Annotated in this window: 45 protein-coding genes, 1 tRNA gene, 1 pseudogene and 1 riboswitch; of the genes and pseudogenes, 14 read left to right on the top strand and 33 right to left on the bottom strand. The window is 71.4% G+C overall.

The genetic code is table 11. From position 1 onward, the window contains the following. Positions 1-108 precede the first annotated feature (108 nt). Positions 109-531 (top strand): hypothetical protein, encoded by a 423-nt coding sequence (locus JKV81_RS02615; protein ID WP_202074831.1) that lies wholly within the window; start codon positions 109-111, stop codon positions 529-531. Between the two features lie 358 nt (positions 532-889). Here JKV81_RS02615 and JKV81_RS02610 read toward each other — a convergent pair whose 3' ends face one another. Then, on the bottom strand, positions 890-2,293 hold the full coding sequence (locus JKV81_RS02610) for a cystathionine beta-synthase (protein WP_129263819.1): 1,404 nt from the start codon (positions 2,291-2,293) through the stop codon (positions 890-892). A 155-nt stretch (positions 2,294-2,448) separates the two neighbouring features. Here JKV81_RS02610 and JKV81_RS02605 point away from each other — a divergent pair, with 155 nt between their 5' ends. The 3 genes from JKV81_RS02605 to JKV81_RS02595 all read left to right on the top strand — a co-directional run bounded on the left by JKV81_RS02605 (position 2,449) and on the right by JKV81_RS02595 (position 6,062). After that, positions 2,449-3,516, top strand: coding sequence for an SGNH/GDSL hydrolase family protein (locus JKV81_RS02605; RefSeq protein ID WP_202074848.1), 1,068 nt, complete (start codon positions 2,449-2,451; stop codon positions 3,514-3,516). Positions 3,517-3,725: 209 nt separating this feature from the next. Further along, positions 3,726-4,946 carry an acetyl-CoA C-acetyltransferase gene (locus tag JKV81_RS02600; protein ID WP_099177269.1) on the top strand — a complete coding sequence of 407 codons (1,221 nt, stop codon included), beginning with the start codon at positions 3,726-3,728 and terminating at the stop codon, positions 4,944-4,946. 285 nt (positions 4,947-5,231) lie between these two features. Continuing rightward, positions 5,232-6,062, top strand: coding sequence for a hypothetical protein (locus tag JKV81_RS02595; protein WP_236055060.1), 831 nt, complete (start codon positions 5,232-5,234; stop codon positions 6,060-6,062). On the opposite strand, the gene JKV81_RS02590 is transcribed toward JKV81_RS02595, so the two are convergent. Next, a complete protein-coding gene (locus tag JKV81_RS02590; protein WP_129263821.1) occupies positions 6,059-6,397 on the bottom strand; it encodes a hypothetical protein in 339 nt (112 codons plus the stop codon). The genes JKV81_RS02595 and JKV81_RS02590 overlap by 4 nt on opposite strands. A 100-nt stretch (positions 6,398-6,497) precedes the next feature. On the opposite strand from JKV81_RS02590, the gene JKV81_RS02585 reads away from it, so the two are divergent. Continuing rightward, positions 6,498-6,728, top strand: a complete 231-nt coding sequence (locus JKV81_RS02585) for a DUF4287 domain-containing protein (RefSeq protein ID WP_124277313.1) — start codon at positions 6,498-6,500, stop codon at positions 6,726-6,728. A gap of 84 nt (positions 6,729-6,812) precedes the next feature. On the opposite strand, the gene JKV81_RS02580 is transcribed toward JKV81_RS02585, so the two are convergent. From JKV81_RS02580 to JKV81_RS02540, 9 genes are all read right to left on the bottom strand, one after another. After that, entirely contained in the window at positions 6,813-7,697 is an 885-nt protein-coding gene (locus tag JKV81_RS02580; protein ID WP_129263823.1) for a Bax inhibitor-1/YccA family protein, read from the bottom strand. A gap of 185 nt (positions 7,698-7,882) precedes the next feature. Further along, positions 7,883-8,371: a hypothetical protein gene (locus JKV81_RS02575; RefSeq protein ID WP_129263825.1), complete on the bottom strand. Its 489-nt coding sequence runs from the start codon at positions 8,369-8,371 to the stop codon at positions 7,883-7,885. Between the two features lie 184 nt (positions 8,372-8,555). Next, a tRNA-Leu gene (locus JKV81_RS02570) sits at positions 8,556-8,642 on the bottom strand. 250 nt (positions 8,643-8,892) lie between these two features. After that, positions 8,893-11,313, bottom strand: a complete 2,421-nt coding sequence (locus JKV81_RS02565; RefSeq protein ID WP_202074829.1) for a glycoside hydrolase family 2 protein — start codon at positions 11,311-11,313, stop codon at positions 8,893-8,895. Continuing rightward, positions 11,310-12,221, bottom strand: coding sequence for an ATP-binding cassette domain-containing protein (locus JKV81_RS02560; protein WP_236055057.1), 912 nt, complete (start codon positions 12,219-12,221; stop codon positions 11,310-11,312). The genes JKV81_RS02565 and JKV81_RS02560 overlap by 4 nt, the downstream gene beginning before the upstream one ends. Then, positions 12,203-13,147 (bottom strand): ABC transporter ATP-binding protein, encoded by a 945-nt coding sequence (locus JKV81_RS02555; RefSeq protein WP_202074828.1) that lies wholly within the window; start codon positions 13,145-13,147, stop codon positions 12,203-12,205. Before JKV81_RS02555 ends, JKV81_RS02560 begins: the two co-directional genes overlap by 19 nt. Positions 13,148-13,151: 4 nt before the next feature. Continuing rightward, positions 13,152-14,057: an ABC transporter permease gene (locus JKV81_RS02550; protein WP_202074827.1), complete on the bottom strand. Its 906-nt coding sequence runs from the start codon at positions 14,055-14,057 to the stop codon at positions 13,152-13,154. Then, entirely contained in the window at positions 14,054-15,049 is a 996-nt protein-coding gene (locus tag JKV81_RS02545) for an ABC transporter permease (RefSeq protein ID WP_099177277.1), read from the bottom strand. The genes JKV81_RS02550 and JKV81_RS02545 overlap by 4 nt, the downstream gene beginning before the upstream one ends. An 89-nt stretch (positions 15,050-15,138) precedes the next feature. After that, a complete protein-coding gene (locus JKV81_RS02540; protein ID WP_202074826.1) occupies positions 15,139-16,872 on the bottom strand; it encodes an ABC transporter substrate-binding protein in 1,734 nt (577 codons plus the stop codon). A gap of 222 nt (positions 16,873-17,094) precedes the next feature. Between JKV81_RS02540 and JKV81_RS02535 the strand changes: the two genes are divergently transcribed. From JKV81_RS02535 to JKV81_RS02525, 3 genes are all read left to right on the top strand, one after another. Beyond that, positions 17,095-18,114, top strand: coding sequence for a LacI family DNA-binding transcriptional regulator (locus tag JKV81_RS02535; protein WP_124277320.1), 1,020 nt, complete (start codon positions 17,095-17,097; stop codon positions 18,112-18,114). A gap of 171 nt (positions 18,115-18,285) precedes the next feature. Next, positions 18,286-19,053, top strand: coding sequence for an ABC transporter ATP-binding protein (locus JKV81_RS02530; RefSeq protein ID WP_099177280.1), 768 nt, complete (start codon positions 18,286-18,288; stop codon positions 19,051-19,053). 60 nt (positions 19,054-19,113) lie between these two features. Beyond that, positions 19,114-21,645, top strand: coding sequence for an ABC transporter permease (locus JKV81_RS02525; RefSeq protein WP_202074825.1), 2,532 nt, complete (start codon positions 19,114-19,116; stop codon positions 21,643-21,645). Between the two features lie 64 nt (positions 21,646-21,709). On the opposite strand, the gene JKV81_RS02520 is transcribed toward JKV81_RS02525, so the two are convergent. The 14 genes from JKV81_RS02520 to JKV81_RS02455 form a co-directional block, all read right to left on the bottom strand. Beyond that, the gene (locus JKV81_RS02520) at positions 21,710-23,014 is read right to left on the bottom strand and encodes a class I SAM-dependent methyltransferase (RefSeq protein WP_202074824.1); all 1,305 of its coding nucleotides are present in this window, start codon (positions 23,012-23,014) and stop codon (positions 21,710-21,712) included. Positions 23,015-23,266: 252 nt separating this feature from the next. Continuing rightward, on the bottom strand, positions 23,267-24,670 hold the full coding sequence (locus JKV81_RS02515; protein ID WP_124277324.1) for an NAD(P)/FAD-dependent oxidoreductase: 1,404 nt from the start codon (positions 24,668-24,670) through the stop codon (positions 23,267-23,269). A 448-nt stretch (positions 24,671-25,118) separates the two neighbouring features. Next, the gene (locus JKV81_RS02510; RefSeq protein ID WP_129263841.1) at positions 25,119-26,060 is read right to left on the bottom strand and encodes a Ppx/GppA phosphatase family protein; all 942 of its coding nucleotides are present in this window, start codon (positions 26,058-26,060) and stop codon (positions 25,119-25,121) included. 34 nt (positions 26,061-26,094) lie between these two features. Further along, positions 26,095-26,634, bottom strand: a complete 540-nt coding sequence (locus JKV81_RS02505) for a DUF501 domain-containing protein (RefSeq protein ID WP_124278119.1) — start codon at positions 26,632-26,634, stop codon at positions 26,095-26,097. Positions 26,635-26,722: 88 nt separating this feature from the next. Next, complete coding sequence (locus JKV81_RS02500) at positions 26,723-27,193, bottom strand: FtsB family cell division protein (protein WP_124277326.1); 471 nt, start codon at positions 27,191-27,193, stop codon at positions 26,723-26,725. A gap of 94 nt (positions 27,194-27,287) precedes the next feature. After that, positions 27,288-28,574, bottom strand: a complete 1,287-nt coding sequence (eno, locus tag JKV81_RS02495; protein ID WP_014155837.1) for a phosphopyruvate hydratase — start codon at positions 28,572-28,574, stop codon at positions 27,288-27,290. 399 nt (positions 28,575-28,973) lie between these two features. Continuing rightward, positions 28,974-29,666, bottom strand: a complete 693-nt coding sequence (locus tag JKV81_RS02490) for a LysM peptidoglycan-binding domain-containing protein (protein ID WP_124277327.1) — start codon at positions 29,664-29,666, stop codon at positions 28,974-28,976. Next, a riboswitch (cyclic di-AMP (ydaO/yuaA leader) is annotated at positions 29,667-29,835 on the bottom strand. It lies immediately after the preceding gene. 290 nt (positions 29,836-30,125) lie between these two features. Further along, complete coding sequence (locus JKV81_RS02485) at positions 30,126-31,085, bottom strand: LysM peptidoglycan-binding domain-containing protein (protein WP_129263843.1); 960 nt, start codon at positions 31,083-31,085, stop codon at positions 30,126-30,128. Between the two features lie 105 nt (positions 31,086-31,190). Continuing rightward, positions 31,191-32,498 carry a cytochrome P450 family protein gene (locus tag JKV81_RS02480; RefSeq protein ID WP_129263845.1) on the bottom strand — a complete coding sequence of 436 codons (1,308 nt, stop codon included), beginning with the start codon at positions 32,496-32,498 and terminating at the stop codon, positions 31,191-31,193. Further along, positions 32,495-33,490: a nucleoside triphosphate pyrophosphohydrolase gene (locus tag JKV81_RS02475; RefSeq protein WP_124277330.1), complete on the bottom strand. Its 996-nt coding sequence runs from the start codon at positions 33,488-33,490 to the stop codon at positions 32,495-32,497. The genes JKV81_RS02480 and JKV81_RS02475 overlap by 4 nt, the downstream gene beginning before the upstream one ends. Before the next feature lie 26 nt (positions 33,491-33,516). After that, positions 33,517-34,170: a SurA N-terminal domain-containing protein gene (locus tag JKV81_RS02470; protein ID WP_124277331.1), complete on the bottom strand. Its 654-nt coding sequence runs from the start codon at positions 34,168-34,170 to the stop codon at positions 33,517-33,519. Between the two features lie 170 nt (positions 34,171-34,340). Beyond that, entirely contained in the window at positions 34,341-35,903 is a 1,563-nt protein-coding gene (locus JKV81_RS02465; RefSeq protein WP_202074823.1) for a serine/threonine-protein kinase, read from the bottom strand. Continuing rightward, positions 35,900-36,550: a hypothetical protein gene (locus JKV81_RS02460; protein WP_129263851.1), complete on the bottom strand. Its 651-nt coding sequence runs from the start codon at positions 36,548-36,550 to the stop codon at positions 35,900-35,902. The genes JKV81_RS02465 and JKV81_RS02460 overlap by 4 nt, the downstream gene beginning before the upstream one ends. 98 nt (positions 36,551-36,648) lie before the next feature. Next, positions 36,649-38,775 carry an N-6 DNA methylase gene (locus JKV81_RS02455; protein WP_202074822.1) on the bottom strand — a complete coding sequence of 709 codons (2,127 nt, stop codon included), beginning with the start codon at positions 38,773-38,775 and terminating at the stop codon, positions 36,649-36,651. 196 nt (positions 38,776-38,971) lie between these two features. Here JKV81_RS02455 and JKV81_RS02450 point away from each other — a divergent pair, with 196 nt between their 5' ends. Continuing rightward, entirely contained in the window at positions 38,972-39,802 is an 831-nt protein-coding gene (locus JKV81_RS02450; protein ID WP_129263853.1) for a DUF4352 domain-containing protein, read from the top strand. A 49-nt stretch (positions 39,803-39,851) separates the two neighbouring features. Here the strand turns inward: JKV81_RS02450 and JKV81_RS02445 are convergent, their stop codons facing one another. The 3 genes from JKV81_RS02445 to mfd form a co-directional block, all read right to left on the bottom strand. After that, entirely contained in the window at positions 39,852-40,601 is a 750-nt protein-coding gene (locus tag JKV81_RS02445; RefSeq protein WP_202074821.1) for an N-acetyltransferase, read from the bottom strand. Positions 40,602-40,740: 139 nt separating this feature from the next. Next, positions 40,741-41,484 (bottom strand): HNH endonuclease family protein, encoded by a 744-nt coding sequence (locus JKV81_RS02440; RefSeq protein WP_372444055.1) that lies wholly within the window; start codon positions 41,482-41,484, stop codon positions 40,741-40,743. Between the two features lie 166 nt (positions 41,485-41,650). Continuing rightward, positions 41,651-45,181: a transcription-repair coupling factor gene (mfd, locus tag JKV81_RS02435; protein WP_129263857.1), complete on the bottom strand. Its 3,531-nt coding sequence runs from the start codon at positions 45,179-45,181 to the stop codon at positions 41,651-41,653. Between the two features lie 186 nt (positions 45,182-45,367). On the opposite strand from mfd, the gene JKV81_RS02430 reads away from it, so the two are divergent. Beyond that, complete coding sequence (locus JKV81_RS02430; RefSeq protein WP_053929133.1) at positions 45,368-45,613, top strand: type II toxin-antitoxin system Phd/YefM family antitoxin; 246 nt, start codon at positions 45,368-45,370, stop codon at positions 45,611-45,613. Beyond that, positions 45,610-45,983: pseudogene (locus JKV81_RS02425) on the top strand (type II toxin-antitoxin system VapC family toxin). The gene JKV81_RS02430 and the pseudogene JKV81_RS02425 overlap by 4 nt, the downstream one beginning before the upstream one ends. An 83-nt stretch (positions 45,984-46,066) precedes the next feature. Here JKV81_RS02425 and JKV81_RS02420 read toward each other — a convergent pair. Together JKV81_RS02420 and JKV81_RS02415 are read right to left on the bottom strand one after the other, a co-directional pair. After that, positions 46,067-48,646, bottom strand: a complete 2,580-nt coding sequence (locus tag JKV81_RS02420) for an ABC transporter permease (RefSeq protein WP_202074820.1) — start codon at positions 48,644-48,646, stop codon at positions 46,067-46,069. Continuing rightward, on the bottom strand, positions 48,643-49,431 hold the full coding sequence (locus JKV81_RS02415; RefSeq protein WP_124277340.1) for an ABC transporter ATP-binding protein: 789 nt from the start codon (positions 49,429-49,431) through the stop codon (positions 48,643-48,645). The genes JKV81_RS02420 and JKV81_RS02415 overlap by 4 nt, the downstream gene beginning before the upstream one ends. A 428-nt stretch (positions 49,432-49,859) precedes the next feature. Between JKV81_RS02415 and JKV81_RS02410 the strand changes: the two genes are divergently transcribed. The 3 genes from JKV81_RS02410 to JKV81_RS02400 all read left to right on the top strand — a co-directional run bounded on the left by JKV81_RS02410 (position 49,860) and on the right by JKV81_RS02400 (position 53,722). Next, on the top strand, positions 49,860-51,476 hold the full coding sequence (locus tag JKV81_RS02410; protein WP_202074819.1) for an MFS transporter: 1,617 nt from the start codon (positions 49,860-49,862) through the stop codon (positions 51,474-51,476). 144 nt (positions 51,477-51,620) lie between these two features. Beyond that, on the top strand, positions 51,621-52,118 hold the full coding sequence (locus JKV81_RS02405) for a DUF485 domain-containing protein (RefSeq protein ID WP_129263864.1): 498 nt from the start codon (positions 51,621-51,623) through the stop codon (positions 52,116-52,118). 26 nt (positions 52,119-52,144) lie between these two features. Beyond that, positions 52,145-53,722: a sodium/solute symporter gene (locus JKV81_RS02400; protein WP_129266999.1), complete on the top strand. Its 1,578-nt coding sequence runs from the start codon at positions 52,145-52,147 to the stop codon at positions 53,720-53,722. A gap of 68 nt (positions 53,723-53,790) precedes the next feature. Here JKV81_RS02400 and JKV81_RS02395 read toward each other — a convergent pair whose 3' ends face one another. The 3 genes from JKV81_RS02395 to JKV81_RS02385 form a co-directional block, all read right to left on the bottom strand. Continuing rightward, positions 53,791-55,248, bottom strand: a complete 1,458-nt coding sequence (locus tag JKV81_RS02395) for an MFS transporter (protein WP_129263866.1) — start codon at positions 55,246-55,248, stop codon at positions 53,791-53,793. Positions 55,249-55,421: 173 nt separating this feature from the next. Then, positions 55,422-56,321, bottom strand: coding sequence for a coiled-coil domain-containing protein (locus JKV81_RS02390; protein ID WP_202074818.1), 900 nt, complete (start codon positions 56,319-56,321; stop codon positions 55,422-55,424). 204 nt (positions 56,322-56,525) lie between these two features. Further along, a partial coding sequence (locus JKV81_RS02385) for an SUKH-4 family immunity protein (RefSeq protein ID WP_236055053.1) occupies positions 56,526-57,671 on the bottom strand: 1,146 nt, incomplete at its 5' end.

Raw genomic sequence — 57,671 nt, 5'->3', positions numbered from 1 at the left:
GGCATCAACGCTACGCCGACGGGGCCCGCCGTGCCCTGCGCGGCGGACCGCCGAAACAGGGGGGCTAACCCCACTGACCCGGGTGCCCGCGGTTCGTACCGTAAGCGTATGGAAGCCCGTGACCCTGAGCTCAGGCGAGAGCTCGACGCCACCCTGCAGGCCCGCGGCGAGCTGGGGCCCGAGTACGAGTCCGCGCTCATCGACTCGTTCCTGGAGAAGGTCGAACAGCGGCTGGCCGGCACGAACGACCAGCAGGCGAGGCGTCTCCTCGCCGAACAGCGGATGACGGCCGCCCCTCGAGCCGCGCAGCCCGCCGCGCCGGCCGTCGGCACCTTCGGGGAGCGGTTCGGCTTCGGGGTCGTCTCGCTGGTCCTGGCGATCCCCCTGTCCGCGATCGGCGTCGCGAACGCGGGGATCGAGGGGCTCGTCGTGGCCTGGCTGGGGATCTTCGGCGTGAACGCGGTGCACGCCGCACGCGCGTGGCCGTGGACCCGCGGCAAGGGGCGGACCGCGTCCGACTGGGACGGCTGAGGCACCCGAGGGAGCCGGGGGAGTTGGCTGAGGCGCCCGAGGGAGCCCCGGCCGCCTGCGTCCGCGCATGAGCATGAATGCGTCCGCACATGAATAATCGCGGGGACCGCCGCACCCCCGGTTTCCCGGAGGGCGGGACGACGGCGGTCCCCGCGAGGGACGCGGTCCCGGGTCAGGGCCGGGTGTCGCGTCCGGGCGACGGTGGAGGTCCGGGAGCCGCTCCGTAGTCCGTGTCGCCGTATGTGGTGCCGGCGGGTTTCCCTGCCGACACCCCATACTCTGCCGGAGCCGTGTTAAGCCGGTGCTGCGTCGACGTGTCGCGCTCGTACCGATTTCGCGAACCCCGGAAACCTGGCCGCTACGGCTTGGGCGCCGCGTCCTTCGCCAGGAAGGCCAGAAGATCCTGCCTGCTCACGACACCCTTCGGCTTGCCCTCGACGAGGACGATCGCCGCGTCGGCACCGTCAGCGCCGCTGAGCACGGCCATCAGGTCCTCGACGGGCTCCCCCGAGCCGACCTGCGGCAGCGGGGCCGACATGTGCTTCTCCAGCGGGTCGGTCAGCGTGGCCCGCTGCGTGAACAGCGCGTCCAGGAGCTGACGCTCCACGACCGAGCCGATGACCTCGGCGGCCATCACGTCCGGGTGCCCCGCGCCCGGCTTCACGATCGGCATCTGGGAGACGCCGTACTCCCGGAGTACGTCGATGGCCTCCCCGACCGTCTCCTCGGGGTGCATGTGGACGAGTGAGGGGAGCGGGCCCTCCTTGAAGTCGAGCACCGCGCCGACCCGGGCGGACGGGCCGGAGTCCTCCAGGAAGCCGTAGTCGGCCATCCACTCGTCGTTGAAGATCTTGCTCATGTAGCCGCGGCCGCTGTCGGGCAGCAGGACGACGACCACGTCCTCCGGGCCGAGCCGCTTGGCGACCTCCAGGGCCGCGACGACCGCCATGCCGCAGGAACCGCCGACGAGGAGGCCCTCCTCCTTGGCGAGGCGGCGGGTCATCTGGAAGGAGTCCTTGTCCGAGACCGCGACGATCTCGTCCGTGACCGTGCGGTCGTAGGCGCTCGGCCAGAAGTCCTCGCCGACACCCTCCACGAGGTACGGGCGCCCCGAACCGCCGGAGTAGACGGAGCCCTCCGGGTCAGCCCCGACGACCTGGACGCGGTTCTCGCTGATCTCCTTGAGGTAGCGGCCCGTACCGGTGATCGTGCCGCCGGTCCCGACGCCCGCGACGAAGTGGGTGATCCTCCCCTCCGTCTGCTCCCAGAGCTCGGGACCCGTGGTCTCGTAGTGCGAGCGCGGGTTGTTGGGGTTGGAGTACTGGTCGGGCTTCCAGGCCCCCGGCGTCTCACGGACCAGGCGGTCCGAGACGTTGTAGTACGAGTCCGGGTGCTCGGGGTCGACGGCAGTCGGGCAGACGACGACCTCCGCGCCGTAGGCACGCAGCACGTTGATCTTGTCCGTGGACACCTTGTCCGGGCAGACGAAGACGCACTTGTAGCCCTTCTGCTGGGCGACGATGGCCAGGCCGACACCCGTGTTGCCACTGGTCGGCTCGACGATCGTGCCGCCGGGCTGGAGCTCGCCGCTCTCCTCGGCCGCCTCGATCATGCGCAGCGCGATGCGGTCCTTCACCGACCCGCCGGGGTTGAAGTACTCGACCTTGGCCAGGACCGTCGCCTGAATGCCTGCCGACACATTGCGCAGCCTGACCAGCGGGGTGTTGCCGACAAGACTGATCATCGAATCGTGGAATTGCACCGTGTACTCCGGGATCTCCGTAATGGTCAGGCAAGAGTATGCGTACGGGCAGGAGATCGGGCGAAGCGATTGAGTTGCACCCTCCACGGGGCAGGTAGTGCTGTGTACGGCTGTACAGCACGGAGGAGGTGGACCGGACTGTGTCGAGAGCGAGGGTGGCACGGCGGATCGCAGCGGGTGCGGCCTATGGGGGCGGCAGCGTCGGTCTGATCGGGGCGGCGACGGTGGGGCTGGTGCTCGCCGAGGTGCAGCTGGCGAAACGGCAGGTGGGCGGGGGCAAGGCGCCGGTGCCGCCCAGTGCGGACGGTCGGTACGGGGTGGCGTTCGCCGGCCCCTCCGATCCCCTGCGCTTCGTCCTGCTCGGCGACTCGACGGCGGCCGGTCAGGGGGTGCGCAGGGCCGGGCAGACGCCGGGGGCGCTACTGGCGTCCGGGCTCGCGGCGGTGGCCGAACGGCCGGTGGATCTCCGGAACGTGGCCCTGCCGGGGGCCCGGTCGGACGATCTGGAGCGCCAGGTGTCCCTGGTACTGGCGGATCCGTCGGGGGTGCCGGACGTCTGCGCGATCATGATCGGCGCGAACGACGTCACCCACCGGATGCCCGCGACGCAGTCGGTGCGCTGTCTGAGCACGGCCGTACGGAGGCTGCGTACGGCCGGTGCGGAGGTCGTCGTGGGCACCTGCCCGGACCTGGGCACGATCGAGCCGGTCTACCAGCCGTTGCGCTGGCTGGCCCGGCGGGTGAGCCGCCAGCTGGCGGCGGCGCAGACGATCGGCGCGGTGGAGCAGGGCGGACGGACGGTCTCGCTGGGCGACCTGCTCGGGCCGGAGTTCGAGGCGAACCCCCGGGAGCTCTTCGGCCCGGACAACTACCACCCCTCGGCCGAGGGGTACGCGACCGCCTCGATGGCGATGCTGCCGACCCTGTGCGCGGCCCTGGGCCTGTGGCCGGAATCCGACCACCTCGACGGTTCGCGCCGCGAGGGCATGCTGCCGGTCGCCAAGGCGGCCTCCCGCGCCGCGCGGGAGGCGGGCACCGAGGTGACGGCGGCGCGTGCGCCCTGGGCCCTGCTCAAGCACCGCAGGCGGCGGCGCCTGCCCGCCCACACGGAACCGGTGCCCCACGACGACACGGGGACGGACACGGACGGGGACACGGGCGGGGACACGGGCGGCGGGCCGATGCCAGGACGCGGATCGGGCGCGACGTGGCGCAGGGCGTGAGGGGCGGCGGGCGTGACGGGCGGCGGGCGTGAGCAGCTCGGGGTCCCGGCCCCGGAGCCGTGCCGCCGCAGGAACAATCCGGACGACTGAGCGGTTGCTTAGAAAAGAGGTCCGCATCACATCACCCGTCGGGTGACCTCAGCTGTACGTCCGGGTAACTTCCAAGGCAGTCCAGCCTTCCTGCCTTCCAGCCCTCATGGAGCCGCGTGATGCCCGAAGCCGTGATCGTCTCTGCCGCCCGTTCGCCCATCGGCCGGGCCTTCAAGGGGTCCCTCAAGGATCTGCGCGCGGACGACCTGACCGCGACCATCATCCAGACGGCGCTGGCCAAGGTCCCTGAGCTGGACCCGAAGGACATCGACGACCTGATGCTCGGCTGCGGCCTCCCGGGCGGCGAGCAGGGCAACAACCTGGGCCGCATCATCGCCGTACAGATGGGGATGGACCACCTTCCCGGCTGTACGGTCACCCGCTACTGCTCGTCCTCGCTCCAGACCAGCCGCATGGCGCTGCACGCCATCAAGGCCGGCGAGGGCGACGTCTTCATCTCCGCCGGTGTCGAGACGGTGTCCCGCTTCGTGAAGGGCAACTCCGACAGCCTGCCGGACACGCACAACCCGCTCTTCGCCGACGCCGAGGCCCGCACCGCCGCCCGCGCCGAGCAGGAGGGCACGAGCTGGACCGACCCGCGCGAGGAGGGCCTCGTCCCGGACGCGTACATCGCGATGGGGCAGACCGCCGAGAACCTGGCCCGGATCAAGGGCGTCACCCGCCAGGACATGGACGAGTTCGGCGTGCGGTCGCAGAACCTCGCCGAGGAAGCCATCAAGAACGGCTTCTGGGAGCGCGAGATCACCCCCGTGACGACGCCGGACGGCACGGTCGTCTCGAAGGACGACGGCCCCCGCGCGGGCGTCACCCTGGAGGGCGTGCAGGGCCTGAAGCCGGTGTTCCGCCCCGACGGGCTCGTCACCGCCGCCAACTGCTGCCCGCTCAACGACGGCGCCGCCGCCCTGGTGATCATGTCCGACACCAAGGCGCGCGAGCTGGGCCTGACCCCGCTGGCCCGCATCGTCTCGACGGGCGTCTCCGGCCTGTCCCCCGAGATCATGGGGTACGGACCGGTCGAGGCCAGCAAGCAGGCGCTGAAGCGCGCCGGGCTGACCATCGACGACATCGACCTCGCCGAGATCAACGAGGCGTTCGCCGCCCAGGTCATCCCCTCCTACCGGGACCTCGGCCTGCCGCTGGACAAGGTCAACGTCAACGGTGGCGCGATCGCCGTCGGCCACCCCTTCGGCATGACCGGCGCCCGCATCACCGGCACGCTGATCAACAGCCTGCAGTTCCACGACAAGCAGTTCGGCCTGGAGACGATGTGCGTGGGCGGCGGCCAGGGCATGGCCATGGTCATCGAGCGGCTGAGCTGACGCCGAGCCGCCTCCGCCGGGCCTTCGGCGAGGTCAGGCACTCCCGCGTGGGGGTCCTGTTGAATCGAGCCGAGCCCCGATCGTGACCGAATCTCCCCCAGGATGTGATCTGCGTCCCGGGGGAGAGTCGTTTCTGCAGGTCACACCAGCCACAGAGCTAAACACCAGGCCCAAAGACCTGTCCAATTCGTGACGTAATGCACTGACAGCAGGCATCAGTACAGGACAAGCTGATGTAGGAAGTCGGGGGTGTCGATTGAAACCGGGAGTATGTCAGTGAGCGCCATGCCGTTTGCCCTGTTGCTGACCACCGCCGCTGCCACGGCCGTCGGCGCCGCCGCTCTGCACGCTGCTCACGGGCTGCGCAAGCAGGTCACCGCTCTGCGCACGGAGCTGGCGGAGGGACGGAGTCCGCACGCGTCCGTACCGGAGCAGCTGAACCGGAGTGCCGGCACACCCGCCGAGGAGATACGCGCGGCCGTCGCCGAGGCTCTCGCCGAGGAGCGGGAGCGCGAGCTCGCCGAGGCCCGTGCCTTCTGGGCCGCCCAGGAGGCGCGCGACGCCGCCGACGCCCCGTCCCTGCTGGGCGGACTCGGCGAGGACGTCCCGTTCTTCATGCCCCGCCAGAGCGACTTCGCGGGCCTGGAGGCGATGGACCTCGACGCCGGTGAGGCGCTGGACGAGCTGGCGGAGCTGGCCGAGCTCACCGACATGCCCGAGGTCACCGAGTACGCCGAGGACTCGCCCGAGCTGGCCGCGGCCCGTCGCCGCCACCCCTCGCACCCGGACTTCGTTCCCGTGCAGACACCGGTTGTCACCGACCATGAGCGTACCGTGAACCGGCTGGAGCGGCTCGCCGACACCGGTACGGAGCTCACCGACGTGCGGCCCGGCCCGCTCGGGACGCTCGATGTGTACGTCTTCGCCGACGGCACCACGCTCTGTATGACCCCGGGCCACCGGGAGACCGCCGAGCGGCTCGCCGACTCGCTGCGCTCCGGTGAACAGCCGGTGCTGCTGGGCGGTTCCGGAGTCTCCGGCGCCTACGCGCTGACCTTCTCGTGCGGCCAGGAGAACGTCTACATCCTCGCCGACCGCGTCATCGCCTCGTTCTAGGACCTCTCGCGCGGCCCGGGCCCGAACGCCCGCGCCGCCGCCTCCTCGACATCCCGCACGGCCTCGTCCAGCTCCTGGGACGAGGCCGTTTCCAATGCCACGGCCAGGTCCCGCCCGGCGACCGCGAGCTGGTCCCCCACGGCGAATATCCCGGCGTCCGGCATGATCCTCGGCTCCCGGTCCGGGGCCTCGGCACGCTGGGCGCGGGCGGACAGCTCCCTGGCCGTCGTCAGGGCCTCGGCGGCCACGCCGCTCTGGAGCCGGCTCTGCGGCGTACTGCGCAGGCGGTCGGCGAAACGGTCCACGGCGGCGATCAGGGGCGTCGTATCAAGCACGCCGTGACCCTACGCGCCCCTCCAGGATGGTTGCCAACGCGCCGACGCTCGGGCACGGTGTCGGGAAGGACCAGCAACGCGTACTGCGTCGGAGGCGCCGATGTCTCAAGTCTTCTCCGAAGAAACCCATCGCAACCTGCTCTCCCGGATCCCCCACTGCACCGGTCGTGACATCGCCGACTGGCTCCGCACCGTCGACGAAGGCCCCTCTCTCTTCCGCTTCGAGGAGAAGGTCAGCTGGCTGCGGAGCGAACACGACCTCACCTACGGCCACGCCAAGGCGATCATCCACGAGTACGACCTGAGACGAGCCGCGCGCAAGCTCCTCTGAGACAAGGGAAACGAGACACGGAAAACGGGACGGCCCGCAGGCGCGATGCCTGCGGGCCGTCCCGTCACCTGCCTCGGATACGGGTCAGTCGTCCCCGTTGAGGATGGAGAGCAGACGCAGCATCTCCAGGTAGATCCACACCAGGGTCAGGGTGAGGCCGAAGGCCGCCAGCCAGGACTCCTCGCGCGGTGCGCCGTAGGCGATGCCGTCCTCGACCTGCTTGAAGTCCAGGGCGAGGAAGCACGCGCCGAGGATGATGCCGACGACTCCGAAGAGGATGCCGAGACCACCGCTGCGGAAGCCGAGGCCGTCACCGCCGCCGAAGACGCTGAACAGCAGGTTGACCATCATCAGGAGCACGAAGCCCATGGCGGCCGCCATCACGAAGCCGTAGAAACGGCGGGTGACGCGGATCCAGCGCATCTTGTACGCGATGAGGACACCGGCGAAGACACACATGGTGCCCATCACCGCCTGCATCACCGTGCCGGGGCTGATGTAGGTGCTGACCGTGCTGGAGATCACTCCGAGGAAGACACCCTCGAAGGCCGCGTAGGCAAGGATCAGCGCGGGCGACGCCTTGCGCTTGAAGGACTGGATGATCGCGAAGACGAACGCGATCAGGGCGGCGCCGATGCCGATCCCGTAGGACTTGCCGAGGTTGGCCTCGTCGACCGGCAGCAGGGCCCAGGAGAGCGCGGCGGTGAGCACCACGGTGCCCAGCGTCATCGCCGTACGCGTGACGACGTCGTCGATCGTCATCGCGCCGGAGCGCGCGGGCGCCTGCGGGGCGCCGTACTGGGTGTCCTGCTGGGCGTACGGGTTCGTGGCGTACGGGTTGGCGGTGCCCTGCGCGTACGGGTTGGCGCCCGCTGCGGCGGCCCCGGCCTGCGGCGCCGCGCTGAAGCCCGCGTGGCCGTTGTCGCGGCTGAACCCCCGTCGCGAGAAGACCGGGTTGCTGCTCCTCATTTCACTCCTCCATGGCCACCTGGCGCGGCCTTGCGTCAAGAGTAATGGGTAGGCAAAACAATCACCCTAGTACCGGAGGAGGATCTTCGCGGGCGCCGACGGCTCCCGGCCCCTCCGGCGGGTACGGAAACCCTCGTACCCTGCGCTTCGATCCGCAAAAGGGGCGCGGGGGCCGTCCGGACGCGTCAGCGCTGTTCGTGGACGGCCTTCATGAGGTCCACGAGGGAGGTCCGGGCCTCGTCGTCACGCGCCTCGTCGATCGCCTCCAGAGCGGCGGCCGCAGCCTCCCGCACGGGGTGCGGCAGCCCCTCGGCCGCCGTGAGGCGGTAGGCGGCCTCGCGGCGCGCCGCGCGTTCGGCGGGGTCCACCGCGCCGGGGCCGGCCAGCGGGAAGACCGAGGCCTCGTAGGCGGAGATGCCCAGCACCACCATGTCGCCGATCCCGTCGGCGTACCCGCGTGCGGCGGCCATCCCCTGGCCCTCCCGGATGGTCTCGGCCATACGGCGGCGGAAGAGGACCGCGCCCAGGGCGGCGCCGCCCCCGAGGGACAGGGCGCAGGCGAAGGCGAGGAAGGGGCCGTCCCAGACGAATCCGGTGAGCCCCCCCAGACCGGCGAGCGCGACGGACCATCCGGCCGCCGTCCGGGAGCTCAACTGACCGGGTGTGGTGTCCATGACCAGAGTCTCCCAGCCGGGCGCCCGCACCCCGGCGGCGGGTGGCCCCGGCCACGGCTGCCCCGCGGCGCTCCCGTACGCACAGTAGTCACGCCGGTACCGTCATCGGGGTCCGGCGGGGGCCGCCGTGAGAAGTTGACCGCTGAAGCAGCCTGAGGCCGCCCGGGCTCCACCGACCGAGCGGTGGTGCCCGGAGCCGGACTCGAACCGGCACGCCCCCGAGGAGGCAGCGAGGTTTAAGCTCGCCGTGTCTGCATTCCACCACCCGGGCGTGGGCGCGAGGCTCCGCGTTTGGCACAAGACCCTATCCGGGGGCATCCCTCGAACAGCGGAACAGGCCCCCGATGTTGTCTTATTTTATTGACCGTGTGAGGGTCCGTCAGACACCTGACACCGCATCAGCACACGCCCGGCCCGTCCAGGGGGTACGAACCCCGGCAAACGGGAATGACGGAAAGTCGCCGCACTCGCACGGCCCATCCGCCAGGGCCCGCGCCACCGTTCGCCAGGGCCCCGCCACCTCAGTCCCCGACGGCGTCGTTGACGCACCGGAGGACGGGCCGGGAGAGCAGTGCCTCCGGCTCCTCCAGCACCGCGCCCGTGACGTGGAGGACGGCGCTCTCACCGGGCAGCAGGGTGACGAGCATGTCGTCCACCTCGGCCGCCGGATCCAGCCGGTCGGGGAAGAGCGCGAGGTCGCGCAGCAGCGTCAGCGCCGTCACGGTGACCCGGTAGCCGATGCCCGATTCGTCACCCTGGGTCACCGTCGCCCGGTATCGCGCCGGCGGCAGCGCGACCCGGGTGTCCTCCTCGTAGAACTCCACCACCCGCTGCTCGCCCAGCTCCGCCACCAGCACCTCCCGGGTGCTGTCCTCCGGCTCGGCGACCGAGGGCGGCAGCGGGACCCGGGTGACCCCGCGCGCCGCCGTCCCCACCGCGACCGTCTCCTCGGCCAGGACGGTGCCGTCCAGGGAGCGCCGGGTCAGCCGCAGCGCGCCCTCCCAGAGCCGGGCGGAGTCGTTGACCAGGTGCAGGGCGCCGTCGCGTACGGCCATGAGCCGGTCCGCGTACACCTGGCGCAGGGCGTACCAGAGCGGTTTGCGGCGGCCGTCGCCGTCCACGGCCGCCCAGGAGACCACCGGCCAGCAGTCGTTGAGCTGCCAGACGATCGAGCCCGTGCAGTACGGGCTGTGCGAGCGGAAGTGGCGGATGCCGAAGGCGACCGCGCGGGCCTGGTTCAGCTGGGTGAGCCAGTGCCAGTCGTCGAAGGAGGAGCCGTCGGGCCGCGGCAGGTGGTCGCCCAGCCCCCGCAGCAGCTTGGCGTCGCCGTCCTCCGCCTTCTGGTGGTGGGCGAGCAGCGGGGAGTCCGGCGCGAGCGGGCCGCTGACCGCGCGGCGCAGCGTGGCGTACGCGGGCGGGCCCTGGAAGCCGAACTCGGCGACGAAGCGGTGCGCGGTGTCGGCGTAGTGCCGGTAGTCGACCCGGTTCCAGACGTCCCAGAGGTGGACCGTGCCGCGCGTGGGGTCCTGCGGGGGCAGCTCCGGGGAGCCTGAGTAGGGCGACCCCGGCCAGTACGGGCGGGAGGGGTCCGTCTCGGCGCAGAGGGCGGGCAGCAGCTCGTGGTAGTAGCCGTGGCCCCAGGTGCGGTCCTCCAGCTTCTCCTGCCAGCCCCAGTCGGCGTGGCCCTCCAGGTTCTCGTTGTTGCCGCACCACAGCACCAGCGAGGGGTGCGGGGCGAGCCGGACGAGGTTCTCCCGGACCTCGGCGGCCACCTCGTCGTACAGCGGCTGCTCCTCCGGGTAGGCGGCGCAGGCGAACGGGAAGTCCTGCCAGACCAGCAGCCCCTTCTCGTCGCAGAGTTCGTAGAAGTCGTCGCTCTCGTAGAGGCCGCCGCCCCAGACGCGGACCAGGTTGACGCCCGCGGCGAGCGCCTGGTCGAGGCGGTCGGAGATCCGCTGCCGGGTGATCCGGGCGGGGAAGCAGTCGTCGGGGATCCAGTTGACCCCGCGTACGAAGACGGGCTCGTCGTTGACGGAGATACGGAACGCCTCGCGCTCCAGGGTGACGCCCCGGAAGCCCGTCCGGCCGATCCAGGCGACCTCCTCGCCCAGGCGGACGGTGACGTCGTACAGGGGCTGTTCGCCGTGGCTGTGCGGCCACCACCGCTCGGCCTGGGGGACGGACAGGGTGACCGAGAGACGATGCGCGTCCTCGCCGGCGTCGGCGGCGAAGACGGCGCACGCGCCCAGCACCTCGACCGAGCCGGACAGCGCCGCGCCGCCGGGGCGGTCCACGTCCAGGGTGACGGACAGGCGCGGCACCCCGTCCCCGTCGAGGTCGCCGACGACCTTCACCCCGGCGAGCCGCGGGCCGGTCCAGGACTCCAGCGCGACCGGCCGCCAGATGCCGGAGGTGACCAGCGTCGGCCCCCAGTCCCAGCCGAAGTTGCAGGCCATCTTGCGGATGAAGTTGTACGGCTCGGTGTACGCGCCGGGCCGGTCGCCGAGCTTGTCGCGGAGCGCCTCGGCGTAGGTGTACGGGGCGGTGAAGCGCACGACCAGGGTGTTGGGGCCCTCGCGCAGCAGAGGACGCACGGGGAAGCGGTAGCTCCGGTGCTGGTTGGCCGTGGAGCCCACCTCGGTGCCGTTGAGCAGGACCGTGGCGACGGTGTCGAGGCCGTCGAAGCACAGGTCGGTGAAGGCGTGGCCGTCGTCGGACCAGTCGAACGTGGTGCGGTACGTCCAGTCGGTGCGGCCGATCCAGCCGAGCCGGTTCTCGTTGTCGTCCAGGTAGGGGTCGTCGATGAGCCCGGCGGCCAGCAGGTCGGTGTGGACGCAGCCGGGGACGGCCGCCGGGACGCCGCCTGCGGGGAGTCCCACCGGGACGGGGCCGTCGGCGCCGAGCGTCCAGCCGTCGTGCAGGGGCAGGTGGCGAGGGGTCACGCGGAGGTCCTTCCGCAGTCGGGGAGTCCGGCGCAGGCGACGAAGTGGTCCGGCTCGGTCTCGTACAGGTCGGTGTCCGGCGCGCCTCCCTCGTGGAAGGCGCAGACCTCCACGGGTTCGGCGGACGTCCAGGGCTCGTTGAGCCGGGGCACGGCGGCAAGGAGGGTGCGGGTGTAGGGGTGGAGCGGGTTGCCGAAGACCTTCTGGGTGTCGCCCCGCTCGACGACCCGGCCGTTCCTCAGCACCACGGTCCGCTCGGCGAGGTAGGTGCCCAGCGAGAGGTCGTGGGTGATGTAGAGGACGCCGAGGCCGCGTTCCTTGAGGCCGGCGAGGAGGTTGAGCACATCGATGCGGGTGGAGGCGTCGAGCATGCTGGTGATCTCGTCGGCGACCAGGAAACGCAGGTCGAGCAGGAGGGCGCGGGCGATCAGCAGGCGCTGGAGCTGGCCGCCGCTGAGCTGGTGCGGGTAGCGGCCGAGCACCTGCCCGGGGTCCAGGCGTACGTCCCGTACGGCCTTCTCCACGCGGTCGGCCCACTCCTTGTCCGGGACGCCCGGGTGGTAGGCGCGGCGGACGAGGGCGAAGACGCGGTCGGCCTTGAAGACGGGGTTGTAGCAGCTGAAGGGGTCCTGGAAGACGCCCTGGACCCGGCGGTAGAAGTCCTTGCCCGGCCGGACCTGTTCGCCGTCCAGGGTGAGGCTGCCGGAGCTGGCCCGGGTGAGGCCGAGGACCATGCGGCCGATGGTGGACTTCCCGCTGCCGCTCTCGCCGATGAGCGAGACCAGTTCGCCGGGGGCCGCCTCGAAGGAGACCCGGTCGACGGCGGTGGTGGAGCCGCCGCCGAAGGCGCCGGCCCGGAAGGTCTTGGTGACACGGTCGAGGGTCAGCATCAGGCCGCCTTCCAGCATGCGACGGAGTGGCGGGGGGCGATCTCGACGACGGGCGGCTCCTCGGCGCACCGGGCGTCGGCGAGCGGGCAGCGGTCGCGGAAGCGGCAGCCGAGCGGCGGGTTGAGCAGGGAGGGCGGGGAGCCCTCGATGCCGCTGAGCGGTTTGTCCTTGTAGCGGGCGCCTACCTGGGGCAGCGAGCCGATCAGCATCTTCGTGTACGGGTGGCGGGGCTCGGTCGTGAGCGTCCTCGTGGGGGCCTTCTCGGCGAGCTTGCCCGCGTACATCACCATGATCGAGTCGGCGATGTGCGAGGTCAGTCCGAGGTCGTGGGTCACGAAGATCATGCTGGTGACCAGGCCCTTGTCGCGGAGCCCCGTGAGGGCGCCCACGACCGCCTGCTGGTTGGAGACGTCCAGGGCCGAGGTGACCTCGTCGGCGATGAGGACGGACGGGTCGAGCAGCGTGGAGATCACCATGACGGCGCGCTGCTTCATTCCCCCGGACAGCTCGATCGGATAGCGGTCCAGGACGTCGCGTTCCAGGCCGACCAGGGCGAGCCGCCGGTGGAGCTCGTCCGTGTCCACGGTGACGCCCCGGGAGGCGAGGAGCTCGCGGATCATGCGGCCGATGCGGCGGGTCGGGTTGAGCGCGCTCATCGAGTACTGGGGCACGAGTGAGATCTTGTGGAAGCGGTAGGCGTTCATCGCCCGGTCGTCGGAGAGCGGCAGTTCGTCGCCGTCCAGCGTCACGGTGCCGCCCACGTGCCGCATCCGGCCGTCGAGCCGGATGAGGGACTTGCCCAGGGTGGTCTTGCCGCAGCCGGACTCGCCCGCCAGGCCCAGGATCTCGCCGTCCGCCAGGTCGAAGCCGACGCCGTCCAGGGCCCGGACCTCGCCACGCAGCGTGCGGTAGTGGACCCGCAGATCGTTGACGGTCAGGGTCATGTCGTCAGGACTCCCTCAACTTCGGGTTGAAGACCTCGTCGAGGCCCACGTTGGCGACGTAGAGCGCGCCGACGATCGCGGTGATCCCCGCCCCCGGCGGGATGAACCACCACCACATGCCGAGCTGGAGCGCGCTCCACTGCTGGGCGCTCTGGAGCATCAGGCCGAGCGAGACGCCCTCGGTCGGGCCGAGTCCGATGAAGTCCAGCGAGGAGGCGATGAGGATGGACCCGCCGAAGAGCAGGATGAACATCATGAAGAGGTACGAGCTCATGTTGGGCGCGATCTCGCGGAACACGATCCGCCAGGTGCCGCTGCCGCTGAGCCGGGCCAGGTCCACGAACTCCCGGGTCCGCAGGGAGAACGTCTGCGCCCGGATCGCGCGGGCCGCCCAGGGCCACGAGGTCAGGCCGATGAACAGGCCCTGCACGGCGACGCTGCGCACCCCCATGTAGGCGTTGATGATCAGCAGGACGGCGAGGGCGGGGATCACCAGGACGACGTTGGTGAGCATGTTGAGGATCTCGTCGGTGACTCCGCCCCGGTAGCCGGCGAGGAAGCCGACGACCATGGCGATGACGGCGGCGATGGCCCCGCCGACGACGCCCACCAGGAAGGTCGCGCGCAGCCCGTGCACGAACTGCGCGTACACGTCCTGGCCGAAGGTGGTGGTGCCCATCCAGTACGTGCCGTCCGGCGCGGCCGCCTGCGGGCCGACGTACTCGTTGGGGTTGCCGCTGTCGAGCAGCATCGGTCCGACGACGCCGATCGCGAGCAGGATCAGGACCAGGGTCACGCCGATGATCAGCTTGGGGTTGCGCACCGCGTAGTGCAGCGACTCGCGGCCGGGCTTGGCCACGGGCACCTCGGCGGAGGGCGCCTCGGGCGCCGGGTCGGGCAGTGTGCTCATGACGTGCCTCCTGCCATGCCCGTACGGGTACGGGGGTCGACGACGACGTACACGATGTCGATGAGGAAGTTGGCGATCAGCACGCCGATGACGATGAACAGGAAGGCGCCCTGGAGCAGGAAGAAGTCCTGGTTCTGGATCGCGGCCAGGATCAGTGAGCCGAGCCCCGGATAGGCGAAGACGATCTCGGTGACGAGCGCCCCGGCGACCAGCACCCCGAGCTGGAGCGCCAGCCCGGTGACCTGGGGCAGGACGGCGTTGCGGAACGCGTAGCGGCGGATGAGCCGCTGGGGCGCCCCGAGGGCCGAGAGGTACGAGGAGTAGTCCGACTCCAGCTCGTAGATGATCATGTTGCGCATGCCGATGGCCCAGCCGCCGAGCGCGACGAGGAACAGTGAGAGGAACGGCAGCACCCAGTGGTGCAGCGCGTCCAGCACGAAGTCGCCGTTCCAGCCGGGCTGGATGTCCAGGCTGTAGCCCCCGGATATGGGGAACCAGCCGGCCTTCGCACCCAGCGCCCAGGCGAGGATGACGGCGATCCACATGTACGGCATGGCCGTCAGCAGATAGCCGGCCGGCAGCACCGTGTTGTCGAGGACCTTGCGGCGGGCGGACAGCGCGCCGATCCAGTTGCCCACGAACCAGCTGAGCAGGACGGCCGGGATCATCAGGCCGAGCGTGTACGGCAGCGCGTCGAGCAGGACGTCACCGACGGGCGTGGGGAAGACGAAGATGGAGATCCCGAAGTCGCCCTGGAGCAGCGCGCCCCAGAAGTGCAGGTACTGCTGCCAGAGCGGCTCGTCGAAGCCGAACAGGTTGTTGTAGTAGGTGCGCATCGCCTCGGCGGCCTCGGGCTGCGAGACACGGGCGCGGGCGACCATGGCGGAGACGGGGTCGCCGGGCATGAAGCGCGGGATCATCCAGTTGACGGTGACGGCGACGACGAACGTCAGTCCGTAGATGAGGAGTTTGCGGGCGAAGTAGCGGCGCAAGGGTGTGCTCCCCTGGTGGAGAGACCCGCCGCGCGCGCACGGTCAGGTGGGCGCGCACGGCGGAGCGGTCATGGAGTCGGCGGTCCCTCTTACTTGGCGGGCTTCAGCTGCGTGAGCGTCTCGAAGCCGCCCATCTCCAGCCAGTTGCGCCACAGGGCCGGCGCCGCCTTCGGGGCACCCTCGGCGTCCGACGGCCAGTTCGTCCAGGTCCCGGTGGTGGACTGCGACCAGAGGCCGTTGTACCAGAGCGGGATGAGGGGCATCTCGGTGAGCTGGATGTCCTGGATCTTCGAGACGGCGGCCTTCATTCCGGCCGTGTCGTCGGTCTTGACCCCGCCCAGCTTCTGCACCAGCTTCCAGGCCTCCTCGTTCTCGTAACGCCCGAAGTTGACCGTGTTCTGCTGCTTCTGGACCGGCAGCTGGAAGATGTAGTCGTAGTACGTCCAGGGGGTGTTGGACAGCTGGCGCTCGTTGTTGATGACGAGGTCGAAGTCACCCTTGCCGCGCCGCTCGTTCAGGGCGTTCTGGTCGGGGAACTCGGTGGTGACCTTGATGCCCGCGTCCTTGGCCCCGGCGGCGATGACCTTGGCCGCCTCCATCCAGTCGGTCCAGCCCGAGGGCACGGCGAGCTTCAGGCTCAGGGCGGAGCCGTCCTTGTTCTCGACGAAACCGTCGCCGTTCGTGTCCTTGTAGCCCGCTTCCGCCAGCTCCTTCTTCGCCGCGGCGGGGTCGTGCGTGAAGCCCTTCTCCGCGATGAGGGCCTTGTCCTCGAACTGCTCCCACTGCGGCAGCAGACCGGTCGGCGAGGCGGGCTTGACCAGCTCGCCGTACACACCCTTGACGATCTTCCCGGTGTCGACGGACGCGGCGAGCGCCCGGCGGAAGGCGGCGTCGTCCATCGGCTTCTTGGTGGTGTTGGGCACCAGCCAGGCGGTGTTGGCCGAGAGCATGTAGGGGGCCTTGTCGTAGTACGACACGACCTTCTTGCTCTTGATCAGCGAGGAGGCACCCGGCAGGAAGTTGTTGCTGAGGTCCAGCTGGCCCTGGCCCAGCTGGCCGATGACGACCTCGTTGCTCGGGTTGGAGACGTCGACGATGTAGCGGGGCGCCGGCGTCATGCTCAGCGCCTTCGTCCCCCACCAGTCGTCGCGCCGCTCCCAGACGACCCGGTCCTGGGTCTTGCTCCTCAGCTTGTACGCCCCGGTGCCGACCGGCTTGTCGTTGACCCCGTTGAGGACGTCCTCGTCGGTGCGCGAGCCCCAGATGTGCTCGGGGACGACCGGCTGGCCGTAGAGGGTGTAGTCCCACTCCTGGTAGCGGGCCTCCTTGAAGGTGAAGCGGACCGTGGTGTCGTCCACCGCCTTCGCGTCGGACAGCCAGCTCCACAGTGAGTGGAAGGCGGACGCCTCGATCTTGCCGAGGCCGTAGGAGTACGCCACGTCCTTCGCGGTCAGCGGCTTGCCGTCGGCCCAGGTGATGCCCGTGCGCAGCTTCACCTCGTACGTCTTGTCGTCGGTCCAGCTGCCCGACTCGGCGAGCCAGGGCGTCAGCTTGCCCTCGTCCGGGTCGAAGTGGAACAGGGTCTCGTAGACCAGTCCCTTGGTGCCGGTCGCGTGGTCCCAGTTGCGCAGCGGGTTGTAGTTGGCCGGAGGCCCCCACTGGGTGCCGGTCGTGTAGAGCGTCTCGTTGCGCGGCAGCGAGCCGCCCTTGCCGGCCGTGCCGCCGGTGCCGCCCGCCCCCGAGCCGCCTCCCGTGCACGCGGTCGCGGCGAGTGTGAACACGGCGAGTGCGGTCGTGACCCGCAGCCGGGTACGCGTACCCATAGCCCCTCCTTCTCCCCCGCCGTCCCTGCCGAGCGGAGTTACTGAACCGGGTAAGTGCCGTGAAGGTATGGGCGCCCCGGAATCGTGTCAAGGGAGCGGGAGCGCTCCCATTCCAGTTTTTTCCCGGGTTCCCGCAGAGGTCTGGACCGCCCGGGGGAAGACAGAGGTCAGGGGGCTGCGGCTAGGATGCCGGTTGAACACGAACCGGTTAAGCGAGGTCGCATGTCCAAGCACCGCCCCACGATCGCCGACATCGCGCGCCGCGCCGGGGTCTCGAAGGTCGCGGTGTCGTACGCCCTGAACGACCGCCCCGGTGTCTCCCCCGCGACCCGCGCCTCCATCAAGGCCATCGCGCAGGAGATCGGCTGGCGCCCCAACAGCGCGGCCCGCGCCCTCACCCACGCCCGGGCCGACACCGTGGGGCTCGCGCTGTCCAGGCCGGCCAGGATGCTCGGGGTCGAGCCGTTCTTCATGGAGCTGATCAGCGGCATCGAGACCGAGCTGTCCGCCCGGGGCTGCGCCCTGCTCCTCCAGGTCGTCACCGACCCGGCGCAGGAGCTGGAGATGTACCGCCGCTGGTGGGGCGAGGGCCGGGTGGACGGGGTGTTCCTCGCCGATGTGCGCTCCCCCGATCCGCGCATCGAGGGCATCGCCGAGCTGGGCATGCCCGCCGTCGTGATCGGCCACCCCTCGGCGGCCGGCACCCTCACCCCCGTGTGGTCGGACGACTCGGCGGCCCTGCGCGACACCCTGACGTACCTGGCCGCGCTCGGGCACCGCTCGGTCGCCCGGGTCGCCGGGCTGCCCGAGCTGATCCACACCCAGCTGCGCGACCGCGCGCAGCGCGAGATCAGCGCCGGACTCGGCCTGGACGAACCGGTGGTGGTCCACACCGACTACTCCGGCGAGGAGGGGGCGCACGCCACCCGCCGGCTGATCAGCTCGGCCACGCGGCCGACCGCCGTCATCTACGACAACGACATCATGGCCGTCGCCGGTCTCTCCGTCGCCCAGGAGATGGGCCTGGACGTCCCCGCCGACCTCTCGCTCGTCGCCTGGGACGACTCCCAGCTCTCCCGCGTCGTGCGGCCCCCGCTGACCGCGCTGAGCAGGGACATCCCCGCGTACGGCAGCCACGCGGCCCGTACGCTGCTGGCGATGGTGGCCGACGGATCGGCCCCCGGCTTCGAGGACGCGGCGGCCCGCCTGGTGCCCCGCGGATCCACCGCCCCGCCCCGCTGAGGTCCCGGCCCGGCTCAGGGTCGGTGTCCTACCTCAGGACTACACCGGCGCCCGGCGGGTGCGACTCAAGGGGGCCCCGCGAACGGGCACGAGGGCTGACGTCCCGGCGCCGTACGGCGGCGAGGATGGAGGGGTCCCCGTGAACACGCCGTTCGAACCAGGAGTACCCCTGTGACCACCACCACCGTTCACCGCACCACCGCGGTCGCCGCCCGCGCGACGGAGCTGTCGAAGGTCTACGGCGCGGGTGAGACCCAGGTGGTCGCCCTCGACCGCGTGACCGTCGACTTCCCGCAGGGGGAGTTCACGGCGATCATGGGCCCGTCGGGCTCCGGGAAGTCCACGCTGATGCACTGCGTGGCCGGCCTCGACAGCTTCAGCAGCGGTTCCGTACGCATCGGCGAGACCGAGCTCGGGACGCTGAAGGACAAGCAGCTCACCAAGCTGCGCCGGGACAAGATCGGCTTCATCTTCCAGGCCTTCAACCTGCTGCCCACGCTGACCGCGCTGGAGAACATCACCCTCCCCATGGACATCGCCGGGCGCAAGCCCGACGCGGCCTGGCTCCAGAAGGTCATCGACATGGTGGGCCTCTCCGAGCGGCTGAAGCACCGCCCCACGGAGCTCTCCGGCGGCCAGCAGCAGCGCGTGGCGGTCGCCCGCGCCCTGGCCTCGCAGCCGGAGATCATCTTCGGTGACGAGCCGACCGGCAACCTCGACTCCCGCTCCGGCGCCGAGGTCCTCGGCTTCCTGCGCAACTCGGTGCGCGAACTCGGCCAGACCGTGGTCATGGTGACCCACGACCCGGTGGCCGCCTCCTACGCGGACCGCGTGGTCTTCCTCGCGGACGGCGCGGTCGTCGACCAGATGCTGAACCCCACCGCCGACGGGGTCCTCGACCGGATGAAGGCGTTCGACGCGAAGGGCCGCACCAGCTGACGTCCCAGAGGCTGTCGCACCACCCCTCCGCCCTCCGAACTCCCCCCAGGAATTGACGACATGTTCCGTACCGCCGTGCGCAATGTCCTTGCGCACAAGGCCAGGCTGCTGATGACCGTGCTCGCCGTGATGCTCGGCGTGGCCTTCGTCTCCGGCACCCTGGTCTTCACCGACACCCTCGGCAACGCCTTCCGCAACCAGTCCGCCAAGAACTACGACGACGTGGCCGTCGCCGTCACGACGTACGCCGAGCGGGGCGACGAGGAGACCCCCGCCATCGACGCGGCCACCCTCAAGAAGATCCAGGCCCTCGACGGCGTGGCGGAGGCCACCGGGCGCGTCTCCGGGTTCGCGGGCGTCGCCGACACCGACGGCAAGCTCATCGGCAACGGCTGGTCCAACACCGGTGCCAACTTCTCCCCCGGCGCCGACGGCAAGGACGCCCAGTACACGTTCACCAAGGGCACGGGCCCGGTGAAGGACGGCCAGATCGCCCTCGACAAGGAGACCGCGGACAAGGGCGAGTACCGCGTGGGCTCCCCGGTGCGGGTCGCCACCAACGGACCGGTGAAGGAGTACACCCTCTCCGGCGTCTTCACCACCGAGGACGGAGCCGTCAACGCGGGCGGCAGCCTGGTCCTCTTCGACACCGAGGCCGCCCAGCAGCTCTACCTGCGGCCCGGTGAGTTCAAGGACGTCACCGTGACCGCGGCGCCCGGCGCGTCCGACCAGAAGCTGCTGGCCGCCGTGAAGCCCCTCCTCCCGGAGAACGCCGAGGCCAAGACCGGAGCGGCCCTCGCGGACGAGGAGGCCGAGATGACCGAGTCCGGTCTCAAGGGCCTCAACTCGATGCTGCTGGCCTTCGCGGGCATCGCGCTCTTCGTCGGTGTCTTCCTGATCGCCAACACGTTCACCATGCTCATCGCCCAGCGCACCAAGGAACTCGCCCTGATGCGCGCCGTCGGCGCCTCCCGCCGGCAGGTCAAGCGGGCCATCCTGCTCGAAGCCGGTGTGGTCGGCGTGATCGCCTCGGTGATCGGCTTCGCACTGGGCGTCGGGCTCGCGACGGGGCTGCGCTCCGCGATGGGCATGTTCGGCGGGAAGATCCCGGCCGGTCCGCTGGTCGTCTCCCCCACCGCGGTCGTCTCGGCCTTCGCCGTGGGCGTGCTGATCACCGTGTTCGCCGCCTGGCTGCCCGCCCGCCGCGCCGCCAAGATCCCGCCGGTGGCGGCGATGAGCAGCGTGCACGCGGTGGCCACCACCAAGTCGCTGGTCGTGCGGAACTCGATCGGCGGAGTGATCACCCTCGTCGGGTCCGCGCTGATCGTCGCCGGCGCCGCTCAGGGCGACGAGAACGGCCGCTGGCTCATCGGCGGCGGGGCCTTCCTCGCCCTGATCGGTGTCATCGTGCTCATCCCGCTGCTCTCGCGGCCGGTGATCGCGCTGGTGCGTCCGCTGCTGCGGGGCCTGTTCGGGGTCTCCGGCAAGCTGGCCACCCAGAACGCCGTCCGTAATCCGCGCCGTACCGGGGCCACCGCCTCCGCCCTGGCGATCGGGCTCACCCTGGTGACCGGCATCTCCGTGCTCGGCGTGACGCTCGGCCAGGCGATCGACAAGATGACGACGGACAACATCCGGGCCGACTACATGGTCTCGATGGCCAGCGGCGACGCGCTGGACCAGTCGGCTCTCGCCGCCCTGCGCAAGGCGGACGGCGTCGAGGCGGCGTCCCCGCAGCGGTCCGTCTGGCTCACCGTCGGCGAGGAGGACGGCGTCTCGGCCTCCGGGGTCACCCCGGGCGACGTCGAGAAGGTCTTCGACCTGAAGACGGTCTCCGGTTCGCTGGCGTCGCTGAAGGACGGCGAGATCGCCGTCGACCGCAAGACCGCGAAGTCGCACGGCTGGAAGACCGGCGACAGCGTGCCGGTGACCTTCCAGGACGAGAAGACGGAGACCCTGAAGGTCGGGGCGCTCTACGAGGGCAACGAGTTCCTGTCCCCGGTGCTGATCGCCGAGGACGTCGTCGACCCGCACGAGACCCTCGCCGACATCCGCGAGGTCTGGCTGACCATGGACGGCGGCCAGTCCGACGCCAACGAGAAGGCCGTCGTCGACGCGCTCGGCGACAACCCGGCCATGAGCGTCGTGGACCGCCAGGGCATCCGGGACATGTTCGGCGGCTTCATCAACACCGCGCTGAACATCATGTACGCGCTGCTGGCCATGGCCCTGATCATCGCCGTGCTCGGCGTCGTCAACACGCTGGCCATGTCGGTCTTCGAACGCCAGCAGGAGATCGGCATGCTGCGGGCGATCGGCCTCGACCGGCGCCGGGTCAAGCGCATGATCCGGCTGGAGGCCGTGGTCATCTCGCTCTTCGGAGCGGTGGTCGGCGTCGCCCTCGGTACGTTCCTCGGCTGGGCGATCGGGAAGAGCCTGTCCTCCTCGATCCCGGGCTACGCCCTGGTCATCCCGTGGGACCGGCTCGCGCTCTTCCTGGTGCTGGCGGGGCTCGTGGGTGTGCTGGCCTCGCTGTGGCCGGCCCGCAGCGGCGCGAAGCTGAACATGCTGACCGCGATCAAGACGGAGTAGTCGCGCGGACGGACGAAGGGCCGGTACCCGCCACCGCGGGTACCGGCCCTTCCGCGTTCCCGGATCAGCCGTTCGCCGACGCCGTCCAGTCGCGGGCGCGCAGCGGCATGCCCGCCCCGCCGCCGTCCCGCGGCCGCACCGCGAGGATCTGGTTGACACCGATCTTGTTGTGCTCGAAGGAGAGCGCCGAGGCGGCCATGTAGAGCCGCCACACCCTGGCCCGGCCGGGCGAGGTGGCCCGTACGGCCTCCTTCCAGTGGGTCTCCAGGTTGGCCACCCACTGACGCAGGGTCAGTGCGTAGTGCTCCCGGATCGCCTCGACGTCCCTGGCCTCGAAGCCGGCCTCCTCCAGGGTGGCGACCGTACGGCCCACCGGGGCCAGCTCGCCGTCGGGGAAGACGTAGGAGTCGATGAACTCGTCGATGCGGTAGGCCGACTCGTCCTTCTCGGGGCGGCGGGCGATCTGGTGGTTGAGCAGCCGGCCGCCGGGCTTGAGGAGCGCGTAGAGGTCGTCGGCGTACTCACGGAAGCGGACCGTGCCCACGTGCTCGGCCATGCCGATCGAGGAGATGGCGTCGTACGGGCCGTCCCTGACGTCCCGGTAGTCCTGGACGCGGATCTCGATCCGGTCGGTGAGGCCCTCCTCCGCGATGCGCTTACGGGCGAAGGCGGCCTGCTCGGTGGAGAGGGTGACCCCGGTGACCCGGGCGCCGTACTCGCGGGCGGCGTGGATGGCCATGGAGCCCCAGCCGCAGCCGACGTCCAGGAGGCGGTCGCCCTCCTTCAGCGCGAGCTTGCGGCAGACGAGGTCGAGCTTGTCGCGCTGGGCGTCCTCAAGGGTGGAGCCGTCCTGCCAGTAGGCGCAGGAGTAGACCATGGACGGGCCGAGGACCATCGCGTAGAAGTCGTTGCCCACGTCGTAGTGGTGGCTGATCGCCTCCTTGTCGCGGCGTCTGGTGTGCAGCGGCCCCGTGCGGCGGCGCACCTCCTCGGCGGGCGGGGGCGGCGGTGGCCAGGGCCCCGCCAGCTGGACGAGGCCGCGGGCGAACTCCCGCACCTTCGGGTCGCGGACGGGATGGACGGTGTCCTTCGCGTCGGCACCCCGTTCCCAGAGCAGCGAGGCCAGGGCGTTCAGCACCTCGTACAGGTCGCCGTCGACGTCGATCTCACCGGCCACCCAGGCGCGGGCCAGGCCCAGTTCACCCGGCTTCCAGAGCAGCCGCCGCAGGGCGCGGCGGTGGCGCAGGACGAGGGCGGGGGCACCCGGCGGCCCGGACTCGCTGCCGTCCCAGGCCCGGATCCGGACCGGCAGGGGTTCTCCCAGCAACTCTTCGGCGAGAGCGGTCAGCCGCGATGCGGCGTCGGCCATGGTGCACACCTCCGTGGTGGTGTTTCCGAACGTGCCTAAATTCGCATATACGCACCCGAACCGTGCCGCGACACCTCGGGGCCACGGCGAGGTACACCAGCCTCAACGCCGTCCGGCGCCCGCGCCATCCCGTTTCTCGGCAACGGAACGGCAAAATACCTGCACTTACCATCTACTTCGAGGGGCCCAGGAACGCCGAAGAGGCCGTCCGCACCACGGATGGCGGACGACCTCTTCGGTGACGTACGGGCGCTAGGAGGCCTTGGCCTTCTCGCCGGACTTGCTCTTGTCGCCGTCGGCCTTGGCCGCGACGGGCGCCGGGCTCGGCTTGGCGGCCTCGTAGAACTCCTCGCGCGGAGTCTCCATGGCGCCGAGCGAGACGACCTCGCGCTTCAGGAACATCGCCAGCGTCCAGTCCGCGAAGATCCGGATCTTACGGTTCCAGGTCGGCATGGCCATGCCGTGGTAGCCACGGTGCATGTACCAGGCGAGACGGCCCTTGACCTTGATCTTCACCTTGCCGACGACGATCATCGCGACGCCCTTGTGCAGGCCCAGACCGGCGACCGCACCCTTGTTGGCGTGGCTGTACTCCTTCTGCGGGAAGCCCCGCATGCCGGAGATGACGTTGTCGCCGAGGACCTTGGCCTGACGCAGCGCGTGCTGGGCGTTCGGCGGGCACCAGGCGTTCGGGTTGCCCGCGCGGCGGCCGACCATGTCCGGGACCTGGGCGTTGTCGCCCGCGGCCCAGATGTAGTCGGTGCCCTGCACCTGGAGCTTCTCGGAGGTGTCCACGTGACCGCGGGGGCCGAGCGGCAGACCGAAGCGCGCCAGCGCCGGGTTCGGCTTCACACCGGCGGTCCACACGATCGTGCTGGAGTCGACCTCGAGGCCGTTCTTCAGCACCACGTGACCGTCGACGCAGGAGTCCATGGAGGTCGAGAGGTAGACCTCGACGCCACGGCTCTCCAGGTGCTCCTTGCCGTACGCGCCCAGCTTCGGGCCGACCTCGGGAAGGATCTTGTCGGCGGCGTCGACCAGGATGAAGCGCATGTCCTCGCGCTTCACGCTCGTGTAGTACTTCGCCGCGTCGCGCGCCATGTCCTCGACCTCGCCGATGGTCTCCGCACCGGCGAAACCGCCGCCCACGAAGACGAACGTCAGCGCCTTGCGGCGGACGTCCTCATCGGTCGTCGAGTCGGCCTTGTCCAGCTGCTCGAGGACGTGGTTGCGCAGACCGATGGACTCCTCGATGCCCTTCATGCCGATGCCCTGCTCGGCGAGGCCGGGGATCGGGAAGGTGCGGGAGACCGCGCCCATCGCGATGACCAGGTAGTCGAAGGGCAGCTCGTAGGCCTCGCCGACGAGCGGCGCGACCGTGGCGACCTTGCGGTCCTGATCGATGGTCGTGACACGGCCGGTGAGAACCTCTGCCTTGGGCAGGACGCGTCGCAGCGGGACGACGACATGCCGAGGCGAGATGCTGCCGGCAGCAGCTTCGGGGAGGAAGGGCTGGTACGTCATGTACGAGCGCGGGTCGACGACCGTGACGGTCGCCTCTCCATACCGCATCTTCTTCAGAATGCGACGAGCTGCGTACAGGCCTACGTACCCACCGCCTACAACGAGGATCCTGGGACGCTCCGTGGTGCTCATGCCATCGAGTATCCACCCCCCTCGGGGGGCATGCTCGTGAGCCCCTTCACAAGGTATGCCCCACCCTCTGCTATAGTTCGCCGCCCACGTGACCCAGGTCATGATGAGGCAGGGGAACCACGACGCTTCGGCGAACGTTGTTCACCGCTCGTGAGCTGGCCCTTGAGCCCCCGGACGCGAGGAACCACCCGCCCGGGACACGCCCCCGCCACACCCCCGAAACCCTCCCGCAGCACCCCCGTACGCGCCTCCGGGCCGCCCGGGCGGCCCTCCCGGGGCAGAACTTCGCCCGGTGGGGCCGAATTCCTTGTGAAGAAGTTCACGAACTTCGTCGGGGCACCTCGCGAAAGCCCTCCCCGGACACGTCCGGAGAGGGCTCCACAAGCTCAAAGGTGCAGGCCGGAATGCGTATGAGCGGCATCTCACCGCAGCCGCGCCCGCCCTGTGATCAGGCGGCGGACCAGGCGATCCCGTCCAGGATGTCGTGCTCGCTGACGACGACCTCACGGGCACCGGTCCGCTCCATCAGCGCGAGCAGGACGAGCGCCCCCGAGGGGATCACGTCGACCCTGCCCGGGTGCATCGCGGGGATCGCCGCGCGCTCCTCGTGCGTGGAGGAGAGCAGCCGCTCGGTGATCTCCCGTACGCGCTCGACGGAGACCCGGGAGTGGTGGATCGCCTCGGAGTCGTACTCCTCCAGCCCGAGCGCCATCGCCGCGATGGTGGTGACCGTCCCGGCCAGGCCGACCAGCGTGGCCGCCGAGGCGATCGGCACGCTCTCCTCGGCCAGGTCCAGGGCGGCGGCGATGTCCGCGCGGATCGCGGCGATCGCCTCGGGCGTGGGCGGGTCCACCACGGCCCCGTCCACGACGAGGTGACGCTCGGTCAGGCGTACGCAGCCGATGTCCACGGACCGGGCGGCGCGCACCCGGTCGTCACCGACGACGAACTCCGTGGAGCCACCGCCGATGTCCACGACGAGGTACGGCTTCTCCAGGTGGTCGGCGCCCACCAGCTCCTTGGTGGCGCCGTCGAAGGAGAGCTGCGCCTCCTGGTCACCCGTGACGACCTCGGGCTCGACGCCCAGGATGTCCAGGACACCCCGGACGAACGTGTCGCTGTTCTCCGCGTCACGGGAGGCGGACGTGGCGACGAAACGGATCCGCTCGGCGCCGAGCTCCTCGATCGAGGCCGCGTACGCGCGGCAGGCGTCGAGGGTGCGCCCGATCGCCTCGGGGGCCAGCCGGCCCGTACGGTCGACGCCCTGGCCGAGCCGGACGATCTCCATCCGCCGGTCGAGCTCGGTGAACCCGCCGGTGGCGGGGTCCACGTCGGCGACGAGCAGACGGATGGAGTTGGTACCGCAGTCGATGGCGGCAACGCGGGTCATGGGGCTCCTGTGGTCGTACGGGTACCGCGCGGGGTCACGCGTCGGTGTCGGCGTCCGGGCCGCACGGCGTGACGCACGGGCCCTTCGCCCACCACTCCGGCAGCATCGCGATGGCCTCGTCGCCCAGCGGGTTCACCCCGGGGCCCGCCGCCAGCGAGTGGCCGACCAGGACGTGCAGGCACTTCACCCGGTCCGGCATGCCGCCCGCGCTCGGGAAGCCCTCCAGGACCTCGATGGCGTCACGGCGCGCGAGGTAGTCCTCGTGCGCGGCCCGGTAGGCGGCGGCCAGCTCCGGGTCCGTCGTGAGCCGCTCGGTCATCTCCTTCATGACCCCGTTGGCCTCCAGCGTGCCGATCGCGGACGCGGCACGCGGGCACGTCAGGTAGTACGTCGTCGGGAACGGCGTGCCGTCCTCCAGGCGGGGCTGGGTCTCGACCACGTCCGGATTGCCGCAGGGGCAGCGGTGCGCGATGGCGCGCAGCCCGCGCGGCGGCCGGCCGAGCTGGAGCTCGAACGCGGCGATGTCCGCAGCGGTGGGCGTGGTGGATTCGGTCTGCGGAGGGGGCGTGTCCATGCCTGCCTTGAATGTCATCGGTCGGACTGTATGAATCGGTACGGGAAGCGGACCCGGTACGGGTACCGGGTCCGGTGCGGGGACGGGGTCATTCGCGGTCCGCGCTGTCGACACCGTCCCAGAGGTTCGAGTGCCAGGGCCGCCCGGTCGCCCCGGGCTCTCCCCCGCGCTCCTCGGCCGCGTCCGGGTCGACCACCGTATAACCGGTCTCGCCGGGCAGCACGTAGTGCAGGTGCTGGCGTGCGAGACGGCGGATGTACGCGTCGTCCTTGAGCCGCGCCTTCTCGTCGCGCAGCTCCTCGGTCCGCTGGTGGGCCTCCCGGGAGAGCCTCTCCTGGTCGGCGATCTGGTCGCGCTGGGAGATGTACTGCCGCATGGGGTACGCGAGCGCGACCACCAGGGAGCAGACGATCAGCGCCAGGAACGCGGCCCGCCCGGTGAGCCGTGAACGGCGGGCCTGGCGGCGGTTCTGGGACCGGTAGACGCGGGCCGCCGTCTGCTCACCGAGCAGCCGCAGCCTGGTCGCGGTGGAGAACCGGTCGCGGTCCTTCCCGGCCATGTCTCACGCCTCCCCGTTACGCACGTCCGTCCCCGCACACGGTACGGGACCGGATGCGGGGACGGACGGAGGCTGGTGCTCCGGACTCGGGCTGTCAGCCCTCGAAGCGGAACCGCGGGAACGCCGAACGACCGGCGTACACCGCGGCGTCGTCGAGGATCTCCTCGATGCGCAGCAGCTGGTTGTACTTGGCGACGCGGTCCGAGCGGGCCGGGGCGCCGGTCTTGATCTGGCCGCAGTTCACCGCGACGGCGAGGTCGGCGATGGTCACGTCCTCGGTCTCACCGGAGCGGTGGGACATCATGCACTTGAAGCCGTTGCGCTGGGCCAGCTCGACGGCGTCCAGGGTCTCGGTCAGCGAACCGATCTGGTTCACCTTGACGAGCAGGGCGTTGGCCGAGCCCTCCTCGATGCCGCGGGCGAGGCGCTCGGGGTTGGTGACGAACAGGTCGTCACCGACGATCTGCACCTTGGAGCCGAGCTTGTCGGTGATGACCTTCCAGCCCGCCCAGTCGTCCTCGTACAGCGGGTCCTCGATGGAGACCAGCGGGTACGCGGAGACGAGCTCCTCGTAGTACTCGGTCATCTCGGCGGCCGAGCGGGACTTGCCCTCGAACTCGTACACGCCGTCCTTGTAGAACTCGGACGCGGCGACGTCGAGCGCGAGCGCGATGTCGCGGCCGGGGACGTAACCGGCCTCCTTGACGGCCTCGAGGATGAGGTCGAGGGCGGCGCGGTTGGACTCGAGGTTGGGGGCGAAGCCGCCCTCGTCACCGAGACCGGTCGACAGGCCCTTGGTCTTCAGGACCTTCTTCAGGGTGTGGTAGATCTCCGCGCCCCAGCGAAGGGCCTCGGAGAAGGACTCGGCGCCGATCGGCGCGATCATGAACTCCTGGATGTCCACGTTGGAGTCGGCGTGCGAGCCGCCGTTCAGGATGTTCATCATCGGAACGGGCAGCAGGTGCGCGTTCGGGCCGCCGAGGTAGCGGAAGAGCGGGAGGTCGGACGCCTCGGACGCGGCGTGCGCCACGGCCAGCGAGACGCCGAGGATGGCGTTGGCGCCGAGGGAGCCCTTGTTCTCGGTGGCGTCCAGGTCGAACATCGCCTGGTCGATGAGGCGCTGCTCGGTGGCGTCGTAACCGACGAGCTCCGGGCCGATCTGCTCGATCACGGCGAGGACGGCCTTCTCGACGCCCTTGCCCTGGTAACGGTTGGGGTCCCCGTCGCGAAGCTCGATGGCCTCGAACGCACCGGTGGAGGCGCCGGACGGAACAGCAGCACGTCCCGTGCTGCCGTCGTCGAGGCCAACCTCGACCTCGACCGTGGGGTTGCCCCGGGAGTCGAGGATTTCCCTGGCTACGACGACGTCGATGGACGGCACGAGGCATCTCCTTCTGGGATCTGACACTGGTTGTGCAGGGTCACTGTGGCCTTGCGCCACGAGCCTAACCGGCTCGGCACGCTCCGTCGGCCGTCCGCCCGTCCCCTGGGACGAAAAAGGACCCAAGGACCTGCATTCCGGGCAAAGCTCCAGAATTCTACTGACGAGTAACCACAACTGTTGAACACTCACCTTCACGGCGAGCCCGCGAACGGCCCCCGGCCGGGTCGGCCTCGGGGGGTCCGGACACCGCCGAGCCCGGCGCGCGGGGGGTCTGCGCGCCGGGCCCGGCCTCCGGGGCAGGAGGAGAGCCCCGGGGTGTTTCCGACTTCTCCGGTCCGAGCACGGCCGGTCCGGCTGCTCCGGTCCGGCCGCTCCGGTCCGGCCGCTCCGGTCCGGCTACTTCAGGTGGAGCTGCTGGCCCGGGAAGATCAGGTCGGCCTCGTCGACGATGTCGTCGTTCAGCTTGAACAGCTTCTCCCAGCCGCCCTTGACCTTCTTGGCCTCGGCGATCTTGCTGAGGGTGTCGCCGGCCTTGACCTTGTACTCGCCGTCGCCCTTCTCGACCTTCTCGCCGGTCGGGGTGGTGACGGTCTTCTCGGGGGCCGTGCGCTTCTCGCTGCGCGTGGTGGGCTGCTCGGCCTTGCGCTCCGGCGCGGCCTGCGGGTCCGTGTCGCCGTTCTTCGAGGCGCCGGTGTCGACACCCGGGTCCACACCGTCGTTCGTCAGACCGCCGGCCCCGGCGCAGGACCAGGCACCCGGGCCCTGCAGGTCGAGGAGCTTCTCGGCGGCGGCTATCTGCTGGTCCTTGGAGGCCAGGTCGGCGCGGGCGGCGTACTGCGTGCCGCCGGCGGCGGCCCAGCTGGACTGCGAGAACTGCAGACCGCCGTAGTAGCCGTTGCCGGTGTTGATGGACCAGTTGCCACCGGACTCGCACTGGGCGACAGCGTCCCAGGTGTCGACGGAGGCGGCGGAGGCACCGGTCGCGCCCATCAGCGGTACGGCGACGGCGGCACCGGTGACACCGGCCAGGGTCGCGATACGGACGGCCTTGGACGGGCGACGGTGCTTGCCCTTGCTGGAAAGCAGCATGGTTCTCCTCACCGACGCCTACGAGGTGAGCTGTCGGGTTCGGGCTGTGAGTCGCCCGGTCGCCCTACTCGCGGACGACTTCACCCCAAGCCGCACACCGGTCGTCCTGCGACGTCCGGGTCCGGCACTTACCTGGGTCCCCCGCTCCTGCCTACGGCGCTTTACGCGTCGGTTCCCTTCGGCCGACGGCAGGATTCGGCGTGACGGTCGAAGGTGCCCGCGGTGCGAGCGGCTCCGACCGTAAACACACGCAACCCCCACATTCAAAGATGGACATAACGGCTAATCAGCCCGTACCGGCTCGGCGCGCGTGTTCGTTTTCGCAGGTCGGAGCCAATATGGACGGATCGGGCGGACCGACCGCGTGAGTTGAAGCAAAGAGACCCATGTCTCACTTACGCATAAGTGGACATAGGCCTCTGAACTACCCCTGCTTTCGGGGTGTTTTCCCGCTTTTGATCAGTTGGCGGCGGCGGTCTCCGACGGAGCGTCCTGCGCGTCGGAACCGAGGCCCAGGAGGTCCAGGCTCTGGCCGGGGAGGATCAGGTCGGGGTCGGAGCCCAGCTCGTCCTTGTTGGCCTCGTAGAGCGCGGGCCAGCCGCCGTCGAGGTCCTGCGTGTCGGCGATCGACCAGAGGTTGTCGCCCTCGCGGACGGTGTACGTGCCCTCCGCGCCCTGACGCGCCTCGGACTCCCCGCGCGAGGCGTGCCGGCCGGACTCGCGCCCGTCCTCCAGGTCCGCTCCCGCACTCCCCTCGGGGGCGGGCGTGCCGCGGTGCTTGCCGCCCGTCGCGCCGTCGCCCTTGGAGGCGCCGGACGTCTCGGAGGGCTCGGGGGACGGGGTGGCGGACGGCGACGCGTCGGCGTCGTCACCCTGGCCGGCCGTGCCGTCGGTCTCGTCCGACGGGGTCGTCGACCCGGACGAAGGGGTCCCGGACGGCTTCGCGGTGTCCGAGGGCTCGGCGGAAGGCGTCTCGGACGGGGTCGCGGTGTCGGAGGGCTCCGCGGAGGGCTCGCCGCCCGGGTCCACGCCCGGCAGCGTTCCGTCCAGGGCGAGCCCGGAGATCACCGCGCAGCTCGGCCATGCCTGCGGTCCCTTGTCATCCAGGACCTTCTCCGCGACCGAGATCTGCTGCGAGCGGCTGGCGAGGTCGGCCCGGGGCGCGTACGCCGTGCCGCCGTAGGCCGACCACGTGTCCTGCGAGAACTGCAGACCGCCGTAGTAGCCGTTGCCGAGGTCGGCACTCCACATGCCGCCGCTCTCGCATTCGGCGACCCTGTCCCAGGTCGACGCGTCAGCTGCCTGTGCGCCGCCGGCGCCGAGCAGCGGGATGGCAATCGCCGATCCGGTGACGCCTGCGGCGACGACGATGGCGGGTGCCTGGCGAGGGCGGCGGTGTCTGCCGGTCGCGGAGCCCATGGGATTGCCTTCCGTGTGACTGACATGTGACGGGTGAGTCGAACGGTGAACCTAGCCCTACTCGAACGTGTGTCACAAGTCGATGCAGCGGAGATCACGTGAAAGTCACAGAGTTGACAGGCTGTCACCTTTTCCGGCGGGATGCCCCGGACCGAACTCCACGGGAAGCGTGCGCAGTCCACGCATGATGAGTCCGCCGCGCCAGCGCAAATCGGCAGGATCCGCAGCGAGCCGCAGGTCGGGAAGGCGTCGCAGCAGGGTCGCCAGGGCCACCTGACCCTCCAGCCGGGCCAGCGGAGCCCCCAGGCAGTAGTGGATGCCGTGCCCGTATCCGAGGTGCTGATTGTCACTGCGTGCGAGATCCAGGGTGTCCGCATCCTGGAATCGCTCCGGATCGCGGTCGGCGGCGGCCAGCACCACCAGGACGGGGTCGCCGGCCGCGATGTCCTGCCCTCCCAGGGTCACGGGCTCGGTGGCGTAGCGCCAGGTCGCGAGCTCCACCGGGCCGTCGTAGCGCAGGAGCTCCTCGATGCCCGTGGCGAGCAGGTCCGTCTCCCCGGCCGCCAGCGAGCGCTCCAGGCGCTCACGCTGGGACGGATTGCGCAGCAGCGCGTAGGTGCCGTTGCCGATGAGGTTGACCGTCGTCTCGAAGCCGGCGAAGAGAAGGATGAAGGCCATGGCGGCGGCCTCGTTCTCGCTGAGGTGCTCGCCGTGGTCGCTCGCCCGGATGAGCCCGGAGATCAGGTCGTCGCCGGGATTCTCCCTCTTACGGTGGATGAGTTCGGCGAGGTAGCCGCGCATCTTCTTGACCGACCGGGCCACCCCGCCGCGCGGTCCGCCGCCGTGCCGGATCATCATGCCCGCCCAGTCGCGGAAGTCGTCCTGGTCCTCCCGGGGCACCCCCAGCAGGTCGCAGATGGCGTAGATGGGCAGGGGGAACGCGAAGTCGTGGATGAGATCCGCCTTCCCCTCCTCGATGAACGAGTCGATGAGGCGGTCCGTCAGCTCCTGCACGCGCGGTGCGAACTCCGCGACCCGGCGCGGGGTGAACGCCTTGGACACGAGCCGGCGCAGCCGGGTGTGGTCCGGGGGGTCGATGTTCAGCAGGTGCGTCATCAGCTCCGCCTTGCGCTCGCCCGGGATGCCCGTCTTGCCCTTGGCGTTCGCGGAGCCCGCGTGGTGGGACGGGTTCTTGGAGAGCCGGGTGTCGGCGAGAGCCTGCCGGGCGTCGGCGTAGCGGGTCACCAGCCAGGCCTCGACCCCGCTGGGCAGCTTCGTGCGGTGCACGGGGCTGTGCTCGCGGAGCCAGGCGTAGGCGGGGTAGGGGTCGGTGGCGAACTCCCAGGTGAAGAGTTCGGGTGCTGCGGCTGGTGCGGTGTCGGGCGCGGGGTCCGTGCCGGGGCTGTCGTTCACTCCTCGACGCTATCCGGGGCGGCCCCGGGGCTTCCGAGCCCCTCCGCCGTCCGGATCGCGTCCCGGTAGGCACGGGCGGCGGCCCGCAGGGCGGCCTCCGGGTCGGTGCCGTCCTGTTCGGCCTCCACGGCGAGGGCGAGCAGCCGGTAGCCGATCCCGTCCCCCTCGGGGAGCGCGGCGTCCAGGCCCGCGGCCCGGACCCTGCTGCCGAGCTTGGCGGCCAGCGCGAGTCCGGGCTGGCCGAGCGGCACCCCGTCGGTGACCGACTCGCGCTGCTTCTCGATCGCCTTCGTACGGAGCCAGTGGGCGTGGACGTCCTCCGGGGTCTCGGCGGTCGCGTCGCCGAACACATGCGGATGACGGTGGATCAGCTTCTCGACGATCGTGCCCGCCACGTCGTCGATGCCGAACGGCTCGTCCTGGTCCTCCTGCGCGATCCGGGCGTGGAAGACGACCTGGAGCAGGACGTCGCCGAGCTCCTCGCGCAGTTCCTCGCGGTCGCCGTCCTCGATGGCCTCGACCAGTTCGTACGCCTCCTCGATGGCGTACTTCGCGAGGCCCTCGTGCGTCTTCTGCGAGGTCCAGGGACATTCGAGCCGGATCCGGTCCATGACCTGCACCAGGTCCAGGAGCCGCGCGCCGGGCAGGTCGTACGAACCGGGCAGCAGCTCCAGGTCCGGCATCTGCACCCGGCCCGAACCGCCGAGCCGGGCCAGGCCGTCGGTGAGCCGCTGATCGCCCTCACCGCCGACCAGCACCACCACGGTCCGGCCGCCCGCGCACTCGTCCACCAGCTCCTCGGCCGACGGGACGCCGTGCTCCACGGCCACCCCCGCCTCCCGCAGATACGGCAGCTGCGGGTGGCCGGGCCCGGCGCACAGCACCCGGTCGGCGGCGTGCAGCGTCTGCCAGGCGGGCCAGGACAGCAGACCGGGGGCGACCCGGTGGCTGGCGGTGAGCAGGACGATACGACCGGGGTCTTCAGCGTTCACACCCCGAACCTACCTCCGGGCACGCGTCAGGCGCCCGCCTGCTCCTGCCCCTCGACCGGGGTGACCTGGGTGATCCACGGGGCCTTGTACGTGCTGAGCTGGACCTTCTGGTCGTCCCAGCTGCCGTAGCGCGGGTTGACGTCGATGTGGAGCGCCTTCGACGCCTTGGTGAGGCTCTGGCCGACGGCCTGCACCCCGGCGGGGCTCTGCAGGTCCGCGCCGATCGCCTGGGCGAGCTTCTGGAGCTGGACCTCCTGGCGCAGGCTCGCGTCGATCTGGCCGGGTGCCACCCAGCGCTGCTCCAGCATGCCGGTCCGCACCGCCTCGTCCCCGCCGGACTGCGCGGCGGCGTCACTGCGGATCTGCTGGATCTCCTTACGGCTGACGCTCACCCCCGCGTCCTTCGCGGCACGGTCCAGGACCCGCCCGAAGATCAGCCCGGACAGCTTGACCCGGGTCAGCTGGCCCGACTTCGTCACCAGCTCCTGGGAACGGTCGGACGCCTGCTGCGCGGTGCGCACGTCGGACGCCTGCGCCTGGACCGTGGCCACGTCGATCCGGTCGCCGCCGACCACGGCCGCGGCACCGGGATGGGCCTCGCTCCCGCAGGCGGTCAGGAGCGGCGCCGCGAGGAGCGTGGCGGCGGACAGGGCGAGCGCGGTGCGACGACGGCGGTGCAAAGGAGCCTCCCGGGGAGAGTTTGTGCGTCAGTGCACAAAGCCTTGCAGTGATCGATGTTAGGCAGTGGACGTGATTCGGGCCACTGCTTCGACCAACGATTTCCGGACCGGTCAGTGTGGGGTCGCGGCCGAAATCCCTTCCGGTGCGCCCTTTCCGGCCACCCCCGGCCTCAGACCGAGCCGCGTACGTCCTGGTGGTGGGAGAGTTGCCGGCGGAGCTCCGTGGGGAGCGGGTGGTGCGGCCCGTAGGCGCGCTCCGTGTCGTACAGCAGGGCCTGCAACTGGGCGCGGCCCGCCGCGTGGTCGCCGACCCCGAGCAGGAGGTGCCCGATGCGGTGCCGGATGTCGAAGGCCTGGCCGGGGCCGGAGGGCGTCGCGTAGCCGTTCTCGTTCTCGTAGTAGGGCAGGACGGCGCGGTACTCGGCGAGCGAGGCGGCCGCCTCGCCGAGCTGCTCCAGGCACTGCGCCGCGTCGTAACGGAACTGCAGGGCCTGGGAGTCGGCGGGGCCCGCCTCCGCCGCGCGGTCGTCGGCGAGGCGGCGCAGCTCCGGGAGGGCGCGGCGGTACTGGCCGTCGTCCATCAGCGTGGCCGCGTACTGCTTGCGCAGGATCCGGACGACCGGGGAGTGCTCGCCGTGCTCCTGGGCCGCCGCCGGGAGGATGCCCCCGAGGATGTCGACGGCCTGGGTGATGCGGCCCTCCCCCAGCAGCCGCTTCACGTCGTCGACGGCCTGCGCCACGTTCGGACGGGCGGGCGGCGCCTTGGGTGCGGGAGGTGCCTGCTGGGCGGGTACGGGCGCGGACGCAGGGACGGCCGCCCGGTCGGGCCAGGGGGCGTGCGGGCGCAGGAAGGGGCGGGTCGGGTCGAGGGGACCGGCCGGGGCGCCGCCGGCGGGCAGCAGGGGGCGCAGGGACTCGTACACCTCCTGGGCGGAGTCGGGGCGGTCCTGGGGGTCCTTGGCGAGCAGCCGCAGCACCAGCGCTTCGAGGGCCTCGGGGACCTCGGGCCTCAGGTGCCGGACGGGCAGCGGGGGCTCGTAGAGGTGGCGGTGCAGGACGCCGAGCGCGGTGGACCCGCTGAACGGCACGTCGCCGCAGAGGAGTTCGTGCAGGAGCACACCGAGCGCGTACAAATCGGTGTACGGGCCGACGGCACCGCCCATCGCCTGCTCGGGGGCCATGTAGGCCGGGGAGCCGATCACCGAGCCCGTGTGGGTCAGGCGCGTGGTGTCGGTGTCCATCACGGAGGCGATGCCCAGGTCGAGCACCGTGAGGGTGCCGTCGGGCTTCACCATCGCGTTACGGGGCTTCAGGTCGCGGTGGACGATCGGCACGGCGTGCACGGCGGAGAGCACCGCGCACAGCTGTGCGGCGATCGACACGGCCCAGGGCCACGGGTAGGGGTCGTGCTCGGCGAGGTGGTCGGCGAGGTCGGCGCCCTCGACGTACTGCATGACGAGGAAGAGGTCCTCGCCGTCGCTCCCCGCGTCGTGCACGGTGACCAGACCGGGGTGGTCGACCTGGGCGGTGACCCGGCACTCACGCACGAACCGGCGGCGCAGCTCGTCGGCGGCTCCGCTCCCGGAGGGGCCCGTGACGCGCTCGGGGTGCAGGAGCTTCACCGCGACCCTGCGGTCGAGCCGTTGGTCGTACGCCGTCCAGACCTGGCCCATGCCGCCCTGGCCGAGGATCGTCGCCAGCTGGTAACGCCCGGCGATGACACGCCCGTTCACCTACTGTCACCCTCCTTGCGGAGGTAGTCGCTCAGCTCGTCGAGCTCGGCACGCACCTGGTCGATGCGCTGGGGAGCGGCGGACGGTGTGGTGGGCGCGGGCGGCGCGGGGGTGGGCTGCACGGGGACGGGGCTCCGGTGCGGAGCCGGCGGGTAGCCGGCCGTGGGGGCCGGCGGGGCGGGTGCGGTCTGCCGGGACGCGTGCCCGGCGGACGGGAACGAGGACGCCCCGGGGGCCCCGGCGCTGTAGGGGTTGGCGTACGGAACGGCCTGCGGACCGCCCGGGAGGGGGTGGTGCGCCGCGAAGTGCCGTATCTCCGTGTACAGGTAGTAGGTGACCGCGCCGACGAAGACCACCAGCATCCAGGACAGCATGACGATCGCCTGTCCGTCCGTCATCACGTCGTCCTCCACCGGCAACGCCCCGAGGTACACGATGAGTCCGATGTTCAGCGCCAGCACGAGGCCGAACAGCCACCAGTCGCGCTGCTTGCGGGTGACGATCGCCAGCCGGAGCATCGGCGCCCAGGTGAGGAACGTGCAACTCAGCAGGGCGAGCGCCACGAAGACCACGCGCAGGATGACCAGCGAGGACGAGGACGGACCGCGCTTCGGCTGCTGCTCCGGCGGATAGCCGTAGCCGTGCATGTGCTGCTCCCGGGGAGGGTGGAAGGGACCTGTGCAGTGAGCGTATACACCGGCACGGACAACCGGTCCGGGGTTGTGCACAACCGTTGTGCTTCACGTCATCCCGGAGCGACCGATCCGTCCGTGAGTCCGTCGTACATCCCCTGCACCAGCTGCCCGCCGAGCCGCCCGGCCGTGCGCAGCGCGTCCTCGAAGGCGGCGAGGGCGCTGAACTGCTCACCATACGTCCGCTGTTCGGCCAGTGGCATGCGCGGCACCTGGAGACGGCGTGCGTCGAGCCGGGTCGCGGTGGAGGCGTAGCTGCTCGCCTGCCGGTTGTTGGCGGTGCCGCGCAGGAATCCGGCGAGGAACCAGGCGTCGAGGGCGGCCGGATCGGGGCGCAGGAGCTGGAGGTTGCGGCCGAGCGCGGCCCCGGCGGTCGCCTCGTCGACGACCCTGACGACGGAGGCGCCGCCGGTCACGGGCACGATGACGTCGCCCGGTTCCAGCAGGACCGGTTCGCCCTCCGGGGCCGAGGCCGACGAGCCGGCGGCCGACGGGGCGGAGGGCGAACCGCTGGGGCCCGTCCCGGAGAGGACGTCGTGCTCGGTGAGGACCGGCGCGGTGCCGCTGCCCGAGCCGGTGCCGGTCCGCAGGCGCAGGGCGCCCGCGCGGGCCAGTTCACCGACCGTGGTGAAGGGCCGCCTGGCCTGGTCGCCGGGGGCGGCGGGGGACGGCGTGCGCCGGGCGGTCAGCTTCAGGGTCTCCTCCAGCCGTTCCCGTACGCGCACGAGTTCGGCGGCGGTGGCACCGGAGGCCGGGGGCGGCAGATGGCGGGCGGGGGCCAGGTCCACGTCGTCGTCGAGGAGTTCGATGACGGGGACGGCCCGGCTGGTCCCGGGGCGCTCCTCCACGGGCTCACGGCGCCCCGGCACGTCGAAGGGCGCCCATGCGTCGAGCACGGCGGCGCGCACCGCCGCCCAGTCCAGCCGGTCACGGCCGGACGGGGCGCCCGCGGCCTCGGGCTCCGCCGCGTCGACGACGAGCAGTTCGGGCGCCGGGTGCTGCTCGGTGCCCGGCTTGCGGAGGACCCAGATGTGGAGCGGGATGCCGTACGGGGGCGCGGCGCCGGCGGGCAGCGCGACGACGGCGCGGAGGGCGCCCCGGCGGAGCAGATCGGCGCGGATCCGGCGGCCCGAGCGGCGGGAGGCGGCGGCCGGGGGCATCAGCACCACGGCGGTGCCGCCTTCACGGAGGTGGGCGAGGGCGTGCTGGACCCAGGCGAGTTCGGACTCGGTGCGGGCGGGGAAGCCGTACTCCCAGCGCGGGTCGTAGGCCAGGTCGTCGTGGCCCCAGTTGCGCTCGTTGAACGGCGGGTGGCAGAGCACCGCGTCCACGGTCAGCCCGGGGAACGCGTCGGCGCGCAGGGTGTCACCGGTCCGCACGGCGAGGGCGGGCCCGTCGGCTCCGCCGCCCTCGGAGTGCAGGGCGAGCCGGAGCGCGGTGAGCGCCGCCAGGTCGGGGTCGGCCTCCTGTGCGTACACCGCTGTGGGCCGGCCGACGGCGCACAGCAGGGCGCCTGTTCCGGCGGCGGGGTCCAGGACCGTGCGGGAGCCCCTGCCGCCGTTCTGCCGGGCGGACTCCCTCGCCGGTTCCGCGAGGTCGGCCATCAGCTCGGCGAGACCGGGGGGCGTGAGGGTGTACTGGCGCGGGTTGGCGTCCAGCTGACGGCCGAAGAGGAAGTCGAAGGCCTTCCGCGCACCGGCCTCCGCCGCCAGTTCGGCCACGGCGCGGAGCAGCGGGACGGACGGCAGGAGGGCGGCCTCCGTGGGCGTGGGGACGGCCCGCCCCGCCCCGAAGCGTGCGGTGAGCACATGGTCCAGGGCGGCCGGCAGCACGCCTGCCATGCGGGCGTCCGAGACGGCGGTGATCTCCAGCCAGGCGGTGGGCCGGTCCCTGACGACCAGCAGGGCGCATCCCGCGTGGACGAGCGCGGTCACAGCGCCGTCGGGGTGGCCGGCCACCTGCTGCCAGACCCGCTCGCGTAGCGGCACCTCGGCGAGCTTGCCCTGGTCGCGGAGCCACTCCTCGACCTCGGGAAGCGCGAAGGAGGGGCTGGCTTCGGTGCCCCCGACGGGCTTGGGGAAGTCGGCGTGCCTGCGGCGCCAGTTGCTGACGGCCGCGCGGCCCACACCGGCGAGCCTGGCGATTCCGGCCGCGGTCACCTCGGTCGAGTTATCCGGCACTGGCCTGTCTCCCGTTCCGCGCGCGTCGGCGTCACCTGCTGTGTGGGGGTGAGCATACCGATACCGCCGAGCCACCGGTTCACACAGCAAACCCTGTTGACTCGGTTCACAGGGAATGGTCTTATTGACCCGCCGCACACCGATGCGGTGCGGTGTTCCGCTCACAGTCCCCGTTGTTCCTCGGAAGGGCACAGCCATGTCCCAGTACACGCAGCCGCAACCGCCCCAGCAGCCGTACGCCCCCGCACAGGCGCCGGGCACGCTCCCCGCCCGTAACGGCCTCGGTGTCGCCGCCCTCGTGCTCGGCATCATCGGGACGGTCTCGGGGCTGATCCCGTTCTTCTTCTGGCTCGCGGGGATCCTCGGCCTGATCGCCCTGATCCTGGGCCTGGCGGGGCGGGGCCGCGCCAAGCGCGGAGAGGCCACGAACAAGGGGGTGACGACGTTCGGCGCGGTCCTCGGCCTCGTCGCACTGGTGCTGTCGGTCGTCGGAGCGGTCCTGACGTTCAAGGCCGTGGACGACGTGGTGACCGACATCAACAAGGCGGTCCAGGAGAGTTCGGCCTCCGCGAAGCCGGCGGCGGACGGGGAGGCGGCGGCCGGCGAAGGGGCGGCCGGCGGCACCGAGGGCAAGGACGACGTCCTGAGACAGGGGGACTCCGCCGTGTACGACGACGGGCTGGAGATCACCGTGGGCGCCCCGGCCGCGTACACCGCCGACGAGTTCGCGGTCGGTCACACCAAGGGCAACAGCGCCTGGACGGTCTCGGTCGTCATCGAGAACAAGGGCAAGGAGAAGTTCGACACGGCGCTCGTCGGCGTCGACGCCCGCGCGGGCGAGGACGGTGTGGACGCCGAGCAGATCTTCGACGGACAGATCGGCGAGGGGTTCACCGGCACCGTCCTGCCGGGCAGGAAGATCACGGCGAAGTTCGCCTTCGACGCTCCCGCCGACGCCGCGAACCTGACCGTCGAGGTCGCCCCCGGCTTCGACTGGGACGCGAGCCAGTGGGACCTGAAGCTCTGACCGACGCGGATGCCGGCCCGCCCCCTCAGGGCGGGCCGGCTCTCCGGCGTCAGCCCGTCCGGTGCCGCACCCAGACGTTCGGCTCGACGTAGACGGCGTACCCGTGGGCGGGCGAACAGTGCACCGGCACCAGAGCGCCCGCCACCTCCACCGGCCCCTCCGCGTCGAACGGCAGCCCGGTCCACTCCCGCCACCGGTCCAGCGGCCCGCTCACCGTCATCGACACCGGGGCCACCCCCTCGACGACTCCGCCGGCCCGCACATGGACCCGCAGCCACGGGTCGTACGGCAGTCCGTCCTCGTCCCGGACACGGCGGGCGTACTCCTCCATCGGCACCGCGGGCTCCGCGTGCTTCGCGCTCGGCCTGACCGGGGCGACGAGCTCCCCGAACCCCAGGCGCCGGGCGTTGTCCCGCATCGCGGCCACCATGCGCCCGGAGATGCCCTGCCCGAGCCGCCCGGTCGCCACCGTGATCTCGATCGCGCTGACGGTGTCCGGGGTGCGCCCGTGCCGCAGGTCGGAGAACGCCCACAGCAGCACCTGGTCCCAGCCGCCTTCCGGCAGCCGCCCCCGCCCCGGCGCTTCGAGGGCGAACGGCACGCTGTACCCCCGGGCCACCACGGCGCCCCCGGGGTCGGTGGCCAGGAGCACGAACTCGGGGAACTCGGTGGCTATGCGGGGGAAGTTGGCCCAGCCGACCAGGTCCTCCAGCACGAAAGCGGGCCAGGTGTCGGGCATCTCCCCGAGCGCCCCGGCGAGCTCGGGACGCTCGGCCAGCGTGGTGATCTTCAGGTCCATGCGGCCACGGTATGCACCGCCCGCCCCCGGGCCAACGCATTTCCGGGCCCGCACCGGGCCGGTGACCAGCCAGCCCGCACCGAGCCGGTGAGCACGCCCGCACCGGGCAGGCGGGTCACCGGCCCCGTCAGGGGCGTCCTCAGCGCGTGGGCGCCTCGGTCGGACTGCCGCCGGTGGGCAGCTTCTCGGCGGGGCAGCCGGCCAGCACCTTCCGCATGGCGTCCCGCTCGGCGCCGGTCACCCACAGCCCGTACTTCGCCTTCACCGACACCTGGCCGGCCACATAGGTGCAGCGGTACTCCTTGTTGGGCGGCAGCCAGGTCGCGGTGTCCCCGTCCCCCTTGCGGCGGTTGGTGGACGAGTCGGCCGCCACCAGGTTGAGCGGATCGTTCGCGAAGGCCCGCCGCTTGCCGTCGGTCCACTGCTGGGCGCCCTTCTGCCAGGCGTCGGACAGGGCGACGAGGTGGTCTATGTCCACCTTGCTGCGGCCGCGCTGGAAGGCGATGCGGCCCCCGGTGTACGGATCGGGGTCGAGGACACCACTGAGCACCTTGCAGCCGTCGGCGTCCCGCCGGACCCCGGACAGCTGATGCGCCAGCACGTCGTCCCGGGTGCCGCACCCGTTGTGGTCGGTGTCAGCCCAGGCGGACCCGAACTCCTCACGGGCGTAACCGGTCTTGGGTGCCCGGCCCTTCACCACGAGCCCGTCGACCGCCTTGAGCGCGGTCCCTCCGGCGGCCGGCGCGGTCGTGGTGGCCGAGGGGTCCGGCAGATCGTCCAGGGCCTCGCAGCCGGTCAGGGCGAGCGAGCCGGTCAGGGCCAGCGTCAGCAGCGGGGCCAGGCGGTGGCGGTGCGGGCGGCGTACGGAAGGAAGAGGGGTCACAGCGGTCCAGCGTAGGCCCAGGACGCAAGGGGCTCCACGGTGCGTGCGCGCCCGCCCCACCGCCGTGGCGGCGGCCCCGCCCCGCCGGGGCACGCCCGTCTCACGCTCGCCACCGCACCGCCGGGCCACGCCCTCCGGGCGGACGGCGCCACTTTCAGAACACGCCCTACGACCCCAGGATCGTCGTGAGGAACTCCCCGGTCCACGAGAGGAGTTCGCGCCCCACGACCGGCTTCCCGCCGATCCGGCCCGCCGTCGGCCGCGGCACCAGGATCTGGCGCGTGGCCGGCTTGAAGATCGTCTTCGGGTGCAGCCGCTTCAGCCGCAGCTCCTGCGACTCCCTCAACTCCACCGGTGCGAAGCGGATGTTCGGCCCCTGGAGCACGATCTCGCCCACCCCGCAGGCCCGGGCCAGCATCCGCAGCCCCGCCACCAGCAGCAGGTTCTCCACCGGCTCCGGCAGCTTGCCGTAACGGTCGGTGAGCTCCTCGCGCACCGCCCTGATGTCCTCCTCCGAATTCGCGGAGGCGATCGAGCGGTACGCCTGGAGGCGCAGCCGCTCCCCCGGGGCGTAGTCGTGCGGGACGTGCGCGTCGACCGGGAGCTCGATCTTGACCTCCAGCGGCGGCTCCTCCTCGACCCCGCCGTCCACGGCCGCCCGGTAGTCGGCGACCGCCTCGCCGACCATCCGGATGTACAGGTCGAAGCCGACCCCCGCGATATGACCGGACTGCTCCCCGCCGAGCAGGTTTCCCGCCCCGCGGATCTCCAGGTCCTTCATCGCCACGTACATGCCCGCGCCCATCTCGGTGTGCTGGGCGATCGTCGCCAGCCGCTCGTGCGCGGTCTCGGTGAGCGGCTTCTCCGGCGGATACAGGAAGTAGGAGTAACCCCGGTCCCGGCCACGGCCCACCCGGCCGCGCAGCTGGTGCAGCTGGGAGAGGCCGAAGTTGTCGCCGCGCTCCACGATCAGCGTGTTCGCGTTGGAGATGTCGATGCCGGACTCGACGATCGTCGTCGAGACCAGCACGTCGAACCGCTTCTCCCAGAAGTCGACGACGACCTGCTCCAGCTGGCTCTCGCCCATCTGCCCGTGCGCCGTCGCGATCCGCGCCTCCGGCACGATCTCCCGCAGCCGCGCCGCCGCCCGGTCGATGGACTCGACCCGGTTGTGGATGTAGAACACCTGGCCCTCACGCAGGAGTTCACGCCGCACGGCCGCGCCGATCTGCTTCTCCTCGTACGGCCCGACGAAGGTGAGGACCGGGTGCCGCTCCTCGGGGGGCGTCGTGATCGTCGACATCTCGCGGATGCCCGTGACGGCCATTTCGAGCGTACGGGGGATGGGCGTCGCCGACATCGTGAGCACGTCCACGTTGGCGCGCAGCTTCTTCAGCTGCTCCTTGTGCTCGACGCCGAAGCGCTGCTCCTCGTCGACGATGACCAGGCCCAGGTCCTTGAACTTCGTCTCCGACGAGAACAGCCGGTGCGTGCCGATGACCAGGTCCACGGACCCGTCCTTCAGCCCCTCCAGCGTCGCCTTCGACTCGGTGTCGGACTGGAAGCGGCTCAGCGCCCGCACGTTGACGGGGAACTGGGCGTACCGCTCGGTGAACGTGCCGAAGTGCTGCTGGACCAGGAGCGTCGTGGGCACGAGGACGGCGACCTGCTTGCCGTCCTGGACCGCCTTGAAGGCGGCGCGCACCGCGATCTCCGTCTTGCCGTACCCGACGTCGCCGCAGATCAGCCGGTCCATCGGGACGGACTTCTCCATGTCCTCCTTGACCTCGGCGATCGTGGACAGCTGGTCGGGCGTCTCCGCGTACGGGAAGGCGTCCTCCAGCTCCCGCTGCCACGGGGTGTCGGGGGCGAAGGCGTGGCCGGGGGCCGCCATCCGCGCCGAGTACAGCTTGATCAGGTCGGCGGCGATCTCCTTGACGGCCTTCTTGGCCCGCTGCTTCGTCTTCGTCCAGTCGGCGCCGCCGAGCCGGTGCAGGGTCGGGGCCTCGCCGCCGACGTATTTGGTGACCTGCTCCAGCTGGTCGGTGGGGATGTAGAGGCGGTCACCGGGCTGGCCGCGCTTGGCGGGGGCGTACTCGACGAGGAGGTATTCGCGGGTCGCGCCCTGCACGGTGCGCTGCACCATCTCGATGTAGCGGCCGACGCCGTGCTGCTCGTGGACGATGTAGTCGTTCGTCTGGAGGGTCAGCGGGTCGACGGACTTCCGGCGGCGGGCCGGCATCCGCCCCAGGTCCTTGGTGGCGGTGCGCTGCCCGGTCAGGTCCGTCTCGGTGAGCACGGCCAGCTTCAGCGCCGGGTCGACGAAGCCGTGGTCGATGGCGCCGCAGGAGACATGGACGAGCGACGGTGTGATCTCGGCCAGGTCCTGGTCGAGGCGGGCCGGGATGCCCTCGCCGCCGAGCACCTCGACCGTGCGGGAGGCGGGGCCCTGCCCCTCGGTGACGTACACCGTGCGCCAGCCCTCGGCGAGCCACCCCTTGGTGTCTGCGAGGGCCCGGGCGGTGTCGCCGCGGTACGTCTCCGGGGCGTGCATCCCGAGCTTCAGGGAGTCCCCGTCGAGCTCCTCGTCGGCGGCGAACGGGGAGGTGGACCACCACATCATGCCCAGCTCACGGGCCCGGTCCCGGACGTCCGCGATGCCCCACAGGGAGGCCGCGCCGACGTCGATCGGGGCCTCGCCGCCGCCCGCGGTGGCCGCCCAGGACGCCTGGAGGAACTCCTGGCTCGTCGCGACGAGGTCGGCGGCCCTGGTCCGCACCCGCTCCGGGTCGCAGACCAGCGCCATCGAGCCCTTCGGCAGGACGTCGAGCAGCAGCTCCATCTCGTCGACGAGCACCGGCGCGAGGGACTCCATGCCCTCGACGGCGATCCCCTCCGCGATCTTCCCCAGCAGTTCGCCCAGCTCGGGGTGGGCCTCGGCGAGGGCCGCGGCCCTGGTCCGTACGTCCTCGGTGAGCAGCAGCTCACGGCAGGGAGGGGCCCACAGCCCGTGCTCGGCGACCTCCAGGGACCGCTGGTCGGCGATCTTGAAGTAGCGGATCTCCTCGACGTCGTCGCCCCAGAACTCCACGCGGAGGGGGTGCTCCTCGGTCGGCGGGAAGACGTCCAGGATGCCGCCGCGCACGGCGAACTCGCCGCGCTTCTCGACCAGCTCGACCCGGGCGTACGCCGCTGCCGCGAGCGCGTCCACGACCTCGCCCAGATCCGCGCTCTGCCCGCTGCTCAGCGCGACGGGCTCCAGGTCTCCGAGCCCCTTGACCTGCGGCTGGAGCACGGAGCGCACGGGCGCGACGACCACGCTGACCGGGCCGGTCTCCGGGTCGTCCTGCCGGGGGTGCGCGAGGCGGCGGAGCACGGCGAGACGGCGGCCCACGGTGTCCGAGCGGGGCGAGAGCCGCTCGTGGGGCAGGGTCTCCCAGGAGGGGAACTCCGCCACGGTGTCCGGCGGCAGCAGGGTCCGCAGCGCGGCCGCCAGATCCTCCGCCTCCCGGCCGGTCGCGGTGACGGCCAGCACCGTGCGCCCGGCGTCCCGGGCCAGCGCGGCCACGGCGAAGGGGCGCGCGGCGGGCGGGCCGACCAGGTCGACATGGGCCCGGTGGCCGTCGGAGGCGGCCTTCACCGCTTCGGAGAGCGCCGGGTCGGTGACGACGACATCCAGCAGACCGTGCAGGCTCATGAAGGTTCCGTCCGGTGGGGCGAGTGGAGCAACGCGAAGGACCCGACACGTGGCACGGGCCGGGGGCTCCAGCGTACGACGCCGGTGTGTCACTCGCGCGAGGGAACGCCGTTGTCCGTACGGAGGCGGCGGCGGGGCTAGCCTTAGTCCGGCAGCTAGTCCACCTGTGGTCCCTGTGAGGCAGTCATGGAAGCAGCCCGGCAGTACAACGTGCACGAGGCGAAGACCCACTTCTCGCGCATACTGCAGCAGGTCGAGACGGGCGAGGAAGTCGTGATCAGCCGGGCCGGGGAGCCCATCGCGAAGGTCGTGCCGCTGCGGTCCAAGGTCAACCGGACCGACTACGGCGCACTCCGGGGACAGATCCACATCCCGGACGATTTCGACGAGCTCCCGGACGACATCGCCGAAGCCTTCGGGATGCGCGGATGAGGCTGCTTCTCGACACGCACGTCGTCCTGTGGTGGCTGGACGCCTCGCCGGAGCTTTCCGAGGACGTCCGGGACCTCCTGCGCACCGAACCCGAGGTTCATGTCAGCGCCGCGACACCGTGGGAGATCGCGGTCAAGCAGAACCTCGGGAAGCTCGAAGGCGCAGCGGATCTCGCCGAGCGGGCCAGGGACATGCAGTTCAAGCCCTTGCCTGTCACGGCGGAGCACGGCGTCAAGGCCGGCCGCCTCCCCCGCTCCACCGTGACCTGTTCGACCGCATCCTCGTCGCCCAGGCCCAGACGGAGGGGCTGACGGTCGTCACCCGGGACAAGTGGATTCCCCAGTACGACGTGCCGGTCATGCACGCCTGACGAAGGCGGCGGGACACGAACCGGCCCCGGGGCGTTTGGAGGAACGCCCCGGGGCCGGATCAGTCATCCTACGGCGGGCTCCGTCACCCGTCCGTGGCGATCGCGTTCAGGACGTTCATCCGGCCGGCCCGGAAGGCCGGGACCAGGGCGGCGAACAGTCCGACGAAGGCCGAGGCGACGAACACGGTGAGGATCGTCGGCCACGGGATCTCCAGGACCCCGAGCCCCTCCAGGGCCAGCAGCTTCTGGGCCGAGGTGCCCCAGCCCATGCCCAGGCCGAGTCCGAGCAGCGCCCCGAACAGGGCGATCACGACGGACTCCAGCCGGATCATGCGGCGCAGCTGGCGGCGGGAGAGGCCGATCGCCCGCATCAGGCCGATCTCGCGGGTCCGCTCGACCACCGAGAGGGCCAGGGTGTTCACCACACCGAGCACCGCGACGATGATCGCCAGGGCGAGCAAGCCGTACACGATGTTCAGCAGCTGGCCGATCTGGTCCTTCAGGTCCTCCTTGAAGTCGGCCTGGTTCTGCACCTTGTACTGCGGGTACGCGGCGAGCGAGCTCTTGAGGGCCGCGTAGGCCTCCTTCTCCTTGCCGTCCTCCGCCGCCGCGAACATGATCATGTTCCCGGGCATCCGGTCGGCGGCGACGTGACGCTCGGCCGTGGTGACGTTGATGTACATCGCACCCTGGTCGACGCTCGTGTCGTCCGAGGTGATCGCGGCGACCTTCAGCTTCGCGGTGTCGCCGGCCTTGAACGCGACGGTGAGCTCGTCGCCGACCTCGATCTTGTGCAGGGCCGCGTAGTCCGAGCCGACCGACATGGAGTCCGCGCCGTACGCCTTCTCCAGGTCACCGGCGACGGTCTCGCGCCGCAGGTCCTGCGGGTAGGTCGGGTCGGCCGCGGTGACGTGCTCGTCCGCCGTCGAGCCGTCGGGGTTGGTGAGCTTCGCCGCGAGCACCTTGTAGTTCGTCACGTGCTCGATGCCGGGCACCTTGCCGATGGCGTCGGCGGCCTGCGGCACGATCAGCTGGCCGGTGTTCGACTGGACGATGAAGTCCGTGCCGACCGACTTGTCGAGCTCGTCGGTGGCCGAGGCGACCATGGACGAGCCGACGACCGACAGGCACGCCACCAGGGCCAGACCGATCATCAGGGCGGCGCCGGTCGCTCCCGTACGCCGGGGGTTGCGCAGGGCGTTGCGCTCCGCGAGCCGTCCGACCGGGCCGAACAGCCGCAGGACCACGACGCCGAGGACCCGGACGACCGCACCGGCGAGCAGCGGCCCGATCACGATGAAGCCGATGAGACTGAGGACCACCCCGAGGCCGAGGTAGAGCGAGCCCTCGCTCGCTTCGTCCACCCGGGTCGCCGCCCACAGGCCCGCGGCGCCGCCCCCGGTCAGGACCAGGCCGATGCCCGCCCGGATCCAGCCGGACGTGGCGTCCGCCGGGGTGCCGGCGTCCCGCAGCGCGGCCATCGGGGAGACCTTGCCGGCCCGGCGGGCCGGGACGTACGCGGCGAGGACGGTGACGACGATGCCGAGCGCCAGCCCGGTCACCGGGGTCGTCCAGGCGATGGTGAGGTCCTTGGTGGACAGCTCCATGCCGATGGCGCCCATGAGCTTCATCAGCCCGACGGCGAGACCGATACCGGCCGCGACGCCCAGGACCGATCCGACGACGCCCAGGAGCACCGCCTCGACGAGGACCGACCGGTTGACCTGCTTGCGGCTGGAGCCGATGGCCCGCATGAGGCCGATCTCGCGGGTGCGCTGGGCGACCAGCATCGAGAAGGTGTTGACGATGAGGAAGATGCCGACGAGGAAGGCGATCCCGGCGAAGCCGAGCATCGCGTACTTCATGACGTCCAGGAAGGAGCCCATGGAGTCCTTGTTGGCGTCCGCGGCCTCCTTCTGGGTCTGCAGCTTGTACGCGGCCGGGTCACCCAGCGCGGCGGCGACGCTCTTCTTCAGCTCGGTGTCCCCGACACCGGCTTCCGCGGTGACCGAGACGTGCGTGAAGACGTCCGGCGCGCCCAGCAGCTTCTGCTGCGCGGTGGCGGTGTCGAGGTAGACGACGGCCGCACCGGGGTTGGTCACGGTGAACGCGGCGATCCCGCTGATCTTCGCCTTGATGTCGCCGGTGACGGCGATGGTGCGCACCTCGTCGCCGAGGGTCAGGTGGTGCTTCTCCGCGGTGTCGGCGTCGATCATGGCCTCGGTGGGCCCGCGCGGGGCGTGGCCGGAGGTGATCTCCATGGAACGCAGGTCGTTGTCGGTCCAGTTGCCCGCGATGGTCGGGGCACCGGTGTCGGAACCGAGGTTCTTGTTCCGGCTGTCGACGAGCGTGACGGCCATGCTGCTGACCGCGCCCTCGGCCTTCTTCACCCCGTCCACGCCGGCGACCTCGGCGACGACGGAGGCGGGCAGCGACTCGGGCTTGCCGTTCTCCGGGACGTCGGTCACCTCGGCCGCCTTCGGGCTGACCGTGACATCGGCGGACGTCGCCGCGAAGAGCTTGTCGAAGGTGGTGTTCATGGTGTCGGTGAAGACGAGCGTCCCGCAGACGAACGCCACCGAGAGCAGGACGGCGACGGCGGAGAGCGCCATCCGCCCCTTGTGCGCGAGGAAGTTGCGCATCGAGGTCTTCCAGACGGTCATGACGTCCGCCCGCGCGCGTCGAAGTCCTTCATGCGGTCCAGGACCTGCTCGGCCGTCGGGTTCCGCATCTCGTCGACGATGGAACCGTCGGCGAGGTAGAGGACCCGGTCCGCGTAGGAGGCGGCCACCGGGTCGTGGGTGACCATGACGATGGTCTGGCCGAGCTCGTCGACCGACCTGCGCAGGAAGGACAGCACCTCGGCGCCGGCCCGCGAGTCCAGGTTCCCGGTGGGCTCGTCACCGAAGATGATCTCGGGGCGGGCGGCGAGCGCCCGGGCCACCGCGACGCGCTGCTGCTGGCCGCCGGAGAGCTGGGTGGGCCGGTGCTTGAGCCGCTCGGCTAGACCGACGGTCTCCACGACCTGCCGCAGCCAGGCCGCGTCGGGCTTACGGCCCGCGATGTCCATGGGCAGCGTGATGTTCTCCAGCGCGTTGAGCGTGGGGAGCAGGTTGAACGCCTGGAAGATGAAGCCGATCCGGTCCCGGCGCAGCTGCGTCAGCTTCTTGTCCTTGAGACCGGTGATCTCGGTGTCGGCGAGGTGGATCTGACCGGAGGTCACCGTGTCCAGGCCCGCCAGGCAGTGCATCAGCGTCGACTTGCCGGACCCGGACGGGCCCATGATCGCCGTGAACTGCCCGCGGACGATGTCCACATCGACATGGTCGAGCGCCACGACCCGGGTCTCCCCCGCCCCGTACGCCTTGACGACCTGCCGCGCCCGCGCAGCGACGGCCGTACGCCCTCCAGTGTCCCCGTGCCTGGGAATGGTTACAGCCGTTGTCACGGTTTATCTCCTATGTCGGTCGATGCGCGGACGTCTCTGTGTACGTTCCGAGTCTCGGGTGAAGAGGGGTTCCGGCGCGCTGGTGCCCGGCGCAGTCTTCGAGGGGGGTTTCCCCCACCCCGCTCCCTGCGGCCGGCCGCATCGCGGTGCGTTCCCCGGCGTGCCCGCGGTGCGATCCACGGCCTGTCCGTGGTCTGTTCGCGTCCTGTCCGCAGCCGGTCCGCGGCCTGTCCGCGGTGTAAGAACACGTTAAGGAACCGGGCCCCGTTCCCTCGTCCTCCGGCGGGAGGAACGGCCCCCGGGCCCAGGTACGGTGCTCCCCCTAGGGGTCGGGGCCCCCGGGACGGGACCTGAGTAGGGGGTCTCACCCTTCGGCCTCCGCCTCCCGCACGCCCACCGGCGGTGAGACAGTGTCTTCCGGGAAATAGATGCATAGGGAAGGGACCCCTGTGGGCGGCACGGACGGCACCGGCGGTACGGACAGCCCGGAAGCGGTACGCGGGGAGGCCGCCCCGGAGACGGCACCGGCCACCGACCGGGGACGCCGCCCGGTCGCCGCGGCCCTCATGCTGGGCATGGGGCTCGCCGCCATCGACGGCACGATCGTGGCGACCGCCGTCCCGCAGATCGTCGGCGACCTCGGCGGGTTCTCCGTCTTCTCCTGGCTCTTCTCCGGCTATCTCCTCGCGGTGACCGTCACCCTTCCGGTGTACGGGAAGCTCTCCGACACCTTCGGCCGCAAGCCCGTCCTGATCGCCGGCATCATCCTCTTCCTGGCCGGCTCCCTGCTCTGCGCCGCCGCCTGGAACATGGCCGCCCTCATCGCCTTCCGCGTCGTCCAGGGGCTCGGCGGCGGCGCCCTCCAGGGGACCGTGCAGACCATCGCCGCCGACCTGTACCCGCTCAGGGAACGGCCGAAGATCCAGGCGAAACTCTCCACCGTCTGGGCCACTTCGGCCGTGGCGGGGCCCGCGGTCGGCGGGCTGCTCGCCGCGTACGCGGACTGGCGCTGGATCTTCCTGATCAATCTGCCGGTCGGCGCCGTCGCCCTCTGGCTGGTGGTCCGTCATCTCCACGAGCCCGCCCGGCCGCGCCCCGCGACCCGCCCCCGTATCGACTGGGCGGGCGCCCTCGCGGTCTTCGCCACGGGCGCGCTCCTGCTGACCGCGCTCGTGCAGGGCGGTGTCGCCTGGCCCTGGCTCTCGGCCCCCTCGCTCGGGCTGCTGGGGGCGACCGCCGCGCTGGCCGTCCTGACGGTCGTCATCGAGCGCCGCGCCGCCGAACCCGTCATCCCCGGCTGGGTCTGGCGGCGCCGCACCATCGCCTCGGTCAACCTCGCCCTCGGCGCGATGGGGCTGCTCATGGTCGCCCCGACCGTCTTCCTGCCGACCTACGCCCAGTCCGTCCTCGGACTCGGCCCGATCGCCGCCGGGTTCGTCCTGTCCGTGATGACCCTGAGCTGGCCGGTCGCCGCCGCCCTATCCGACCGGGTCTACAACCGCATCGGCTTCCGCCGTACCGCGATCACCGGGATGTCCGGGGCGCTGCTGGTGCTGCTCTGCTTCCCGCTGCTGCCCTACCCCGGCGCCGCCTGGCAGCCCGCCCTGCTCATGCTGCTGCTCGGCGCGACGCTCGGCCTCTTCCAGCTCCCGCTGATCGTCGGGGTCCAGTCGACGGTCGGCTGGACCGAGCGGGGCACGACGACCGCGTCCGTGCTCTTCTGCCGCCAGGTCGGCCAGAGCGTGGGCGCCGCGCTCTTCGGCGCCGTCGCCAACGGTGTCCTCGCCTCCCGGTTGGCCTCCTCCCCGGTCCCGGGGCTGCCGGGCGACCTGGACGCCGTCTCGCACGCCCTCGACGACGCGGGGGCGCTCTCCGCCGCGGCGACGGACTACCTGCGGCGGGCCGTCGACACCGCCGTGGACCACGTGTTCACCGGTGCTGCGGTCGCCGCCGTCCTCGCCCTGCTGGTGCTGATCTTCGTGGCCCCGCGCCGCTTCCCGGTCCTGGACGAGCACGAGAGCGCTCCCCCGGCGCCGAAGGACTAGACAACTGGCGTGTTACCTACGGTAGTTCGTCCGTAACCCTCCCCCTTGGCGATACCCGCGAGTAACGTACGCGCTCCCACCAGCGCATCCGCGCACCTGCCTTGCAGCCCGCCCCCGGGCCCGAGCCATGCAGGGAGCACCGCCATGCCGCACGACTCGCAGCCACCCCCACCCCGGCAGCCCCCGTACCCCCACCGCCCGGCCCGCCCCCCGTACCCCGGCGACTACCTCATGCCCTGGCAGAGCTGCCCGCCGCCACGGCCCCGCCGCACCGCGCCCGCACCGGCCCCCGCCCCGGCGCCCGGGAACCACAGCGACCTGCGACGGCTGCGCACCGCCTACCGTCTGCTGCGCCGCGTCTCGACCCTCACCGCGCTCGGCTACTTCACGCTGTTCCTCCTGCTGTCCGGCTACGCCCCGGGCCTGATGACCCGTCCGGTCGGCGACGGCGGGCTCACCACCGGCCTCCTGCTGGCCGTGTGCCAGCTGCCCGTCGCGCTCGTCTCCATCGCGGTGTACGAGTGGACCGCCCGCCGCACCGTCGACCCGCTCAGCGCCGGCCTCCGCGACCGGGCCGCCCGCCGGCACCGCACGGGCGGCCCCGCACCGGTACAGGACCGCAGGAAGGGGGCCGGCCGGTGAACGGATTCGACGAGTCCGCCCGGTCGATGTCCCTGACCGCGTTCATCGCCGTCGCCAGCCTCACCCTGCTGCTCTGCGTCATGACCGGGCCCGACCGCGACGACCTCGACGCGTTCTACACCGGCTACCGCGCGCTCTCACCCCTGCGGGGCGGCCTCGCCATCGCCGGTGACTACCTCTCCGCGGCCACCGTCCTCGGCACCACCGGAGTCATCGCCCTCACCGGCCACGACGGCCTCGTCCTGGCCCTCAGTACGGTGCTCTCCCTGGTCCTGCTGATGTTCCTGCTCGCCGAACCCCTGCGCAACGCGGGCCGGTTCACCATGGGCGACATGCTCACCCGGCGGGCCCCCGGCCGGGCCGCCCGCATCGCCTCCTGCACCGTCACCCTCGCCGCGCTGCTGCCGCTGATGGTCGTCCAGCTCGCCGGCAGCGGCGATCTGCTCGCCTTCGTCCTCGGCTTCGACAGCTCCGGATTCCGCACCGGATCCATCATCGCCCTCGGCGTCGTCATGATCGGCTACGCGGCCATCGGCGGCATGAAGGGCACCGCCCTGATCCAGATCGTCAAGACCGTCGTGCTGCTCGGGGCCGGGCTCCTCGTCTCCGTGCTCGTCCTCGACCGCTTCGGCTGGGACACCGGCGCCCTGCTCCGCGCCGCCGAGACCGGAAGCGGCGCGGGCGCCGCCTATCTGCGCTCCGGCCTCCAGTTCGGCGGCAGCGACCTCGACATGATCAGCTCCGAACTGACCGTCGTGCTGGGCGCCGCCTGCCTGCCCCACATCACCATGCGGATGACCAGCCTCCGCGACGCCCGTTCGGTCCGCCGCTCCCTGTCCTGGGCCGTCGGCGTCGTCGTCTGCCTCTGTCTCCTGCTCGCCGTCATCGGCTTCGGGGCCGCCGCGCTCGTCGGAGGCGCACGCGTCACCGCCGCCGGGGCCCAGGGGAACAGCGCCGTCCTCCAGGTCACCGGCGCCGTCGCGGGCGCGGGCGAGGCCGGGGCGCTCGTCGTCACCACCATGACCACGGCGATCTTCCTGACCCTGCTCGCCTCGGTCGCCGGAATGATCCTGGCCTGCGCCAACTCGCTCGCCCACGACCTGTTCGCCCACGGCCGGCGGGGCGGCCGGCCCCTGGCACCCCGAACCGAGATGGCCACGGCGCAGGGCGCGGCGATCGGCGTCGGCGCGCTCGCCGTCACCCTCGCCGTCCTCACCCGGCACTGGAACGTCCAGGCGCTGGTGACCCTGTCCTTCTGCGTCGGGGCGTCCGCCATCGCCCCCGCGCTCGTCTACAGCATGTTCTGGCGCCGCTTCACCCGCACCGGGCTGCTCTGCACGCTCCTCGGCGGCACCGCCTGTGTGTTCGTCCTGATCACCGGCACCAACCTCGTGTCCGGGTCGCCCGGTTCGGTCTTCCCCCACCGCGACTTCAACTGGTTCCCGCTCACCACGACCGGTCTCGTCTCCATCCCCTTCGGCTTCCTGGCCGGGTGGCTGGGCACCGTGTGCGGACGGGACGCGGACGCGGCGGGACAGCGCCGCCAGTACGAGGCCGTCGAACCCTGGATCCTGGCGGGAGCCCCGCCCGCGGGACGGACGTGAGACGGGCCCGGCCCCGGCCCCCGCAGGGGTCGGAGCCGGGCCCGCCGGCGTACGGGGCGTGAAGCGGGTCAGCCCTTGAGCGCGGCCACCTCGGGCGAGGCGGACGAGTCGGCCGACTCGCCGGAGGCCGCGGAACGGCGCGCGGCCGGGATGAACGCGGCGATCGCCGCGGCGACGACCGCGACACCGCAGCCGAACATCAGGCCCGTACGGAACCCGGCCTCGGAGGTGAAGCTGTAGCCGGCCGTCTCCGTGGTCATCTGGGCGAGGAGCGCGCCGATCACGGCGGCGCCGATCGAGGTGCCGAGCGAACGCATCAGGGTGTTGAACCCGTTGGCGGCGGCCGTCTCGGACAGCGGCACCGAGCTCATGATCAGGGCGGGGATCGCACCGTAGGCGAGACCGACACCGCTGCTGCTGATCATGAGGAACAGCATCAGGCCCCAGGCCGACCCCATCAGGAGGATCCCGATCCCGTACGCGGCGGCGATGACCAGCACACCGGAGATCAGCGTGAACTTCGGGCCCCGGGCGTCGATCAGCTTCCCGCCGAGCGGGGAGACGATCATCATCATGAGACCGCCGGGCGCCATCCACAGACCCGCGGCGAGCATCGACTGGCCCAGGCCGTAGCCGGTGGCCTCGGGGAACTGGAGGAGCTGCGGCGCGATCAGCATGCCGGCGTACATGCCGAAGCCGACGAAGAGCGACGCGACGTTGGTGATCAGGACGCGCGGGCGGGCCGTGGTGCGCAGGTCGACCAGCGGGTCCTTGGTCCGCAGCTCCCAGAAGCCCCAGACGAGGAGCACCACGACGGCGGCGGCGAACAGGCCGAGCGTGGTCGTGGAGGCCCAGCCCCACTCGGCGCCCTTGGAGACGGCGAGGAGCAGGCAGACCAGGCCGACGGCCAGGCCGAGGGCGCCGGGTACGTCGAAACGCTGCCCCTTGGCGCCGGCCGGGACGTCCGGGATGAGGAACCAGATCAGGGAGAAGATGATCAGGGCCAGGACGGCCGAACCCCAGAACAGCACCCGCCAGTTCGCGTACTGGGCGACCGCCGAGGCGATCGGCAGGCCGAGGGCGCCGCCGATGCCGAGGGAGGCGCTGACCAGGGCGATGGAGGAGCTCATCTTCTCCTTCGGCACCACGTCACGCAGCAGGGCGATGCCGAGCGGCACCATGCCCATGCCCATGCCCTGCAGACCACGTCCGACGATCATCGGGACGACGGAGGTCGCGAGCGCGCACACGACCGACCCGAGGAACAGCGGAACGGCGCAGGCGAGCAGCATCCGGCGCTTGCCCAGCAGGTCGCCCAGCCGCCCGGAGACCGGCACGCACACCGCCGAGACCAGCAGAGTGGCCGTGATCACCCAGGCGGCGTTCGAGGACGTGGTGTCGAGGAGCTTCGGCAGCTCCGCGATCAGCGGGGTGACCAGGGTCTGCATGATCGCCGCCACGGTGCCGGCAAAGGCGAGCGTGGCGATCACACCGCCTGATCTGGCTGTCGGCTGGGGGGCATCCATGAGGGTGGAACTCCTAGGGGGTCGGTGGTGCGTTCTACGCGATGACGATGTGCATCGTACATGTTCAATGTGTCATACACGTTATGTGCCCAGTGCACATCTCATGGTGTGGCGAAACGGACACCGGGAGGGCACCCCCAGGGGCACCCTCCCGGCGCGAAGCCCGCGGTCCCTCAGTCCCCGGCGGAACCCGCCACCGCGCGCCCCGTCAGCGCCGCCAGCGAGTTACGTACGTGCGCCATGTGCGCCTGCACCTCCTCGCGGCCCTCCTCGTGCTCCCGCAGGATCCGCTCGGTCTCCCGCACCACGCGCTCCTCCGCCATCCGCGCCCCCGACAACAGCTCGGCGGCCCGCGCCTCGGCGTCCTCCTGACCGTGCCGGGCCGCCTCCTCCGTCTCCGCGAGCTCCCGCCGCGCCGCCGCGAGCAACGCCTCCCCGCGCGCCGTCAGCTCCGCCTCACGCTCCGCCGTCGCGGCCTCCGCACGGGCGATCTCACCGTCCGCCGCCTTGCCCCGCTCGGTGTGCTCCTGCTCCTGGTGCGCCAGCACACCCGCCGTACGGCGACGGGTCTCGGCCATCTCCGCCTCGGCGGCCCCCCGTACCTCACCGGCCTCCTGGCGCGCCTCCTCCACCAGCGCCCCGGCACCGTCCCGCGCCTGGGCCAGCACCTCCTCCGCACGGGCGTCCGCCGCGGCCCGGACCGCCTCCGCCCGCGCACGCGCCGCCTCACGGACCTCCCGGCCCGCCGCGTCCGCCGCGTCCCGCAGCGCCTGCGCCTCCTCCAGCGCCGCACCCCGCGCCGCCTCCGCCTCGGCCTCCGCCAGAGCCAGGATCTGCCGCGCCCGCTCCCCCAGCGACTGATACGTCTGCGGCGGGAGCGAGGCCACCACCTCGGCCAGCCGCGCCGACTCCGCCGCCAGTTCCTCGGCCCGCGCCGTCAGCAGGGAGAGCCGCTCCAGCGCCCCGTCCCGCTCCGCGGACAGCGAGGCCACCATGCGGTCCACCTGCTCAGGACGGTAACCACGTCCCCGTACACCGACAAAACCGTGCGCGGACACCGGTCCACCACTCATCCCTGAAGCCCTCTTTCCCGCTCTCCGACCTCACGACCATGAAGCAATAGGTCAAGGATGCGGTAATTGGCCCGGAAGTCGGAATCGATCAGCTGTATTCAGGACCGAAGCGACCCGCATCACAGAACTCCACACAAAAGGCGCCCGCCCCATCACGGGACGAGCGCCTCTCGTACACAATCAGTCAGATCCGATCGGACCGGGTCACAGCAACCCGTCCCACATCTGCTCCAGCAGAACCGACCACCAGCCCTCCGGCGACGCCAGCGCCGCCGGATCGATCGCCACCAGCTGCGCCTGGAAATCGACCGTCCACCGGCCCGCCTGCTCCGGATTCAACCCGAACCGCAGCCGCCACATCCGGCCCAGCAACGCCATCGACCGCACGAACTCCGGCAGACCCGTGTTCACGAACTGCGGCGGAACCGGCTGACCACCCGGACCCGCCTCCACCGGAACGGCCACGATGTTCGCCGTCCCGTACTGCACACAGATCGCCCGGCCGAAGTCCGAACCCATCACCAGGTACGAACCCGCGTCCGACGCCGGCTGCACCTGCCGCTGCGCCGCCAGCTCCGCCAGCGTCGGCACCACCGGATGCCCCGGCTGCGCCCAGAAGAACGGCCCGAAATCAACGGGCAGCCCCGCCCACATCAGCGTCCGCGCCACCACCTCGGGCACACCCTGACGGGACACCGCCCGCTGGTCGAAACGCAGCACACCCTGCGGACCGAACGCCCCCAGCATCTCCTCCGCCAGCGCCTCCGGAGGCACCGCCATGGCAGGCGGCATCTGCGGCAACGGCGCCCGCACCGGAGCCGGCCGCGCCGGACCGTCCGCCACCTGGTGCAACTCACCCTGATGCGTCAGCAGATGCTGCATGCCCTGCTGCCGGCTCGCGTGATCCGTCCCGTACGGCGCGACACTCGTGATCCGCACCTGCGGCCACGTCTCCCGGATCATCCGCGCGCAGTAACCACCCGGCAGCTCACACGACTCCAGCTCCGTGTGCAGCTCGATGACCTGCTGCGGCGGCACGTTCATCCCCCGCAGCTCATGCAGCATCTGCCACTCCGGATGCGGAGTGCCCGGCGCCGAACGCCGGATCAGCTGCTGCTCACTGCCGTCCGCAGCACGGAAGCGCAGCACGGCCTGATAGCCCGGACCGACCGTCGGCTGCCCCGTCGGCTGCTGCGGATAGCCGTACGCACCGGGAGGCGGCGGCGGAGTGTGCGGGCCCTGGGGCGGAGCCCCGGGAGGACCGGGAGGCGCCGGCGGACCGGGAGGACGCGGCGCGTTCGGGCCACCGATACTCGCGTCCGCGAACATCGTCGCGGCATGGTGCACCCC

The sequence above is a fragment of the Streptomyces silvae genome, from assembly GCF_016745505.1.
Lineage (GTDB): Bacteria > Actinomycetota > Actinomycetes > Streptomycetales > Streptomycetaceae > Streptomyces > Streptomyces silvae.
Note: the sequence above shows the minus strand (reverse complement) of the source record. Positions and strands in the feature narration are given on the sequence as shown.

What these genes read in the sequence shown, in the direction of transcription:
- JKV81_RS02615 (WP_202074831.1), top strand. Translation starts at nt 109, where the DNA reads ATGGAAGCCCGTGACCCTGAGCTCAGGCGAGAGCTCGACGCCACCCTG.
- JKV81_RS02600 (WP_099177269.1), top strand. Translation starts at nt 3,726, where the DNA reads ATGCCCGAAGCCGTGATCGTCTCTGCCGCCCGTTCGCCCATCGGCCGG.
- JKV81_RS02595 (WP_236055060.1), top strand. Translation starts at nt 5,232, where the DNA reads ATGCCGTTTGCCCTGTTGCTGACCACCGCCGCTGCCACGGCCGTCGGC.
- JKV81_RS02585 (WP_124277313.1), top strand. Translation starts at nt 6,498, where the DNA reads ATGTCTCAAGTCTTCTCCGAAGAAACCCATCGCAACCTGCTCTCCCGG.
- JKV81_RS02580 (WP_129263823.1), bottom strand. Translation starts at nt 7,697, where the DNA reads ATGAGGAGCAGCAACCCGGTCTTCTCGCGACGGGGGTTCAGCCGCGAC.
- JKV81_RS02575 (WP_129263825.1), bottom strand. Translation starts at nt 8,371, where the DNA reads ATGGACACCACACCCGGTCAGTTGAGCTCCCGGACGGCGGCCGGATGG.
- JKV81_RS02560 (WP_236055057.1), bottom strand. Translation starts at nt 12,221, where the DNA reads ATGCTGGAAGGCGGCCTGATGCTGACCCTCGACCGTGTCACCAAGACC.
- JKV81_RS02555 (WP_202074828.1), bottom strand. Translation starts at nt 13,147, where the DNA reads ATGACCCTGACCGTCAACGATCTGCGGGTCCACTACCGCACGCTGCGT.
- JKV81_RS02550 (WP_202074827.1), bottom strand. Translation starts at nt 14,057, where the DNA reads ATGAGCACACTGCCCGACCCGGCGCCCGAGGCGCCCTCCGCCGAGGTG.
- JKV81_RS02540 (WP_202074826.1), bottom strand. Translation starts at nt 16,872, where the DNA reads ATGGGTACGCGTACCCGGCTGCGGGTCACGACCGCACTCGCCGTGTTC.
- JKV81_RS02535 (WP_124277320.1), top strand. Translation starts at nt 17,095, where the DNA reads ATGTCCAAGCACCGCCCCACGATCGCCGACATCGCGCGCCGCGCCGGG.
- JKV81_RS02525 (WP_202074825.1), top strand. Translation starts at nt 19,114, where the DNA reads ATGTTCCGTACCGCCGTGCGCAATGTCCTTGCGCACAAGGCCAGGCTG.
- JKV81_RS02520 (WP_202074824.1), bottom strand. Translation starts at nt 23,014, where the DNA reads ATGGCCGACGCCGCATCGCGGCTGACCGCTCTCGCCGAAGAGTTGCTG.
- JKV81_RS02515 (WP_124277324.1), bottom strand. Translation starts at nt 24,670, where the DNA reads ATGAGCACCACGGAGCGTCCCAGGATCCTCGTTGTAGGCGGTGGGTAC.
- JKV81_RS02510 (WP_129263841.1), bottom strand. Translation starts at nt 26,060, where the DNA reads ATGACCCGCGTTGCCGCCATCGACTGCGGTACCAACTCCATCCGTCTG.
- JKV81_RS02505 (WP_124278119.1), bottom strand. Translation starts at nt 26,634, where the DNA reads ATGGACACGCCCCCTCCGCAGACCGAATCCACCACGCCCACCGCTGCG.
- JKV81_RS02500 (WP_124277326.1), bottom strand. Translation starts at nt 27,193, where the DNA reads ATGGCCGGGAAGGACCGCGACCGGTTCTCCACCGCGACCAGGCTGCGG.
- JKV81_RS02490 (WP_124277327.1), bottom strand. Translation starts at nt 29,666, where the DNA reads ATGCTGCTTTCCAGCAAGGGCAAGCACCGTCGCCCGTCCAAGGCCGTC.
- JKV81_RS02485 (WP_129263843.1), bottom strand. Translation starts at nt 31,085, where the DNA reads ATGGGCTCCGCGACCGGCAGACACCGCCGCCCTCGCCAGGCACCCGCC.
- JKV81_RS02460 (WP_129263851.1), bottom strand. Translation starts at nt 36,550, where the DNA reads ATGCACGGCTACGGCTATCCGCCGGAGCAGCAGCCGAAGCGCGGTCCG.
- JKV81_RS02450 (WP_129263853.1), top strand. Translation starts at nt 38,972, where the DNA reads ATGTCCCAGTACACGCAGCCGCAACCGCCCCAGCAGCCGTACGCCCCC.
- JKV81_RS02445 (WP_202074821.1), bottom strand. Translation starts at nt 40,601, where the DNA reads ATGGACCTGAAGATCACCACGCTGGCCGAGCGTCCCGAGCTCGCCGGG.
- mfd (WP_129263857.1), bottom strand. Translation starts at nt 45,181, where the DNA reads ATGAGCCTGCACGGTCTGCTGGATGTCGTCGTCACCGACCCGGCGCTC.
- JKV81_RS02430 (WP_053929133.1), top strand. Translation starts at nt 45,368, where the DNA reads ATGGAAGCAGCCCGGCAGTACAACGTGCACGAGGCGAAGACCCACTTC.
- JKV81_RS02420 (WP_202074820.1), bottom strand. Translation starts at nt 48,646, where the DNA reads ATGACCGTCTGGAAGACCTCGATGCGCAACTTCCTCGCGCACAAGGGG.
- JKV81_RS02410 (WP_202074819.1), top strand. Translation starts at nt 49,860, where the DNA reads ATGCATAGGGAAGGGACCCCTGTGGGCGGCACGGACGGCACCGGCGGT.
- JKV81_RS02405 (WP_129263864.1), top strand. Translation starts at nt 51,621, where the DNA reads ATGCCGCACGACTCGCAGCCACCCCCACCCCGGCAGCCCCCGTACCCC.
- JKV81_RS02400 (WP_129266999.1), top strand. Translation starts at nt 52,145, where the DNA reads ATGTCCCTGACCGCGTTCATCGCCGTCGCCAGCCTCACCCTGCTGCTC.
- JKV81_RS02395 (WP_129263866.1), bottom strand. Translation starts at nt 55,248, where the DNA reads ATGGATGCCCCCCAGCCGACAGCCAGATCAGGCGGTGTGATCGCCACG.
- JKV81_RS02390 (WP_202074818.1), bottom strand. Translation starts at nt 56,321, where the DNA reads ATGAGTGGTGGACCGGTGTCCGCGCACGGTTTTGTCGGTGTACGGGGA.